We start from the raw sequence: 57,671 nt of genomic DNA on the forward strand, positions 1-57,671 counted from the left end.
CTCTGGCTCTGGCTCTGGCTCTGGCTCTGGCTCTGGCTCTGGCTCTGGCTCTGGCTCTGGCTCTGGCTCTGGCTCTGGCTCTGGCTCTGGCTCAATAGTCTCTTGTGTTTCTAATTCTACTGACAACTCATCTGTTGATTCTAATATCGCTTTTTCAAGTTCTTCAACTGAAGCATCTAAAGAGGACAAGCCCTCTTCACTTAAACCGATCCTCTCTGTAACAGGCTCATCATTCGTTACATCATCTATATCTTGATCTGACAAAGCCTCATCAACTTCAATTGGTTGCTGTTCTGTTGTCGCTTCATGCAATAAATCATCAAGATACTTTTGAACCGCAACTTGAGGACCTATTAGCGTTTGTTCCTTATTCTTTGTTTCTTTCATAAATAATTACTACCCTGCTGGCTTCAGCAAAGAATCCACCAAACTCGTATACGCCTTTATGCCACGAGCATTCGGGTCTAAAGCCGATGGTGCTATGCCTGCTGTACTTGCATCTCTTAACTTGGTGTCAACAGGTATAACTGAATGCCAGACTAATTCTTCATATGTATCTTTTAAACTTCTCAAGCTTTTATTTGAAGCTTGAGTTCGTCGATCAAATAACGTGGGCACGATTAAAAAAGGAACAGGACGTTTTCTAGCACGGTTGATCATGGTGAGCGTTCTTACCATTCGCTCCAACCCTTTAATCGCCAGAAATTCAGTTTGCACAGGGATAACAAGTTGCTGACAAGCGGCTAGCGCATTGATCATCAAAACACCCAATACTGGCGGACTATCAATTAATACATAGTCATAATCGTCCCATAAAATAGCCAAAGTTTTTGAGATCACAAGTCCCATTCCACCTTGAGCTTGAGCGTGACGTTCTAACGTTGCTAAAGCGGTAGACGCAGGCAATAAAGATAAATTGGGATGTCCTGTTTCAAGAATCAAAGAAGCTGGAAGGTCTTCAGGTATTTTTCCTGTAGCCTGAAAAAGGTTATACGCACTATGCTCAATGGAGTCTGGGTCAAAACGAAAGTAGCTCGTCAGTGACCCGTGCGGATCTAAATCCACCATTAATACACGGTTGCCAGCATCTGCTAATACACCTGCCAAGGAAACAACTGTTGTCGTTTTTCCCACACCACCTTTTTGATTCGCCACCGCCCAAATGTGCACTCTGACTCCCCTGATATCCTATGCTGTTATTTTGCTTACGAATTCTTTGCAATCATATACAGTAACTAACTACTTAAACAAGTAATCATGAACATTATCAGCGTCATGCTTGCTAATTTGTATCACCACACGACGATTTTGCTGACGAGCTTCTTCGTTATTATTGTCGATTTTTGGGTTCTCACTGGAAAAACCAACTGGTGCAATCATTTCAGATTTAACACCTTGATAAATTAATTCATCCACCACAGAAGCAGAGCGCAAGCTAGATAAATGCCAATTAGAAACTAAATTCCTTGAGCTGACAGGCGTATCATCTGTGTTACCTTCAACTAAAACAACGGTGGGATATTCTTTCAGAATATTTGCGACTAAAATCAATAGAGCTACAGCTTCATTCGTTAAATCATATTCTCCCTGCCCAAAAACCAAACCAGAATTCAGCTCCAAACTCACCCAGTATGCAGACTCAGACACCGAAATTTGGCCGTCAGCATGCAATCCAGAAAACTGGTTTTCAACAACTTGAGATAATAGAGAATAAACTGCTGAGGAATGACTTTCCTCTATTGTCGGAATCACAGGGGGGATCGGTTTGGTTTCAACCACTTCAATATCTTTTGGTTCACCGATAATAGGTTCACCGATATTAATCGGCTTAACGGATTTTTGAACTGCTTCAAAAACACCATGCAACGTTTCTTTCAACCGCGGTTCATCTCCTGTATTTTTTGACGAAAGAGCGTATAAGGCTACAAAGAAAGCAAACAATAAGGTAATAAAGTCTGCATAGGATAATATCCATCGATCTCTGTTATCACCCTGTGATGACGTCACCTTAGCAACGACTCTACGACCTTTTAACTTCCGTTTTGGAGCATTACTCATAAGTGCTGAGCTCTAACTCTAGTCGATAAGGATGTTTGCCTGTTGCAATACCACAGATACCATCAATTAATAATTGATGGTAGAGAAGCTCTCGATCAGCGTAATCAGACAATTTCTTTGCGATAGGGAAAACCACTAGATTAGCAAAGCCTTGGCCGTACAGTGTAGAAACAAAGGCAACAGCAATACCATGCCCTAAGGCTTCAGGGCTATCCAGATTTGCCATCGCTTGAATTAAACCAAGGACAGAGCCCATAATCCCTAAAGTAGGCGCGTAGCCACCAATAGACTCAATAAAGGTTATGCTTTTCATGCGCTTATTATAAATGCGCGTAGCGTCATCATTAAGGCGACCCTCTAATAATTCAGGATCAGCGCCATCAATGGCCATCTGTAAAGCACGATTAGAAAAGTTGTTGCTAAATACTTCTATATCTGACTCTAACGCTAACAAGGAAAGTCGTCTCGCCTTATGAGCCAAACTATTAATTACAGCGCGAGAAGAATTAAAATCAAAAACAGGAGGAAATAGACTCCATTTTAAAAGAACACAAGCTCGAATGGCTTCATGAATGCTACTTTGAATAAGTGTAGCGCCAATGCTACCAACAATAACAATAATTGCAGAAGGAAGGTTTAATAGAAGAACTATTTCTCCTCCTCCTAACCAGTTAGCTAGAAAGACCGAACTAAAAGCGATTAATAGGCCCGCTAAAGTAACGAGATCCACTAGCTTACCTCTCGTGCAATACGCTCACCAATATGTTGTAGATCTATAATATCATCTGCCAAACCGGCTTTTTCGACAGCCATTGGCATACCATAAATAACACAGGAATCTTCGCTTTGAATCCAAACTCTAGAGCCTGTGTTCTTGAGCATACGAGTACCCTCTCGACCATCTGCTCCCATTCCTGTCATAACAACAGATAACACTTTACCTGGGTAACATTTTGAAGCGGAGCCGAAGGTAACATCTACAGATGGCTTATAATTAAGCCTTTCATCACCATCTAAGATCCGTACACATCCACCATTTCTAGGGTCTACCATCATTTGCTTCCCACCTGGAGCTAATAATGCAACACCGGCTTGTAGGCGATCTCCATCTTGAGCTTCTTTAACAGTAATTTGGCAAATATTATTTAATCGATCAGCAAAAGCACTCGTAAAAGCGGCTGGCATATGCTGAACCAATACTAGAGGAGCTGAGAAGTCTTTAGGCAACTTGCTCAACACAGTTTGCAAAGCCATTGGACCGCCAGTGGAGGTTCCAATAGCAACCAAACTAACTCGCTTTCTAACTCGCGGAATGATGACCCCACGATCTGTAACAATTGGCTTAGGGACTTCACGTGGAGCTAAAGCTTCAATAGGTACACGACCACCAGTTAAACGAGTTTTTGCTACAGCGAGGACTCGATCGACCAACGCTCGTTTGACTACAGCAGAATCACGAGAAATGTCCTCAAAATTCTTTGGCATAAAATCAACCGCGCCAGCCTCAAGCGCATCCAATGTAACCTTAGCACCTTCATGAGTTAACGATGAAAACATTAACACTGGAGTCGGTTTAATTTCCATAATGTTAGCAACTGCATCAATGCCATTAAGAACAGGCATTTCATAGTCCATAGTTACAACATCTGGCGATAAAGACTGTACTTTATCAATTGCCTCTTTTCCGTTATTCGCGGTACCTATTACAGTAAGGCGAGGGTCTGCTTCAAAAATTTCAACGAGACGACGACGAAAAAAACCGGAGTCATCTACAACTAGCACCTTTACAGGCATATTACATCCTCTAAATGGAAGTCATATTACTTTGATGCGTATGTTTTAAGCATACTAGGGACATCTAGAATCAAAGCAATACGACCATCACCTGTTATGGTTGCACCTGCAACACCAGCAGTACCTTGCAACATTTTACCTAGTGGTTTAATAACCACTTCTTCTTGACCAACTAATTGATCAACAACAAATCCCACTTCATTAATACCGACTTGCACAACAACAACATGAGCTTCCGAAGGTAAATCATCTTTTCCACTACCTTTGACTAACCAGCTCTTCAGATGGAAAATTGGCAATGTTTTACCACGAATAACAACCACTTGTTGCCCATCGACAATGTTGGTTTTTTTCAAGTCCAGATGAAAAATCTCATTCACACTCACAAGAGGGAAAGCAAAGGCTTGATCAGCCAATGTAACCATCAATGTCGGCATAATCGCAAGAGTTAACGGTACTTTGATAATGAAGCGTGAACCTTGCCCTAAAACAGATTTAATATCTAATGTACCATTGAGCTGAGATATTTTGGTTTTCACCACATCCATCCCAACACCACGACCAGAAACATCTGTAATTTCTACTTTTGTAGAAAAACCTGGCGCAAAAATCAGATTAAATGCTTCATCATCAGATAAACGATCAGCAGCATCCGTGTCCATTAAGCCTTTTTCTACAGCTTTACCTCTTAGGAAGTTGGGATCCATACCAGCACCATCATCATCGATGGATAGCAGAATATGATCACCCTCTTGCTCTGCAGATAAAATAACCGTTCCAACCCGAGGTTTGCCATTTGCTTCACGAACATCAGGCCCTTCAACACCATGGTCTACAGAGTTTCGCACCAAGTGAACAAGAGGGTCCGCTAACGCCTCAACTAGGTTTTTATCTAAATCTGTATCTTCACCACGTAGGACAAGGTTTACTTCTTTCTTCATATTTCGAGCAAGATCTCGAACTACTCGTGGGAAACGACCGAAAACCTTTTTAATTGGTTGCATTCGCGTCTTCATTACCGCGTTTTGCAAGTCACCTGTTACAACATCCAAATTTGATACTGCTTTACCCATCGATTCATCTTCGCTTTGAAGGCCCAATCGAACAAGACGGTTACGAACCAATACAAGCTCACCAACCATGTTCATAATGTCATCTAAGCGTTTAGTATCAACACGAACCGTTGCTTCCTGTGTAACAGGTGCATTAACAGTTTTTTCCTTAGTTTTTTCAGCATCAGCTTCTACAGGCTTCGCCTTAGTAGCTGGTTTAGGTGCTACAGGCTTTTCAGGCGCAGGCTTTGCCTTAGCTTTCGCCTTCTCTGGCTCTTTAGGCTTTTCTACTTTTTTCTCAGTTTCTTTTTTCTGACTTTGTAAAGTATCTAGGAGTGACTCAAACTCATCTTCCGTTATTAGATCACCTGAACCAGCAGGTACATCAGGGGAAGGCTCAGAACTTTCGTCTTTCTTAGTATCTTTAGAAGATGAATCCGTTTCGCCGTGAAGCTTATCCAACAAGGCTTCGAACTCACCTTCTGTAATTTCATCAGATGCAGCTGAATCTGGCTTTTCTTCAACCACTGGATCATCAGAAATACCTGGAGCACCGCTACCATGCAACTGATTCAGAAGCGTATCAAATTCATCTTCTGAGATGTCATCACTAGCATCAGTTTTAGGCTCATTATCAGAAGAAGCGTCAGTATCACCTAAAGCATCGAGTAAAGACTCAAATTCATCATCAGAAATATCAACTTCTTCACCCGAAGCATTAGAACTTTGATCTTCATCATCTAAATCAATTGTAGTGTCATCAGATTTGGCAGGTTCACTTGACTCTTCAACGCCTTCATCTTCATCCGCTCCAGCCAACTCTTCTTCAGTTGGAGGTGTAGCGTAGGCACTTAATGCCGAAATTAATTCAGGGGACGCTCGTTCAGGCTCACCACCTGAACGAACAGTATCGAACATTTCATTTACAGCATCGAGTGCTTGTAAAACAATGTCCATTAAATCAGAGTCTATTTTACGCTGACCATTCCTTAAAATATCAAAAACGTTTTCAGCGTAATGACAACAGTCAACCAAAGCAGTTAACTGTAGAAATCCTGCACCACCCTTTACCGTATGGAAACCACGGAATATTGCATTAAGCAATGCTTTATCATCAGGGTTCTGTTCTAAATCTACTAATTGTTCAGAAAGCTGCTCTAAGATCTCTCCAGCTTCTACCAAAAAATCCTGTAAAATTTCTTCATCGACTTCAAAACTCATCCTTAGCCCCTTCTAGAAACCAAGACTTGATAGCAAGTCGTCTACTTCGTCTTGACTATTCAATACTTCTGGGTTGTTTTGTTTATTAATAGCTGGGCCATGACCACGAGTATCATCGTGATCAGACTCTTTCTCTTGGTGCTCAATTCCGGAGATACTATCAACGCGTCCAGCAACAGCGACGAGATGTACTAATTTTTCTTCTACATCTCGAATTAAATCATTCACTCTAGCAATTACTTGACCGGTTAGATCTTGATAACCTTGCTCTAGAAGAATCGTGTTGAGGTTTGAATGCAAGGTTGTTGCGCTTTCATCAGCATATGCTAAAAACACATCAATTCGCTTGTACAAATCGCGAAACTCTTGTGGCGTCAAGTCTCTTTGAATTAGACGCCCCCAATCTTTACGCAACTCTTTAGCTCGGATTTGTAATTCACTGGCGACAGGAACACTACCATCCACCATATCCATGGTTTTGTTAGCGGCAGCACTGGTTGTTTCAATCACATAATTCAGTCGATCTGAAGCGTCTGTGATTTTGGTTGTGGCTTCACCTTCTCCTGACACCAAATCCATTGAATCAACCTGAAAATCACGAATGGCATCATGAAGACTTCGCGTCAAAAAACCCACTTCATTATAAAAGCTATTATGTCGAGCTTCACTTAACTCTTGGATTATTTTGATTGCACCATCAAAATCTCCGACTTCGATATGTTTTTGAAGCTCTACAGCACCATCTTTAACTAGGCTTTCAAATTCCACTAGTCCAGACCCCAATTCATTTGACATCCAAAATTCCTATTTCGCAGCGTCTATTCGTTCAAATATTTTCTCAATTTTTTCTTTCAAAGCGACGGCAGTAAAAGGCTTAACAACATAACCATTTACACCAGCTTGAGCAGCTGAAATAATTTGGTCACGCTTAGCTTCAGCCGTTACCATTAAAACAGGAATCGTTTTTAATTTTTCATCCGCTCTCACTGCTCGAAGTAACTCAATTCCTGTCATGCCCGGCATATTCCAATCCGTCACAAGGAAATCAATAGACCCAGCTTGAAGTATCGGCAGCGCTGTCGTTCCATCATCTGCTTCAACTGTATTGGTAAACCCTAAATCCCGTAACAAATTTTTGATGATTCGTCTCATTGTCGAGAAGTCATCAACAATTAGGATTTTCATATTTTTATCCAATGCAACCTCCACACCTTAAAGGTAATATTCCATAATACATAATTTAATCTCGCCAATTACTTAGTCGAGCTCGCAACCTCATAGCCGCTTGGCTATGTATCTGACTAACTCTTGATTCACTGACACCTAGTACAGCACCAATTTCTTTTAAATTCAGCTCTTCATTATAGTATAAAGATAATACTAATTTTTCCCTTTCTGGAAGATTTTCTATTTCTTTTGCTAATTCACTTTGAAAACCAACTTCTTCAACAAGTGAATAAGGAGAGTTTTCAAATTCAGACTCTGAGCTTTCCAAATTATTCGTGTCAGAATCCAACATTTCTTCATAACTAAACAACTGGGTCGACATAGAGGACTGTATCATCTCATGATATTCATCAATCCCTATTCCCATATGTGCAGCTATTTCAGTATCGCCTGCTTCACGACCAAGAGTCGCTTCTAATTCTTTAATGGCATTAGTGACTGCTCTACCATTTCTGCGCACAGAACGAGGTGCCCAATCAGATTTCCGAACTTCGTCCATCATAGAGCCACGAATGCGAATACCAGCATAGGTCTCAAAGCTGGCCCCTTTCGTCGATTCAAACCGTTTATAAGCTTCGATCAACCCCATCATACCAGCTTGAGTCAAGTCATCGACATCCACGCTATCAGGCAAACGAGCCAGTAAATGGTATGCGATTTTTTTTACTAAATACCCATATTGTTCGACAATCGCATCAATTGAAAGCGTCGCTTTTTTTGAGTATGTATTATATCCATTCTTGGTCTGCATAAAATATTCTAGGCAACCTTCACTATTTAAGTTAGTTGCGTCAACTAACTGTACTACATTGTTTGACGCAGCGCTTTCAGTAATAACATATTTTTACTAACTACCATACCTTTCTACCCGCCATATTTTAATGAGCCATATAGTTGACTATAATGTTCAGCCGTATAAACCGCTCGACTAATTAAATTATGCGCACGAGCAGGTTCAATATCATCAGGGATACGTTGGCCGTCGGCAATATAAACAACAGGTAAGCTTTCTTCGATTACCACACTAATGGCTTCTCCAAGAGAAGCAGATTCATCTAATTTACTTAAAACACAACCATCTAATTGAACTTGAGAGTAAATTTCAACAACAGTTTTTAATACTTGCCTTTGACTAGTGCAAGGCAAGACTAAAAGTTTCTTCAAGTTTTGTCTCGCACGTTTCATCATTAGAAGCTGACGTTCAAGGTTAGAATCCCTTGGATTCATACCAGCTGTATCAACAAGCACTAACGGGTAATCCGCATATTTTGCCAAAACGTCATTTAAATCTGAGTATTCACTTACCACCTCAACTGGAACATTTAAAATACGGCCAAATGTTTTTAATTGCTCATGCGCTGCAATTCGATAAGTATCCGTTGTTATTAAAACCACACCATCAGGGCCATATTTTAAAACATGCTGAGCCGCAATTTTACCAATAGAGGTGGTTTTACCTACGCCTGTTGGCCCCATAAAGGCAATACAACCTCGAAGCTCACTAGAGCTAGAACGTACAGGTATATAGTCTGCTAAATTCGCAAGCAATCGATTCCAATCGTCTTCTCGACCTTTTAGATCAATATCATCTATCAGTCTAGAAACAACAAAATCAGATAAACCTAACCCCTGTAGCTGTTGACGAGCTTTAATCTCAGCGGAACCAACCTTAGCATCCGCTCGGCCCTCTTCTTGCTGACGACGATCCAACATAACTCGAACATTTTTTAATTCCAGCTCCATTTCACGCATCTGCCGCTCATTATCAACATTGCGAATAGATAGTGTTTCTTCAACTTTAGGATCTGTCTTATCTTCTGATAGAGGCGGCATTTCAAAATAGTAAGAAGGCTTAGCCCGACTTTCACCATCAGACACAGACTCTTCTTTGGGAGGCTGTTTTTTAGCTTGCTCTATACGCTCTAGGTATTCAGAGCTTGGCGTGCGACGTTCAGGCAAGTGATTGGATACAGGACGTTTAGAGGACATATTAGAAGGGAGGGAACCGTCGTAATCCAAAGCGGCAACAATCTCTATCTCTCCGGTAGGAAGACGTTGATTTGATAAAATAACAGCATCAGGACCTACAGCATCGCGTACCTTTCGTATCGCTTGCCGCATGTCAGGAGCTCTAAACCGCCTAATTTGCATGAATAACTTAATCCTTCCAGTATATTTTTCTTACAAATCCATAGCTTACCCGAAAGATTCAAATAAATATAGATACTATTAATCTGTCAAATCATCAAACTTATTGCCCAATTACACCAACCACAGTAATACGTTTGTGATCTGGCACTTCTTGATATGAAAGCACAGACATATTTACCATACCGTAACGCATAAATCGCGCCAACATTGGCCTAATTGGAGCAGATACAATAAGAATCGGCGTATTTCCCATTACCTCTTGCTGCTCAGCAGACTGTTTCAAGGAATTTTGTAATTGCTCAGCCATTTGCGGCTCTAAAATAAGCGCTTCTTCATTTTTTATACCAGACTGCTGACTTTGCTGCACCGTTTGCATCAACATTTTTTCCAACTGAGGTTCTAATGTTAAAACAGGAATTTCCTCTATACCGTCAGCCAACGTCTGAATAATTAAACGAGACAAAGACGTTCGAACTGCGGCCGTCAATATCATAGGATCTTGAGTCTTAGGCTGCACCCCCATAATAGATTCAGCGATGGTCCGCATATCTCGAAGCGGCACACCTTCAATCAATAAGTTCTGTAACACTTTCAAAAGAACACTCAGTGGAATAGTGTTTGGGACTAATTCCTCCGCCAATTTTGGATTGTACTGTTTCAACAAGCTCAACAACTGCTGAACTTCATCATGACCAATTAGTTCATAGGCATGCTTATACATAATTTGGTTTATATGCGTCGCCACAACCGTACTAACATCAACTACTGTGTAACCGTAAGTCTGCGCTTGGTCTCTCTTTTTTGGATCGATCCATACAGCATCCAAACCAAATGATGGATCTTTACCTGGCACACCATCAATCGTGCCAAACACCTGCCCAGGATCAATCGCCAAATCTTTATCCGGATGCACCTCCGCCTCAGCCAAACTCACTCCCATCAAGGTAACTCGATAAGCATTAGGCATTAAATCTAAGTTATCTCTAATGTGCACACTGGGAACCAAGAAACCCAAGTCCTGAGACAGCTTACGGCGCACACCTTTAATCCTTGCTAAAAGCTCTCCACCCTGACTTTTGTCTACCAATGGAATTAACCGATACCCCACCTCCAACCCAAGCATATCTACTGGAGCAACATCATCCCAACTTAAATCTTTTACTTCTGCAGGCATATTATCTGAAGTAGACTTATTCGCACTCCCTGCTTTTTGCTTCTGCTTAGACTTCTGCTTCTTACGGTATTCCATAAAGTACGCAAGACCACCCAAACAAGCAGCCAAAGCAAGAAAAGATAAGTGCGGCATTCCGGGCACAACACCCATAATAGTCATCACACCTGCAGCAACATATAAAGCCTTTGATGAGCCAAACATTTGCCGCATTATCTGCGACCCCATGTCTCCACTCTCATTAACTCGAGTTACCATTATCGCTGCCGCAGTAGACAACATAAGAGAAGGCAATTGTGCAACCAAACCATCACCGATAGTTAAAAGCGAGTAACGCTCAATCGCCTCAGCAAAAGAAAGATCATGTTGCGCCATACCAATGGACAAGCCACCAATAATATTAATACCAAGAATTAATAAACCGGCAATGGCATCACCTTTTACAAATTTGGAAGCACCATCCATAGAGCCATAAAACTCAGCTTCAGAAGCGATCTCAATCCGGCGCTCTTTAGCCTGCTCAGCATCAATCATGCCCGCATTCAAATCCGCATCAATCGCCATCTGCTTTCCTGGCATTGCATCCAAAGTGAAACGCGCACTCACCTCCGAAATACGCCCCGCACCTTTCGTTACAACTGCGAAGTTAATGATCATTAATATGGCAAAAACAACAAAACCGACAACATAGTTACCACCAATAACCACCTCACCGAAGGCTTGAATCACCTTCCCTGCCGCGTCACCACCTTCATGGCCATTCAGCAAAACCACTCGTGTTGAGGCCACGTTAAGCGCCAAACGCATCAAGGTTGAAACCAGCAAAACCGTAGGAAAAACAGCGAATTCGAGAGGGCGCATCGAATATATTGCGACCAAAAGTACAACGATGGCTAAGGCAATATTAAAAGTAAAAAGAACGTCCAACAAAAAAGCTGGGATAGGTAAAATCATCATCGCCAAAAGCGACAATAACAGAATAGGAATACCTAGATTTCCACTAAAAATACCCTGCACTTGCCCCGCAAGTCGATCACGGTCAAAATTCACACTAGATCCCTAATAGAAAAACAAAAAAGCATGATCAATTGCCATCCCACTTAAATTCGTCTGGCACATCCAAATTTGGCATACTCTCAGGCTTTGGCACCCCCATGCGAGAGTTACGCAATTGATACACATAAGCCAGCAATTGAGCTACTACTTTAAAAAGGCCTTGGGGAATTTCATCACCAATTTCTGTATGATGGTAAACAGCTCGAGCCAATTCTGGAGATTGTATCACAGGGATATCATAGTGATTGCCAACCTCACGAATTTTCAATGCAATAAAGTCACCACCTTTCGCAAGAAGCTTAGGCGCAGCACCACCAGCCTGATCGTATTTCAGTGCAACAGAAAAGTGAGTCGGGTTGGTAATAATTACGTCGGCTTGAGGAACATCTGCCATCATTCGACTCATTGCAGCTTGGCGCTGCATTTGACGTATTCGCCCACGAACCAAAGGATCACCTTCTTGTTGTTTAAATTCATCTTTAACTTCTTGCTTGGTCATTTTCAGCTTTTCTTTGTGCGACCAAATCTGAAAAGGCACATCTATAGCAGCTATTAAAACTAAAGCAAGAGATACAAAGATAAACGACCAAATAACAACATCGATGCCATGAGAAATCGCGAGCTGAATAGACTGAAAGGTCAAGCCTAGAGTTTCAGCCAAGAAATAGTTCAGCACAACTACTGAAATAAGCCCTACCAAGGACACTTTAGCAATAGACTTTAATAGCTCAACCAAAGACTGAGCAGAGAACATACGCTTCAAGCCAGCAATAGGGCTCAACTTACTTAATTTTGGCGTCAAAGGTTCCCAAGAAAAATTAAGACCACCTAAAGCAATACTGCCAATAATACCAGCTACAGCCAACACACTCATCAGCAGCAACATCGAATCCATCATAGCAACAACAGACTGATAGAGATGAAAAACCATTCGACTCAAATCAAATAAATCCTCTCGCGCCATGAGAAAATTGAAGTCGAACAAAGCTGCCAAATCACGAGCCAACAAGGTACCAGTGCCATAAATTGTTACCGCAGCCACAATCAACAACAAAGCAGAACTTAAGTCTTTCGACCTGGGCAAATTGCCTTTGTCGCGGGCATCCTGAAGCTTCTTACTACTGGCACTTTCCGTTTTTTCACTGCCGTCTTCGTTTTCAGCCATTTAACTGAATCCCCCATGTGCCTTTCATCCAATCCGTCACTTCTCTGAAAAAAAGCAAATAAATATCTAAGAAGTCTTCCAACATAACCCAGAAAAAGAAGAGAGAAAACAACATAATAACAGGAAAACCAAGCGCAAAAATATTCAACTGAGGCGAGGCTTTAGCAACGATACCAAATGATAAGTTAATCACCAACACAGCAATTGCCAACGGCATAACTATCAACAAAGCCTTTTCAAACATCCAACTGCCAAGCAATACCAATTGCCAATACTTTTGACTCTCAAAACCTCCACCAATCGGCCAGTAATTAAAGCTCTCAGCCAAATACTCTATCATGACCAAATGACCATCAGTCCCTAGAAAAGCCAATGCAACCATAGATAAATAATACTGACCTAACGTTGCCACCGAAATACCATTAGCAGGATCATTAGACATGGCAAAACCAAGACCAGCCTTCATTGCCGCCAACTGCCCAGCTAATGAAAACAATTGAAATAAGATCGTAATAACGAACCCCATGACAAAACCAATCACTAATTGCTCGGCAATCAGAACAATGTAAGCAGGCGATACGGGATCATAATCAGGAATATCGATTACTGGCGTTACAATAACAGCAACTAAGAAGGAAAAAGCCACACGAGCTCTGGCATTAACCAAACGACTACCAAACAAAGGTAGCGCCATAAAGAAAGCACCAATACGAAAAAAAGGCAGAAGAAAGCTGATCGTTAAATTCAGAAGCTCATCAGGATTAAGTTCTAACATTAGCCTATTATCATAGGTATATTAATAAACAAGTTGGTCGTAAAGTCTGTCAATTTCGTCAAAATCCACGGACCTAGGTGCATGATAACGAGAATAGTAACAATCAACCTCGGCAGGAAAGAGAGGGTTTGCTCATTAATCTGAGTCGCGGCCTGAAACACACTCACAATCAAACCAACCAATAAGCTTGGCACCATCACAACCCCAACAATTAAAACAATTAAATAAAAACCCTGCCCATATAAGTCTAACACCACCTGAGGGTTCATAATTTAAATCCCGAAGCTTGCAGCTAAAGTACCCATAATCATCGCCCAACCATCCACCATAACAAACAACATAATCTTAAATGGTAAGGAAATAATAACAGGAGACAGCATCATCATACCCATTGCCATCAAAACACTGGCCACAACCATATCCACAATAAGAAATGGGATAAAAATCATAAAACCAATTTGAAACGCCGTTTTCAATTCACTAGTCACAAACGCAGGCATCAAAATCGTAAAGGGCAAGGTCTCCATGGACTGAATTGTCCCTTCACGCCCTGCTAATTTCACAAAAAGCGCAATATCGTCTTCTCGTGTTTGAGCCAGCATAAAATCTCTAATAGGAGCGGAAGCTGCTTCGACTGCTTGCCCCGATGTTATTTCTTCGCTTAGATAAGGCTGCAAAGCCACCTCATTCACTTTATCCAAAGTGGGCGTCATAATAAATAAGGTAAGAAAAAGCGCCATACCGAGCATTATCTGGTTAGACGGTGTTTGCTGAAGACCTATTGCTTGCCTAAGAATCGCCAGAACAACAATAATTCGGGTAAATGAAGTCATCATCATTAGAGCCGCCGGCAAAAGCGTCAAGGCAGTCATGATGAATAAAATTTGCAGCGAAACCGTATAGTCCTGACTACCATCTGCGTTGGTCACCACTTTCACAGCAGGCAAGCCAACTTCAGCCAATGACACCCCTGGAATCAACAAGATCAGTAGCACTAGAAAACGAATCACCTTACACACCCTCATTAGGATCACTTCTTTCCCTGCTCACTTCTTCCATAACGGAAGCAAATGCCCCTTCTTTTAGAGGAAAGCTTTTTAAGTGAGAAATATTGTGTGCAGTGACACCAATCAGAATTCGCTCCCCCTCAACCTCAATAAGCATTAGTTTCTCTTTTGTACCAAGAGACTGAGCATTCACTATTTTGATATCCGATTGCCCAAACTTCATTTGAGCTAATTGAAAGCGCTTCATCACCCACAGACAAACAGGAATAAACGCGATAATAAAAACAAGAGAAACAACCATTTTCCATACAGACGAAGTCATAGAAATATCCTGCACTTCTGTTGCCTGTAAACAAGGAACGGCCATACTAAATATGGCCGCAATGAGATATCTACTAACAAAGAAGGAATTCAATAGCGCTACTTCAATCGTCTAATGCGCTCACTAGGGCTTACAACGTCGGTTAAGCGAATACCATATTTATCATTCACTACAACGACTTCCCCGTGCGCAATTAATGTTCCATTTACCAATACATCCAACGGCTCACCTGCAAAACGATCCAACTCAACAACAGAACCTTGGGTCAGCTGCATTAAATTACGAATGGCTATCTCTGTATTACCTAATTCCATAGAAAGGACCACAGGAATATCCATAATAAGATCGAGGTCAGAGCCTAAACCATTACCGGAAACCTGTGGACTGGAAAGTGTTTCTAATTGAACCGGCTCAGCGTCTTGCTCATTCATAGCCGACGCCCATTCATCTTCTAGGCCGTCACTTCCTTCTGTTTCACCAGCTTCCGACATTGCAGCGGCCCACTCGTCCGCTAAATCTTCATCCATTCCTGCTTGATCTGGAGATTCTTCTGCCATGTTATTTCGTTACCTTAGTCGGTTTAAAACTTTCAACCATTTGAACTGAGTAATGGTCATTACTAACACCTAACTTCCCTTTGAAAGTAGGCACATTATTCGCTCGAACCGTGACAAACTCGGGCATTTCTATCGGTATAATATCACCCGCCTTAAACTTCAACACGTCACCTAACGCAATCTTTCGCTTAGCAATATTAACGGACAAGTTAACATCAATATCTTTCACGTCTTGCTCAAGTGATTTACCCCAGCGGTCATCTTTTTCATCCACATCACTCTGTACACCTGCATCTAATAGCTCTCGCACAGGCTCAATCATTGCATATGGAAGAGTGATATGTAACTCACCACCTCCACCGTCCAATTCAATATGGAATGTTGAAACAACCACCACTTCACTTGGGCTAACAATATTCGCCATTGCTGGATTTACTTCTGAACTAATGTACTCTAAATCTAATTTTAGCACGGGCGCCCAAGCTTCCGTTAAATCGATAAACACTTGTTCCAACATAAGCTGAACAATACGAATTTCTGTTGGCGTAAACTCTCGCCCTTCGATTTTAGCGTGACGGCCGTCACCACCAAAAAAGTTGTCCACCAGTTTAAACACTAGCTTCGCATCTAATATAAATAACGCAGTGCTTCTTAAAGGCCTAAACTTAACCAAATTTAAACTAGTTGGTACGTACAATGTGTGAACGTATTCACCAAACTTCATAATCTGAAGACCACCGGACGATACGTCAGCAGTACGACGAAGCATGTTAAACAAACTAATCCGTGTATAACGAGCGAAGCGTTCGTTTATCATCTCCAATGTGGGCATGCGCCCACGAACAATCCGCTCTTGACTTGTGACGTCATAAGAAGCCACACCATTGGCATCTTTATTATCATCTTCTGAAGGCTTTTCATCAGCTCCATGCAAAAGAGCATCTATTTCATCCTGCGATAATAAATCTTGAGCGGACATAATTCTTACTGCATCACAAAGTTAGTGAATAAAACATTATCAATGCCACCTAAGCCAGTTTCCTGCTCAAGGATTCCATTGATCACATCAATCGAAGCTTGCTTCAAGGCTATTTTCCCTTGCTCTGTTTGTAGCTCAACAAATGACTGACTAGAGAAAAGTAAAACCAAACTATTTCGTATCAAAGGCATATGAAGCGTTACAGCATCTATTTGCTTAGTTCTTTTTGACTTTACTGTCATACTTAACTGCACATAACGCTGCCTACCATCAACCATAAAATCAATTGTAAAAGCTGGGTCTAGTGATAAATATATAGAAGGCGCTTTGGCTAGCATTTCTTCTTCGGACATCTCTGGCTCGCCACTTCCACTAAACAGTAAAAAATATGCAGCCGCTCCTCCACCCAACAAAACAATAAGAGCAATAATAATAATCAGCTTTTTCTTGCCCCCTGACTTTTCATTTTCGCCACCAATATCTAATCCGTCGTCATCAGCCATCTTTACAAACCTTAGATATATTAAATTCTGCTCATTAAACACACAGAATGCGTTTCATTTATTTAAAGCACTCTATTCTACAAAGAATCAAACACAGTACCATCAATTTATTTGCACTTTAAGCGTAATAGTCGACACCTGTTGCGGTAACATAAGACATATTTCTTGAAATAAGTTCGTCGTCTATTTCTTCCTGAGCTGCAAGCTCAGTTTGATTAGAAGTACTATCTTGTTCGGAATCTCTTCGCATACCGGAGGTATCTTGCTGAGAAACATCAACATCGGCACGACTCAAATCCATACCTTGCTGAGCCAGCATATCTCGCAGGCGGTTCATTTGACCTTCTAATAGTTCTCTCGCTTGGGGTGTAGCTGCAATAAAGCTCACTTGCGTATTGGAATCATTATCGACTGATATTTTAACCGTCAAACTACCTAGCTCTGGTGGATCCAATCTAATATGAGCAGTATGCCCCCCGTCACGAGCAACCCAAGCCACTTTCTGACTCATTTCACTTGCCCAACTTGGATGCTGAGGCGGGACATTCATTGTTAAATTTGCTTGAGGCGCAATAGTCGAAACAGCCCCAGTCGATACAGCACGCACAGAACTTGTCGAATTATTTAAATTGCTGACACCTTCTTCAATTACTTTACCATCAATCTGCCCAGACATTCGACTAAACATAGCTTCTTGCTCTTTTTTACGCAGCTCAACTGGCTCATCAATTAGGATCAAGTCATCAAGCAGCAGAGTATCAGAGGAATCTGTTAAGTCTGCATCTGTGAGATCAAAACCTTCTGTTCCAAGTTCTGGATCCCCATCCAATGAAACACTTGCTGGTGCTGCTCCGCGCCCCAAGCTAGCACCTAGTAGTGCAGGAGCGGCCAGACTTTCTTGACTTCTTTCACCAGTTGCAGAGCTTGTACGTGCATTCATTTGAGACAAAACCCAAGACAATTGACTATCATCTTCAAGAGGCAATTCAACTTCCAGCCCTTCTGAGTCACCCCAAACTAACTCATTATCTTTATTTACAGGCTTAACACCCTGAGATAAAGGTGTTAGAACCAGTTTTTCCGGATCAAGAGCCTCAACTGGTTTCTCACTTTGCGATAAAAAAACAGAAGCCTGTACAGGCTCACCTTTCTGTAAGTCTGCCTTAAAATCACTTCCTTCTATATTCTGGAAGTTTGATAGATCCAAGTCCGTTCTTGGAAGATCAGAGAGTTGCATCTCCTCTAAATCACTGACTTGAGTTTCTACAATATCGATATGAGCATCCATATCAATTAACACTTTTTCATCAAGTACTTCTTTGGCCCCAGCCTCTAACTCAAGTGAACTTAAAGATGACAAAGATGAAGGTTCAACTTCCAACTCAAGTGAACTTAAAGATGACAAAGATGAAGGTTCAACTTCCAACTCAAATAAACTTAAAGATGACAAAGATGCAGGCTCAACTTCTTTTTCAGAATCATTCAATTTAGTAGGAGAAACATCGCCTTCTGGCTGCAAAACTTTGCCGTCTTCTTTTGCTACAACAGCACCAGAAGAACCTTCTTTCAAAGCAACCTCAGATTGCTCAATAGGTTTTGTTGCTGCATGACTTTCATCGGATAAAGCGTACTCTTTGAGAGCTTGCTTATCTGCGAGCCTTTCATTTTCGGGGTCAAACGCTACTTTTGCTTTTTTGAAGTCATCTTCAAAAGCCGCTCCGTTATCTGAAGCTAGTAGAGGTGATTTTGAGGTTTTTGGCAATACACCTGATGACAAAGATAACATCGTATTTGAATCTGTTCGCATAATTTCCTCCAACTATAAAAGAGACTATGCAATAGCAAGGCCAACCTGACGTTACACCTCTATGCTCCAGTGGTAGTGGGCAGATACAGCTCGACCACCTTTCGAAAACTCAAGTTTCTGACAGAGTTGATCTAACAAGGCAAGTCCACGGTTATAGAGTAGCTCTGTATTCGAAATGTCGTAATTCAACCTTGAAAAGTCGAACCCCTCACCGCTATCTTCAACATACAAAGTAAGAACACGGTCATTTTTATCTGACGCAACCTTCACTGATATTTTAACAAACCCTTCTTTCAATGCTGCCAAATTGCGTTCTCTCTCTTCATAATAAAGAGAGAAACCATCACTAGAATGCTTTTTTGTTGAGCTTAATTTTAAAACACCATGCTCAAGTGCATTAGAATACAGCTCAGAAAGTATCATAAAAATTTGACCGGAATAACGGCTCAACCCAGGAACTGTCGTAATAATTTGCAAAACATAAGGCAAAGGGTCTGTATTACGAAGAGAATCCGCATTCAAAACATACTCAAATGAAAAATCGGCTGGCGCCTCATCGTGACTTTGAGGCGTATCATAAATAAGTGAATCTATACCAATATTTGAATCTAAGCGAACACCAAGACATGAAATATCATCATGCGGGTTATCCAATACACCCTCTTTATGTAACTGACTCGAAAGCCAATTCATTGAATCAGAAGCCTGAACTTCTCCATCATAAAGGGGCTGAAGTACAGAATTACAAAACATATTGCCAGCAGAATCGAATGCCTCATAAACACCGTCAGAAAAAGCCAACAAACGATCACCAGGAACAAAAGAAGCCAGATCAATTTGACACTCAAACACATCGGGCGAAAGAACACCCAGAGGTAGGTTTTTAGACGTCAGCCTTTTCGGAACTTGTGCATTCTCAGAGAAAAATAGCAAGTCAGGCAAACCACCATTCCAAACTTCAATGCTTTTGTTATTGACTTTAATATCAATGAAAGCAGCACTACAAAACACATTCGATGGCAATACACTTTTTAAGCGTGCGTTGATTTCAGGAATAATCTGGCGCATCAAAAAGCCTTTCTTCGTCCAATCGAAAAAGATATCAGCAAGAGGCAAAGCTCCGATCGCTGCAGACAAACCATGACCAGTAAAATCACCTAACAACAAATGCATCCCACCATTTGGCTTATAAGCGGCCAAAATAACATCACCGTTAAATGTGTTTGTACCATAATGAATAATAGACAGCGCAGCGTCTTTTAAGTAATTAGAGTTTGTTATGTTTTCATATACAACTTTGGCGACCTCTTGTTCATGAAGCAGTTTTTCATTGTAATGCGCTAACTCATCACGCTGCTCTTCAAGCGTTTTTTGCATTACCAACAATCGAACAATAGCATTCAGCTTTGCTGTAATGAGGGCTGGACTATAAGGTTTAGAGATGAAATCGGTACCACCGATATTCAAACAATTAGACAGTGCAACCGGATCAGCCACACCAGATAAGAAAACGATGGGAACAAATTTATCACCCGCCATCTCTTGAATCTCTAAGGCAACCTCCCAACCATTCTTATGGGGCATTTTAATGTCTAAACACACCAACTGAATTGCCTCTGGATCGAATTTATCAACGGCATCTTGCCCATCGACAGCCACAATAACATTATGTCCGAACTGGTTTAAAATAGCCTTTAATAAAACCCTATCCGTTGGGTTGTCATCCACCACCAAGATGGTTAAAAATTGCTCCATAAAAGCTACTCAGCAATTTCAAAAAGGCGATGAAAGTTTGCAATTTTCAAAATATCCACAACCGCTCCCTTTGCATTAATCAAACGCACACACCCTTGATCACCACCAGCATGATCTCTGAGTAAGAGCAGCATACCAAGCGCAGAACTGTCCAAGTAATCTACCTTAGCCAAATCCACATCGTAGGAATTAACATTTTCAGTTACCGCGAATGCCTCTTTGAACATTTTGAGGTAAGTGTAATCGAAACGACCTTTTACGTGGATTTTTAAACGCCCCGCATTTTCATCAAAAAAACTTTCAACCACAACTTATACCTCGAGTTACAATTAGACCTATAGATCATCATAATCATTAGATAGTCTATAAGACTCATCCTCTAATGCATTAGCAGGCATTTTCGTGATTAACTCATGAAGTTTTTCAATAATTTCGTTAACAGATTCTCTCGCTCTATCCAACCTTGCCAAACCAACACTTCGGTCAGTCCCTAACAAAGACAGAGTAGAATCGAGCGTTGCTTTCATACCTTCAATTTGGTTTTGAACCTTACTAATATCGTGTTCTAAATCTACAGAAAACCTACGGCGAACTTTTTCGCTTTCACCCTCTGTCGCAGACAGGCTATATAAAACGCCAGATCTAACCTCATTTAAGCAACGATCAACATCAGCCAACAAAAAAGCGTCCGAGGACAAATCTTTTTCGACCAAGGCTAAACGTTGAAGCACCAATTCATAACCAAGTATCAACGAATCTCGAATTTGCCCGGACAACCAAGCTATTTCATTGAGTCCGACTTCAACCTTATCTGAAGGTTCAGCCGTCACGACAACGTCATTATTACTCATTACATTGTGGTTGCTTTTTTCGTCAATTAGGGATGCTATTTGTTGTAGTTTAGTAATTTTTCCAAATGGCTTTGTGTGCAAACACACATTTTCGACACTATCAAAAAGCGTAGTGACATTTTGACGTACGACTTCTAAAGACTGGGAAAATGTCATATAAGGAGATTCCGCTCTTAAAACTCGAACAGGGACATCCCATACGTCTTGCTCCATCAACTTTAAGCTATGATGCAATACTTGAAGCTCTGACAATTCAGATTTTGGCTGAATCGATATAATACAAGATTGATTACTTTTTTCTGATTCGGAATCCATTTCAAGCTCTAGACGCTGAACTTTTAAGCCGTACATTCCATCAGACAACTTCAATGTTAAATCCTCATCTTGCATAAGGATAGAATCAAGCACTCGCTCACCTACTGCTTCATCCAGACCAGAATCTATCCCCAACACAGATTCAAACAGAGTAATATTTTTAAACCACAACCCCTCAGCACCAGCGCTTAACCATGTGATATCGCCTTCTTTATTGGTAATAAAAAAAGCATCATTTACCTTCGATAAAGCAGCATCCACAATAGATAAATACTCTTCTTTATCATTAAGGTCATAACTTTTAGAAACCAATTCGTTATCAATCACATGACTTAAATCTGTCAATTCATCAACCAGATTACGAGGAGGATAAATCGCAGCATGACCGTGCTTATGGTGGTCTAAGGTACAATGCACACCGGCAAAACCTGAGCGTAGCTGACGGACAAAGTCGGTAGCCGACAAAATAGCAACAAGAGCAAGCAGCACAAAAGCAGCCACCATCCACCAAATTAACTGCTCCATAAACACTTTCTGCTGATAACCTGACTCTAAGTGAACTTTCAACAAAGCATTATTCAGCTCTTCTAAAACAGCCAAAGCTTCATAAATAGAGGCTTTGTTTTCTTGCGTTAATAAGAAGTCAGCTTGATTCTCTAGGTTCAATTCATCCAATAAAGCCAACGATCCCGAAACGTCAACGGCAGAATACAAACCAAAATCTAAAACCCCCTGCTCTATCGAATCATATTCACTTATTAGAATCTGTTGAAGCTGCTCTGAAGAAGAACCAACCTCAGCTACAAAACCGTTCTCCTCCGATAGCAGCAGTTCATACCAATACTCTTTGGCACTATAAGTAACATCCAAAAACGCGTAAATTTCTTTCTGCTGATTATTCTGCTCATTCAGCTTCATATCAATGTGGAAATACAATCCAGACAAAGCCAGCAGCGCAATAAATATAAAACTCACAATATTTTTTTGTAAGCGCCCAACAAGCTCTTTTCTTGGGTATTTAGAGGACAATGTATATGGTGTACTCATAATTAACAGTCACTTTTCAGAGGTAATGAAGATGGCCACAACCCGTCAATAGAGGATAAAAGGTTTGCCTTATCAATAATGACAACACCACTCTGTGTTGAAGTAATAAAATTCTTTTGGCCGCCTGAATACATTTTATTTAGATCGTTCATATCTTATAATATTTTACTCCATTGACAGGATTATAGCGGTCAAACAGTCGTACCATCCATCCAATCAAGAATAGCAGAAAATGCACATCTCTCTGCTCTATCAAGCGAAAAATCACCAATTTAATCGGCAGCCATGATTCACTCTCAAAACCTAAATAGAAAAAAGGCGTTCGATAAAAGCCTAGAGCTGACACAAGATCCACCTCAATCATATAATATTAGCAAAAGCACACTCTACATAATAACCATCTTTAGGCTCAGACTTAAGCAAACTATTAGTAACCAAAGAATAAGAAAACCGTCTTATGTCTATCAACCAAGACTCTATATACGGCAATCCACCTTGCCCTAGCCAAATATTTTTGGTCCAAAACTTTTGCACGTTAAACAAAGAGCAAACACCCTCAACTTCCTGAACCTTACAGTAAAGCAAAGCGAAACATTGTCCTATTTGCCCCCTCTTAATCGCTTCGTTTTAATACAAAAAAGGTAAATAATCACGCTCTAAAAACAAGGTAAACTAAACGTCTCACAACGACCAACAATCTCATAAAAAACACCACCGTACCGTATAGGTAAAACAACATCATCTTTTTCATCTTCGTATAGTCGAGCATCTATACTATTAACAATAGGAGCCAACAGACTGACCTTTTTTATACTTATTGTTTACGATGTAAACAATAAGCCAAATACTCGCCAACTAAAAATTTAGGCATTTCTGAACTTAGAACAGCACTATAATCAGAATATGTAACATCTGCTTTTCCATCACTATTCAAAGAACATAAAAAAGCCCAAACAGGACGATCGAGAAATAAACAGGAGAAAGCTGCAAAACTCTATCTAAACCAAACTGAAGCCCAACAAACACTTGAAGCGGGCATCAGTAGCCGATAAAAAGACAACATGATAGTCAGAAGAATAAGGAGAACCAGACAACAAAAGACCGTCTACAGCGGCAAAAAAGGTGAATCGAGATTGAAAACTTCTTAAAAATCATTAAGTTGAGCTTCTAATTGAAAAAATCAAGGAAGCGTCAAAATATTCTAAACCAACCTGAGACATACAAGCATATTCATAAAATGCAGCTTTCACACCAGTAATAAACGAGCACCTATCAATAAAGCCGTTACCCAGACATGGCGTGTTTTGTATTAAAAATAACTAAGAGCGATCTAAGAAACGGCGCATCGCAAACTCATCACTTTGACGCTGCTCTTGCTTCACCTCGACCATTAACTCAGCCTTATGATTTTTCTCTTTCAACCAGTCCATGCTTTTTGTATTGGCTCTTGCTTGCAACCAACCACGCATGCTCATATCAGCTTGCTGTTCAGCACGACCAATGGTCGCTTCTTGCTGTAAAATGGCCTGTTGAACACGGTCAACAAAGTGTTGATAGTTAGTGGTTAAATAAGCACCTAAGCCGAGTAAGTTCCGCTCTGATTCATATTGACCTGCGTATTCTTTTAGCTCATCTAGCTTTTGTACGTCTTGCTCAACTTTTGCCTTATCACGAGCTAATTGCTGAGCCGCAGCATCTTCTTTACGTTTTGCAAGATCCACCAAAATTTGCATACGATGCGACTTCTTCATGCTCATAATCCATCAAATGATTGACTAAATAGTAGACCGCTTTAAGCGCTTTCGTCTACTGCTCTTTCGTCATAGCGGTAACTAAAGCTTCTAAACTCTGGTCTATAGTAAAACTCTCAGTCAAAGTTTGCTGAAGGAAGCTCCGTATTTCAGGCATCTGGATAATGGCCTGATCTAAATCAGGATCACTTCCTTTCGCATATGCCCCAACCGAAATTAAATCTTGATTCTGCTGGAACTTAGAATAAAGCTGCTTAACTCTCATTGCGCCATACAGGTGATCTTCACTGACTATTTGAGGCATAGCACGAGAAATAGATGCCTCTATATCAATCGCTGGATAATGCCCTTCTTCAGCTAAACGACGGGAAAGAACAATGTGTCCATCAAGAATAGCGCGAGAAGCATCGGCAATAGGGTCTTGTTGATCGTCACCTTCAGTTAATACTGTATAAAAAGCGGTAACAGAGCCGCTTCCGTCACGCCCATTACCGGCTCGCTCAACAAGTTGAGGCAACTTTGAAAATACGGAAGGTGGATAGCCTTTCGTGGCTGGAGGCTCTCCTACAGACAGTGCTATTTCACGCTGCGCCTGCGCATAACGAGTCAGAGAATCCATAAGCAAAAGTACATTTTTACCTTGATCTCGGTAGTATTCAGCAATACGCGTTGCCAACATTGCTGCACGCAAGCGCATCAATGCAGAATCATCGGCTGGTGAAGCGACAACAACAGAACGCGCTAAACCTTCTTCACCTAAGATCTGATCGATAAATTCTTTCACTTCTCGACCACGCTCGCCAATTAGGCCAACAACCGTAACATCCGCTTCGGTAAAGCGTGTCATCATGCCCAGAAGCATACTTTTACCAACGCCACTACCAGCAAAAAGCCCCAAACGCTGTCCTTTGCCAACTGTCAGCAAACTGTTAATGGTTTTAATACCAACATCTAACGGTTCATGAATAGGTTTACGCTGAAGTGGGTTAATAACATCGCCATGCAAGCTAACAGCATCTGAAGTTTTTATTGGCCCTTTTCCATCCAGAGGTTTACCTAAGCCATTCACAACTCGTCCTAACAGTTCATCCCCAACGGGCATTTTACTGTCTTCTAGTAGCGGCCGGACTCGGGCTCCAGGAGAAATACCTTCAATCGCTTCAGTTGGCATGAGATAGGTTAAATCGCCTGTAAAACCGACAACCTCGGACTCAACCCAGCGATTCCGACCAACTTGAACAGAGCAGCGATCACCAAGCGCGACAACACACCCAACAGCCTCCATAGTAAGACCGATCATACGAGTCACTTTACCTTCTCGTTGAGGCAATAGCGGATCTATTGAAACACTATTCAGTTTGCTTAAACGCTCGGCTAAAGTAGACACAATTAATTATTTTCAGATAGGGAAAGTTGGCGAAGTTCATCAAACACAGATTCTAAACGCTGCTCCACTCGGCCATCTATATGAAAAGTTTTAGAGTCAACAACGAAGCTTCCACTGATTAAGGTGTCATCTATATCAATCTGACAAGTCAGTCGTTCTTTAACACCTAAAGAGTCGAGAGCCGAAACGTCATCTGGATGCAAAAGAATGCGAATGCGCCCTTCGTACTCTCCGATTTCATCAAATACACGTGATAACTGTTCTTTTAGAGTCTGATGACCATCTTGACTTAACTTTGAAAGACATACATTTTCTATCATTCTCTCCATAGATTGATATAACAAGGCTTCAACCGCACCGCGACTGTCTTCTAGTGGTCGAGTGATTTCCTTAACAAGTTCAGCCAAAAGAATCTCAGCAGAAGCGAATTGAGATTGCGCATCAAGCTTAGCTTTGTCTCTTCCTTCCTCAATGCCAACAGTCAAGCCCTCTTCATGGCCTTTTTCAAAACCATTCACTTCTCCCTTGGAGAAACCGTCATCATAGCCTTTTTGATGACCTTCCTCTTCACCTTGAATAAAACCTTCCTCATAAGCGGCGGAACGGATTTCTTCTAATTGAGAGGCAGTTAAAGGCTCGTACACCAGAGAGTCTTGATCAACTTCTTCTGTCATTACAACAGCGTCTTTTTGCACTAAGATCGCAGGTCCAGAATTCACTGGAGCATCATGATCTAGATGAGGCAGTTCCCATCGCTCATAAGCGGTTAGTTTACGCTCAGGCTTATCATTATCTTGATCCGACATAAGCTAACTAAACCATCTTCTCGCCACCGCCACCTAGAGCAATTTCTCCGTTATCTGCAAGGCGTCTGGCAACAGCTAATATTTCTTTTTGAGCGACCTCAACTTCACTAACACGAACAGGACCTTTGGATTCCAAATCGTCTTTCAGCATATCGGCAGCACGAGAAGACATATTTTTGAAAATTTTCTCTTGCATATCTGGGTCTGCTCCCTTCAATGCTAAAATCAATGTTTCCGACTCTACTTCACGAAGAATAACCTGAATACCACGATCATCAACTTCTGATAAGTTATCAAATACAAACATCAAATCTTGAATTGTATTAGCTAAATCTTCATCAACATCTCGGATAGACTCCATGAGCTCAGACTCTACTGTACTATCAATAAAGTTCATAATATTGGCTGCTGTGCGAATACCACCAATAGTGGTAGATTGAGTAGATTGATTACCAGAGAACTGACGCTCCAGTATATCATTCAACTCCTTCAATGCTGCTGGCTGAACCGTTTCTAGGGCAGAAACACGCAACACAATATCTAAACGAACGCGTTCATCAAAGTTTGCTAAGATGTCCGCTGCTTGATCTGGATCTAGATAGGAAATAACAATAGCTTGAATCTGAGGGTGCTCATAACGAATCACATCAGCGACAGCGCGAGACTCCATCCACTTTAGAGTATCCAAACCTGTGGTGTTCCCGCCCAATAAAATCCTGTCTATTAAACTACCTGCTTTTTCTTCACCAAGAGCCTCTCTTAACATGTTCCGAATATAGCCATCGGCCCCTAACCCTAAACCGGTTTGATCTCCTACTAACACTAGAAAATCATCTAAAACTTTTTCGACTTGATGCCGCTGCACATTAGCCAATTGCGACATGGTCTGACCTATTTTTTGAACTTCTTTTGGCCCCATATGCTTCAGAATTTGTGCAGCGTCAGATTCACCTAACGACATAAGAAGCACTGCCGCTTTTTCAACTGAACTTAATTCGCCTTGACCTGTACTACTCATTTATTTTTCCATAACCCATTGTTTAACAACTTGCGCCACACGCTCCGGTTCTTCCGCTATCAAACCGCGGATTGCGTTTAGCTGTCGTTCAATTTTTTCAGGAGAGCCTGGCACTAATATGTCTTCTGCACTAACCAAGGATACCTGATCATCAGCAATTTCGTCTGTTTCGTCAGAGAAAATAGCCGCTTCCGTATCATCTGCCACAGCGATTTTATTCTGTTCGTTAAGCGCTTTCAGAATTGGGCGGACCACAACCAATAAAAGTATTAAAATAAATATTCCAACCAATGTCGGTTGCAATAGGTTCAAGAACCAAGTTTGTTGATAGAAAGGAATTTCTGTTTCTGGTTCAACTGGGTCAGGCACTGCAAAAGGTGAGTTAATCACACTAACACTGTCACCACGAGAAGGATCATAACCAACTGCATCTCGGACCAATAAAGTTAAACGCCCCAACTCATCATCACTCCAAGGAGTACGAATTAAAGCGGATGCTTCAGAATCTAGACTCACCAAATCATCAACTACAACCGCAACCGATAATCGTCTAACCGTTCCCTGTTGACGCTTGGTGTAACTAATACTTCTGTCTAACTCAAAGTTACGCGTTGTTTCTTCACGAGATTGAGCATTGGCCGGATTACTTCCGCCAATAGGTGCGCCATTTTCATCTACAGCTTCTGGAATAGACACAGCACCAGGAGGCTGATTCGTTAAAGCACCAGGAATACCGCTGGTATTCGCACCATTACGATTCTCTCTTAATGTTTGTTCGCTACGCAAAGCCAGCAAATCAGGGTTATATTGCTCATCTGTCTTCTCAATTGCAGTGAAGTCAACATCGGCAGACACTTCGGCCTTAAAACGCCCTTGACCAATCACAGGACCAAGTATGTTATTAACACGCTGTAGAAGAACATCTTCCACTCTACGAGTGTATTCAAACTGCTTACCTGCAACAGACAGTTCCGAATCAACATCTTTCTCTGTTAATAAAGTACCACGCTGATCCACAACCGTGACATCTTTATCACTCAGTTGCGAGATACTAGAAGCAACAAGATTAACAATTGCTTCGACCTGACTTCGATCTAAACGCCTTCCAGGGTAAAGCTCTAAAAATACAGAGGCAGAAGGCTTACGAGTATCTCGAACAAACACAGATTCTTTAGGGATAGCCAAGTGCACACGAGCACTTTTGATACTTTGAAGACTGGTAATTGTACGGCTTAGCTCCCCTTCTAAACCTCGTCGATACCGAGTGGTTTCAACGAACTGGGAAGTCCCTAAACTTTGCTCTTGATCCATAATTTCCATGCCAACAATGTTGTCGGAAACGATACCTGAACCAGCTAATTTAAGACGTGCTTGATGGTAGAAATCAGATTCAACGAGTAAAGCACCCGTGTTTTCATCTAACTTGAAAGGAATATTATTTGTACTGAGAAGCTCAACGATTTGATCTGCATTGTAATCAGTAATACTACTTAAGACTGGCTTGTACTCTGGACCGTTACTCCAAAGAACCGCCGATAAACCTATTGCTATAGAGGCCGCCAATCCGACCATTAATGCAAGCTGACGAATCACTGTCAGCTTATTAAAGCCTGTAACCAACTCTAAATAGAGTTTTTGTTCTGACTGTTCTGCAGGGACATTATCCATTAAAAAGCGCCAAGCGGTTTATAAATGCCTATATCGGCATATTCATGATTTTTTCGTACGCATCGACAAGTTTATTACGCACCTGCGTCATAGCTTCAAATGACACACTTGATTTTTGCAGGCCAATCATAACTTGAGGCAAATCAACCCCTTCGTCACCACGTTCATACGATTGAGCTAACTGGGTTGCATCTTTTTGCAGTGTGTTCACATTGTTCACTGCGTTTTTTAGCATCTCAGCAAAATCAGCACGTTCTACTGCCTGAACCCCTTCGACCTCACCAACATTTGCAATATTAGAGGCAGGAGAATTCGGCGCACGAACTTGCGATTGCATTTCCCGCATTTGGGACAACACTTGATTAATGTCTGGTCGACCAGTAACCATGCTACTCACCTAAAAAACTACATCTACACAATTTAACACAGATTCGTTCAACTTTTATGATTAGTTAAGCTTAGCATAAAGTTAATTGAAACAAGATACAAAAATCAATCCACGTCTATGCCGCTTTCGCGCATTTTTGCAATTTTATAACGCAAGGTTCGAGGACTAATGCCCAGCTTGTCAGCAACCACCTTACGCTTACCGTTTGCATCAATTAAAGCTTGAGCAATAATACGAAATTCGTGCTGTTGTACACCTTTACCCAGAATAGAAGCAACGCTGTCTTTTTCTTCCTCAACTTCTGGGCTAGAAGGCGACAAACTCATCATATCAAAAGCGATGTGCTCCTCACTAATTTGGGCATTTGGGCTCAATATAAGCGCACGCTGGATGACGTTATCAAGTTCTCGCACATTGCCAGGCCAGGGATGTGACTCTAATTTGCTCTGCGCCGATGGTTTAAAAGCCGCTGACGCAATACGCATCTTAGCGGCATGCTTAGCTAACAAATGCTGCGCAATGGGTAGTATGTCTCCCTTACGCTCACGAATTGGCGACCAACGAAGAGGAAAAACATTCAATCGATAATATAGATCTTCCCTAAAACCACCTTCACGCACGTAATCTGCTAAGTCTCGGTTTGTGGTAGCAAGAATACGGACATCAAGAGGAATCGCTTTTTTTCCACCTAAACGCTCCACTTCCTGCTCTTGCAAAACCCGTAACAGCTTAGCCTGCAAGCCAACATCCATTTCAGTAATTTCATCTAGCAGCAAAGTACCGCCATTGGCTTGCTCAAATTTACCTGCTTGTGAAGAAACCGCTCCGGTGTAAGCGCCTTTTTCATAACCAAACAAGATTGCTTCCAGCATATTTTCAGGTATCGCTGCACAGTTAATCGCCACAAAAGGTGCATTAGATCGATTCGATTCTTGATGAATATAATGCGCCAACACTTCTTTACCAGTACCACTTTCGCCACAAACTAATACTGTTGAATCTGTAACAGCAACGCGTTTTGCAAGTTCAAGCAATGCCACACTGGAAGGGTCTTGTGCAATTGGTTGGCTATTAGAAGAAGAGGACGATTTAATCGTATATTTGGCAATCGCACTCAGCAATTCTTCTTCTTTGAATGGCTTCAATAAATAATCGACCGCGCCATCTCGCATAGCTTCTACTGCATGAGCAATATCGCCATAGGCGGTCATAAGCATAATAGGCAACTCAGGATAAGTATCGACCACATGATGAAGCAGCCCATAACCATCCATGCCAGGTAAATTCACATCTGATACAACCATATCAAACGGATTATGCTTCAGAGCAAGCACAGCTTCTTCGGCACTATAAACCATTTTACATTGGTAACTGGCCAGCATAAGCGTATCTTCTAATGCCTCTGCCAACCCTTTATCATCTTCCACTATCAATAAACGAACATCAGACATGCTATACCCTTACAAGAGGAAGTGTCAGACTGGCTGTTGTTCCAGCCCCCTCTATACTGTCTATTTCAAATTTTCCATGATGAGCCCTTGCTATGGCTTTCACCACCATAAGACCCAATCCAGTTCCATGCTGCTTTGTTGTAACAAAGCCTTCTTGCACATATTCCAAATGTTCTTTCGACATTCCCACACCGCGATCTTTAAACATCAGCGTTAGGTTGCCCTTCTGACTACGCCACCCCAACTTAACAGTCGAGCCTTCTGACTGAGCATCAATGGCATTATTTAGCAAATTCAACAAAGCACCCAATAAGGTCTCTTTATTACATTGAATATAATCTGTATCAGGGAATTCTTCACCACTGACCTCGAAAAGCATATTTTTCTGTTCTGTGATTTCTTGGCAATGATCTGCCAACTCTGAAATAAAGAGATTAGCACTTACGGTTTCATCTAATTTAATTTCACTACGAGAAAAAATCAGCATATCACGGATTTGCTTCTCTATATTAGATAATCGATCTACCAATTTATTAGCGAAGGTTTGACGCATCACAGAGGCAAGTTCTGGCTTTTGCAAATGCCCCGCGTACAAAGTGGCCGAAGAGAGAGGCGTCCTAATCTGGTGAGCCAGTGCCGCAACCATTTTTCCCATATTAGACAAACGCTCATGATGATTAAGTTTCTTCTGCAGCAAATAAGCTTCCGTTAGATCAACCAAAATCACCAACTGACCTGGCACATTTCCCAGTGAAGCCGTCTCTACTTTCACTCGTCGCCCTGTCACCATACTCACATCATGTCCGTCATCTTCTTGAGGCCGAAAACTTAAAGGTACAATCGATGCCCAAGACTTTCCAACCAAAGAAAGTTCGAATAAGCGCTCTGCAACAGGGTTTGCCATTACAACCATCCCTTCTTCGCTTAGCAGCAAAACCCCAACAGGCATAGACTCAAACAATTGCTGGAATTGCAAAACTAAAATACGGTTTTTATCTTGTTCTTCTCGCTTTGCTTGCTCTGCACTCTCTAACTGAGAAGACAACCGAGTAACTTCTTGCTGAAGATCTAAATAAGATTTCGCCAAAATATCCGAAGATTCAGTAAATGCTTTGAAAGCGGCTTTTAATTCCGCTATTTCCTCATCTTTAGTCACTAAAACTCCGACTTATCAATATTATATCGACGCATTTTTTCGATCAGCGTGGTTCTCTGTATTTGCAGGTTTTGAGCCGCCTTAGAAACCACACCTTGAGTAGAAACCAAAGCCTGACGAATCAGCAAGGCCTCCAAATGACGTACATGTAAATTCAAATTCACGCCAGAGGCTTGCGGAAAAGTATGCAACTGCTTAATGCTTTTAAGGATGGAAGAAAGCGCCTGAGAACGCCAAGGCAAAGGCGCAAGCCAGACGTTGCAGTCACCAAATACTTCCATAGAATGACTTAGAGAGATAATTGGCAGCATTTCATCCAACTCAAAAGACTGAACCTCCTCGCCTAGAACAACAAAATCCGGCAATTGAAAGGCAGTTAAAGATGTGCTGTGCTCAACACCGATAAAAGTTAAGATGCTTGAAACACTCGCGTACTCATTTTCATCTAAACCACACAACCAAGCATTCACAACATCACCCCAGCGTTAAACAAAATCAATCATTCCCATCTACGTTATAACTATAATGCGTTTACATCTCTAACTTTCAAGTTTTATTGAGAATTATTATAACGCCAAAAATAATTTATCGAACTGATTTTGCGAGACTTTCTCGTCCTCACACCAAGATAAAGCCTCTAATAGCGGAGCCGAAAGCATGGCCTTAAGGGTTTCTAAATTCTCATCATAATATGGCATTTTCTCGGGCCCTGTGTTTGCAACCCAACCAGCGAGAGGCAACCCATCCCTTGCAATAGATTCTGCTGTCAAAATTGCATGATTAAAACAACCTAGTTTCATATTAACAACAAGAATCACAGGAAAACCAAGCAGCTTTGCTACGTCAGACAATAACTCTCGATCATTTAAAGGAACACGCCATCCACCAGCACCTTCCACCAAAGCAAACTCATGGGGAGTTAACAAAGCACCTTTAATAAAGCCTTCTAAACGAGAAGCCGTGATCAATCTATTTTCTTGCATCGCTGCAATATGAGGCGCAATTGGTTGTGCAAAAACGACTGGGTTCACTTGCTCATATGGCAACGCTACACTGCTCGCTTGTTGAATCAATAAGCCATCTTCATTACGCAAAGCACCGTCCACTTTTTGGGCCTCTGTTGCAATGGGCTTAAGCCCCAGAGATCTCACACCTGCTCGCTTAGCAGCGGCCAACAATCCTGCAGTTACAAAGGTTTTGCCTGCATCTGTATCCGTGCCGGTTACAAAAAAACGTTTTTTCACACATTACTCCTGACAATTCATAGACTTACGGGCAATAACAAACACCACCTGATAACTTAACGGAATACCTGCCCCCTCTCTTTGCGCTTCGTATTGATGTAAAAATGCTTTCCATTTGGCAGGAAAAGTAACACATGAGCATTTGACGAAATCAGACTCGCACCTACTTTTTTTAAAGAGTGCATCGCACCCTCTGCCGTCTCAAATAGCATAGCGATACAAGACTTTTCAGAAGATATTCGCTCAAACCCATCAGCCTCAGGATAACCAAGTAAAGACGTTTCAGACATATATTCATAAACATGCTTTCGCTCACCCAAGTTCTGCCATGCTCGATCAACCTCAAGCATAAAACTTTTTAATAAGGTCGAAAAAATCAAAAAAACACCTGGTTGAGTCACACAATAAAGCTCATGAAATAAATCTCTTGGATTCAAACACCACTGAATAGCCAAACTTGAGAAACCACAATCAAAAATGTTTGGAGAGAAAGGCAAAGCCTCGCATCTGCACAAACATAATGGATCTTTGGTACATGTGAGGATCGCGCATTAGCCACTCCCAACACTTGCCGAGAAAAATCTAAAGCAACACACGAAATAGACGTTAGTCGGTTAATTAATTGCTCTAAGGCTTATCCAGTCCCTGCATCCAGGTCCAAAACTCTATCTACGGATTCAACAGGCAATTGCGATAGCATTTTTTGAAAATCGACATAAGTGTCGTAAAACAAAGAAGCACGATCAAAACGCTTAGCTAATTGCCGTTTGTAGCTAAACGGAGAAACATCATAATTGGTTAGCATCTATAAAGTTTTCTATATGACGCACACAGGTTTCTTCGTCTTCAAGAAAGGGCTGATGTGCACAGTTAGGTAACACAACAGATTGCTGCAGAGGATTTGCATCCACTTGCTGCTCTAAGTTCTGCACAGAAACCAAAGCATCCTTACCGCCGAATATATGCAAGTTAGGTAAATCTAGAATCGACAGTTCACGACGAACATCAAGAGATTTTAATAACCTAAGACCTCCGATTAACGCGGCACGATTAAGCATTTTTATCGGTAAAAAAGAATGTAATTGCTTAATAAGAGCACGTTCATCTTCCGCACCCTTCGTTTGTAAAACAACAAAACGCTTAAGTCCTTGTTCTGGTGAGTTTTCTATCAAGGAGGAAAAAGCACCGAAGTCATCTAAGGACATAGCATTTGGGTAGTTATCTCGAATCACAAAGCTAGGAGCCGCCGATAAAGTAATCAATCCATGCACACAACTAGAACGGCGAGCCGCCACATAAGTAGAAACCATTCCACCAAGAGACCAACCAATCCACCAGGATCTTTTCGGCGCCACTTCAATCAGCTGCTCTGTTAACGCATCGATATCATAATTTGGGCCAATGCGAGAGCGGCTTATCCATTGCTCGTCCAGTGAAATACCAGGTAAATTAGCTAAAACAACATAAAAACGCTGACTTAAACGTTGCGCAAAAGCATGCATAACTTCTTTCGGCATAGCCCATCCAGACACAATAAAAATAGCCTGATGGGTTGGATCTCCAAATGCTTCTGTTTCAATACGTGCGCGCATGCAATCCCTCTATTCTTCTGATGTTAAAATCTGTTCGAGTGAATCACATAATAACACTAAATCTCCATCTGAGTGATCTGCACTTAAGGTAATTCTTAAGCGCGCGCTACCAACAGGCACAGTCGGCGGACGAATAGCGACACACCATATTCTAAGTTGGCGTAAACGCTCGATGGTTTCTAGCGTCAACCCATTATCAACAATGATAATCGGCTGGATCGCAGTGTCAGATGGCATTAATCGAATCAGAAGAGCCTGCATTCTTTGGCGGAAATATTGAATATGGCGAGCCAACTTATCTCGTCTCTCTTGCTCTTCATCGATTGAATAATTTTCAGAGAAGCTAAAGTGGCACACGCTATCGCAGGAGATATGGAAGTAGTGTAAACATAAGGTCTCGCAAACTGCGTCAAATAATCAGCATAATCATGAGACATCGCGGCAAAAGCACCGGAAGCACCAAACGCTTTACCAAAAGCACCCACTAAAATGGGCTATCTAGTTGAATTCAATCCACTCAAAGACAAGCTGCCTTTACCGTTTTCACCTATACACCCCAGGCCATGAGCATCATCAACCATAGAAGCATGATTCAATTTGTCTTGAATAATAGGTCGTTGTTTTCCCGCCAGCGCAGACAAGACACCAAGATTCGCCATATAGCCAGTGCTAAACAACATAACTCAGCCGCAGCCAAGTCAGTCTACCAACACTTCTTCAAGTTGCTGATGAGGCTTCAAATGACCACAAACTAAATGCGAAACACCACCGCCCACACAGTATTGCAAAGCACCTTCATACATAACAGCAACAAGCGCAGGGTGATTAGCCAAACCAAGACAATCATTAGAACAAAAGGCCTTATATTCCTAACCATTAATTCTTGCGTTAGGTCTTTGTGGGTTATCAAGAACAAAAGGACGACGCATTAAGTCTTGCTGATGCCTTTCTTGAAGCGACGCCAACATCCACTCAGGTGCATTGTTAGGCGCTGGCCTCATAAAACAACTTAGACTCTTCTTGCTTCACGACTTGTGTCGCAATAGATTCAGCAACAGCTTCATCCGAATGCTCTTCTCGTTTTTCAGGATTTATACCTAATTTTGCAAACAGAGCCATGTCTTTGTCTGCTTCAGGGTTACCTGTCGTCAACAATTTTTCACCATAAAATATGGAGTTTGCACCCGCCATGAAACACAAAGCCTGCGTTTGCTCATTCATACCTTGACGACCTGCAGACAAGCGAACATGGGATTTAGGCATTATGATTCTCGCTACTGCAATGGTGCGAATGAATTCAAATGTATCAAGATCATCTACATTTTCTAATGGCGTACCTTCAACTTTCACCAACATGTTAATTGGCACACTTTCTGGGTGAGGTGTCATATGAGAAAGCTGGCGCAACAAACCGACACGGTCTTTTTGCTCTTCGCCCATACCCATAATGCCACCACAACATAATTTAATACCAGAATTTCGAACTCGAGAAAGCGTATCCAAACGATCTTGATACGTTCGAGTAGTGATAATGCTGTCGTAATATTCGACAGACGTGTCTAGATTATGATTGTAGTAATCTAGGCCAACATCAGACAATCGCTTAGCTTGATCATCATTTAATGTTCCTAATGTCACACAAGATTCTAAACCCAATGACTTAACACCTTTGATCATTTCAAGCACATAAGGAAAATCTTTTTCAGAAGGGTGCTTCCACGCCGCTCCCATACAAAAACGACTCGCGCCCTTTTCTTTTGCCAAAGCCGCTTCTTTAAGCACCTTTTGAACTTCCATTAACTTTTCTTTTTCAAGTTTAGTATTGTAATGACCACTTTGCGGGCAATATTTGCAGTCTTCAGGGCAAGCCCCGGTTTTAATAGACAAAAGAGTACTCACCTGCACTTCATTTGGCGTAAAATTTTCTCTATGGACAGTTTGAGCACGGAACAGTAAATCCATAAATGGTAAATCGAAAAGCGCTTTCACTTCCGCATGAGTCCAATCAAAGCGGGGCTCATTGGTGTTTTCGACAGACGTATTTATAGACATACTGACCTCAATGGAATAAATGGATGGAGCAATACTAATGGATTGGATAAATCTGTCAACACAAAAAATAAACAGAGTTTACTACGGTTTATTTATAAATCAATGCTATGTTTGCAATCGAAAAAGCAACCGCACACTTTGCCAACACTGTCACGAAGGCTTTCCGAAAAATGAACAACATTGCCTTCACTGCAAATGCCCCACCCAAACTCCGAACATTCTCTGCGGTAACTGCCAAGCATCCACTCCTGAATATCAGCTTTGCATCGCACCTTATCGATTCGAGGGAATAGTCAAAACACTGATCCATAGCATCAAATTCAACCAAGGAAATCACTATATTCGCACACTAACTCATCTATTGAGCGAACACCTGATACAGGCTTACTCATCAGATTCTTGGCCCGACCAACTAATCTACGTTCCGAGCCACCCGAATAGAATCAAAGAACGTGGTTTCTGCCAGACCAAAACAATGACCAATCATTTACTAAAAAACCTTCGGCAACATCTTGGTGAGCGATACCCACAACAGGTTCGCCAAAATCCACTTCGGAAACGAGAACACACCCAAGCTCAGCATTTACTGAGCCGAAAAGATCGACTTAAAAACAAGACAAAGCTCTACGAAGTGACAGCCCCTATCGCTAAACATGTCGCTTTATTTGATGACGTCATGACCACAGGAAGCACTATAGAAAGCTGCACAAAACTTCTGTTAAATGCCGGTGCGGAACGAGTTGATGTTTGGGTTATTGCTCGCACACCAGACAAGGAAAAGTAATTCTGCCAAGCGGATAACTTAGCCTTAGGCTTTTTCATTGTTTAGTACGCAACAAAAATAATGACAAGCGATTCAATGAAAAACACACGCTCAACACAAGATTATGTCGATTTAGACAAACAACTTCTTTAGCATCCATACATCTCAATAGGCCAACCAACGCCACATTATCTCGTTGAAAAAGTCGACGGCCGCCGAATTACATTAAGTGATGGCTGCACTCTCGTTGATGGCATATCACCTTATTGAGTAACTCAAGCAATAGAAACACAGAAAAAAAGCCCCAATAAGAACAATCTCATTGGGGCTTTAAAAAACTTCAAACCGCTTTAGAAGAGTAAAACTCTTACTGCTTCATTCTTTCAGCAAGATTTTTTTGCTCGTAAGCTTGTTCTTCAATATGCGTGATATTCAACACAATATTTTCTGCTCTGCGAATACTATCCAGACTCAAGGCATCCACACCTTCCATTTTATCATTCAAGTCACGGGCTACTGCCGCCTGCTCTTCTGATGAGGCATTAATCTGTGCAGTCATTTCAACCACCTGCTTAGTCGCAACTTCAATATCACTCATTTTTTGCGCAACTTGATTAACGCTTTCCACACCTTGTTGCGCAGCCAAAGTGCCTTTATCGATTGTTTCAGTCACATCAGAAGTATTCTTTTTCAACTCTTCCGTCATGGTATGGATATTTTGCGTCGCATTTTGTGTACGGATAGCCAATGCTCGAACCTCATCCGCCACTACCGCAAAACCTCTTCCCGCTTCGCCTGCTCGAGCAGACTCAATCGCTGCGTTCAAGGCTAATAAGTTAGTCTGATCGGCGATATCACTAATAGAGTGAACCACTTCATTGATGCTGTCACTTCGTTCAGCCAAAACAGCAACGACTTTTTTAGCGTCCGAGATGTCTTTGTAAACTTGGCGCATCGTCTTACCTGTTTGCTGCGCTAATAAACGACTATCTCCCGTCAAAGAACCAACAGACTCAGTTGCTTCAACCGCTACGTTAACGTGTGTTGCGACTTGAGTCACACTGGATAATAACTGAGAACTAGACGCCACTACACTTTGGAAAGTGCCGCGCTGCTCATTAAAGTTATTTAAGTTAGCAGTAACACTCGCTTTAGATTCTGACGCTCTCTTTTGAAGCTGCCCTGCACCTTCCTTCAAGCGATATCTAAAGGTATTTCCTGCGGCCTCTTGGTGAATTTGGGCAAACTTAAAGGCGACTTTAGAGCCAATCATTTTGCAGTATAAATATTGGCCAATTGGATTCTTTGACTCTTTAGGCAAGCCATCAACAACAGCATTTAAGCTTTGACTTTGATACAAAGACAACGCTCCACCCAAAGCAGCCAAAACACAGGACAGTATTTGGACAATCAATAGGTTGGAAGTGAGCCCTGCCACAGCCAAAAACACAAAAGCAGCCAATACAGGCCATACTGCATTAGCTAAATGAGAGCGGACTTTCGCTGCAAAAGGCAGCAAGCCTTTTCCCGCATTTAGTCGATCATAAATGCTCTGGGCATGTTGAATTTCTTCTCTTGTCGCCTTTCGTCTAACTGACTCATAACCGATGACTTTATTGCCATCTAACAAAGGACTTACATGTGCGCTTACCCAATAATGGTCACCATTTTCACAACGGTTTTTGACAACCCCCATCCAACTATTCCCCTGCTTTAGGTTTGCCCACATATCGGCAAAAACAGCAGAAGGCACATCAGGATGGCGAATAATGTTATGAGGCGTCCCAATTAATGCCTCAGATGAATAACCTGCTACAGCACAAAAAGCATCATTAACAAAAGTAATTCGACCTTTCACATCCGTACTGGAAACCAAAACATAGCTTTCTGGAAAATCATTTTCTTTATTGGTAACTAACATCTTTCGCATATAAAACCCTTATAATTATATTTTAACTTATGCTTCAGTTCTTTTATGTAAACTTCTCTTAGTATATTACTGACTCAAATCAATATATTTTTTCATTACTAGCAAAGAAATTAAACGCTCTCGTTCTTCATCGAAAAATTGTTGAACATATTCATTTGCATTAGCAATAATCTCTTTCGCCAAATCAGGATTTTCAATATAAAATTTTACTTTTTCGAGTAGATCTGAAAAATCATCCTTTAATAATACGTAATGGAAATCAGGTATTAGAGTCCCTTCCATAAACCAAGTTTCATAACGAGGCTGCCGCATAAAACAAAGCGAATTTGATGACATAATCCATTTTAAGTTCGTCGCAACATCATTGCCTTCCATAGATAAGATAAACTTATTTTGTAGCTGTTCGCTAATAGACATTCTTCCACGTGTGAAATCTGTTTCATACGTTCTTTTAGCTGGGTTTGATAAAGCAATATCACAATTTGGCGCATTAAAATATTTCCGACAAACATCATATCTATGATGTGTAGTAAAAGACTTCCCTCGCCACACAATTTGATCCACTTTATCCCCATAAGTCATTTCATCCTCAATAAAGTTAAAGTGACGAACTTTATTGAGCTTAAGTAAAATAGAATTTTGATTTTCATTCTGAATAGGGCGACTTTTTAACAAACTTGGTACATCAGGAACATAAGTAATATCCCCAAATAAATAATAAAATTTAGCCTTTGGAAAAAACCTTCCCACTTCTAACATATCGTAATAATAGGCAGATTCTACTTTCCTAGGACTGAGCTCTTTAATGCTCACAGCTTGATCACTTAGCACAAAACTAACATCTTTCTTTATGTAGTAATCAACTCGACTTTTTATATACTCCTTATCTTCTCTCTCTAGCCTTAGCAATAACTTTTTATGAGCGCTAGATACTATAAAACCTGGCATAAAATGATTCATAGCATTACTAACATAGAACTTAAACTTTGATTTCTTGTGTTTATATGGCCTCATAGTTTACTTCTTACTCCTCATCAAAATCTTGATAAGCTCCAGGCGCTAAATCTTCAAAGCGAGTATATTTCCCCACAAACGCCAAACGGCAAGTACCAATCGGCCCGTTACGTTGTTTACCAATGATGATTTCAGCAATTCCTTTATGAGGCGTGTCTTCATGATAAACCTCATCACGATAAACAAAGGAAATCACGTCCGCATCCTGCTCTATCGCACCAGATTCACGCAAGTCTGAGTTAACCGGACGCTTGTTGGGCCTATTCTCCAAACTACGGTTAAGCTGGGACAGAGCAACCACAGGACATTCCATCTCTTTCGCAATGGCCTTTAGAGATCGAGATATTTCCGAGATTTCATTCGTTCGACCTTCGGTAAAGCCAGGAATCTGCATCAACTGGAGATAATCGACCATGATCAGCGCGGGACTTCCGTGCTCTCTGGCAATACGACGCACTCGAGAGCGCATTTCTGTCGGGCTAATGCCCCCCGTATCATCGATAAACAGCTTTCGATCTTTCAGCATCTTTACCGCAGACATGAGCTTATCCCAGTCTTCTTGTATCAATTGACCAGACCTCATTCGAGTCTGATCAATACGTCCCAATGATGACAACATACGCATCATCAATTGTTCCGATGGCATCTCCAAACTGAAAACAATCACAGGTTGATCCGTGATCATGGTGGCATTTTCCACCAAGTTCATAGCAAAGGTCGTTTTACCCATAGAAGGACGACCTGCCACGATAATCAAATCAGACTTCTGCATTCCTGCCGTCATACCGTCTAGATCCGTAAATCCTGTACTCAAACCTGTAATAGCGCCTTCTTGATGATAAAGCTCATCAATTTTATCTACGGTGGCACTTAAGATATCCGCAGCAATTCTAGGACCGCCCTTTTTCTCTCCACCTTCCGCAATTTGGAAAATCTTCCGCTCAGCTTCATCCAATACTTCAGCTGCAGTCATTCCTTCAGGATGAAAAGCTCGAGAGGAAATATCGTTGGTTGTCGAGATCAAACGGCGAAGAATTGATCGTTCACGAACAATGTCGGCGTATGAGGCAATGTTTGAAGCACTTGGTGTTGCTTCCGCCACTTCGATTAAATAACCCATACCGCCGATGGATTCTAAATCACCACGCTTATCTAATCGCTCACCAATCGTAACCACATCAATGGGTTCTGATTCATCGGCTAAGCGAGCAATCACTGCAAAAATAAGTTGATGCTCTGGGCGATAAAAATCATCGGCGATCACAAGCTCAGACACCTTCTCCCAAGCTTGCGGATCCAGCATTAATCCACCTACAACAGAACGCTCAGCCTCAATAGAATAAGGCGGCAATTTAATAGAAGAGACTTCAGAATCATTTAGCTGCACAAAAAACATCCATAAAAATGCGGAGAAAAATTAGGAAGGTTAGCTTATCACGCCCATAAAAAAAGGGCATCTTGCAATCCGCAAGACACCCTCTTTGATCAAATAATTTAGAGACCTAAATTATTCAGCAGTTACATTCAAAGTAACAGTCACTACTACTTCTGGATGAAGCTGTAGATCTACTTCAAAAGCACCTGTGTGACGAATCGCGCCTTCAGGAAGACGAACTTCTGCTTTTTCTACTGCTACTTCAGCAGAAATTGCATCAGCGATATCACGTGTACCGATAGAACCGAAAAGCTTACCTTCATCACCAGCATTTGCAGCGATAGTGAAAGTTTTGCCTTCAAGTGTTGTAGCGCGAGTTTCTGCAGCAGCTTTACGCTCAGCAGCTTGAGCTTCAAGCTCTACACGACGCTCTTCAAAGCTAGCCAAGTTAGCTTTTGTAGCCATTACAGCTTTTTTGTTCGGAATCAAAAAGTTACGAGCATAACCTGGTTTAACAACTGCAACGTCGCCAATACCACCTAGCTTGTTTACTTTGTCGAGTAGAATAACTTCCATCTCGATCACCTCTAATTAATCATTAGCCATTACTTGAGTCAGACGATTTACCTTGAATTCTAGAACGAATATTTACAAAGCTGTCGATCACACACAAGGTGACCAAAATATTTGCGAAATATACATTTAGAACAAAAAAACCAACAAGGTAAAATGCAATTAGTCCAACAACCCCAATTTCTTTTTTTGCTAGAATACCGTGTACTAAAGCGAGACCAGGCAATACCAACGCAGGTATAACGGCCTGAGAGAATACAGTAAAGGAGCCGCCTAAGCCTTCTCCGATAAGTATCATCCCACCCAATACCAAACTAAATGGCACTGGCAATCTTAGTTGATGAAATTCTGTACGTAATCCACCTGGATTATAGAGCCCTGCTTGCCACTTTCTTGCCAAGAACAAAGAAAGAACAGCAATGACCACTTGGAAGATGGATATAGCCACCACCGCCTGATCAAAGATCAAACCCCTATCTGGAACGTCAACACCCTCTTCCGAAGACAAGACATTCTGAACAAGACTAACCGCCAAATTCAAAACATTTTCCATTAATAAAGGTTGAACTAGAGTGCTAATAACAGCTAAAAAACTGCCTACTAATAACACCCAACTCCATGACATTGTCGACCTAAGCAAATAGCTCAACAACATCACATCCGCTAACACCAATAACGCCGTTGCATCTCCTTGGAGCACCCACAACACAAGTGCTGGTAAACAACCCCAAGCTAATACAGGTATTCCTTCTTTTACACCTTTACGAAGCACCACCAACCCTAAGGTTGCAGCGGCCAGCCAAAACATCATAGGGATCAAAGTAAACAACATGACACCAATAATGGCGTTCAAGCGTTTCTTCATTACCCATTTAGCTAAACCACTCATATGAAGCGCTTCTTTAGCCTATTAATTAAAGTGGCTATCAGTGTAAGGAAGTAAAGCAATGTAGCGAGCGCGTTTGATAGCAGTCGCTAGCTGACGCTGGTAACGAGCCTTAGTGCCAGTGATACGGCTAGGTACGATTTTACCAGTTTCAGTAACATAACCTTTCAGTGTGTCTAGATCTTTGTAATCGATCTCTTTAACGCCTTCTGCAGTAAAACGGCAGAACTTACGACGACGGAAAAAACGAGCCATGAGTGTCTCCTAATAAAAAATATTGATTAATCTTCAGATTCTTCAGTTACTTCAGTTGTCGCTTCGTTGTTACGCTCTTCACGTTGAGGAGCAGAACGACGATCTTCACGACCTTCAGAAGCTTTAATAGGAGATACGTCAGTTACCGCACCTTTACGACGAATCACCAAGTTACGGATGATCGCATCGTTGTAGCGGAAAGTGTCGTTCAATTCAGACAAAACACTGTCAGAACACTCAACGTTCATAAGAACATAGTGTGCTTTGTGAATTTTGTTGATTGGGTAAGCTAGTTGACGACGACCCCAATCTTCTAGACGGTGTACTTGACCACCATCTTCAGTGATTAGGTTAGTGTAACGCTCAACCATTGCTGGTACTTGTTCGCTTTGATCTGGATGAACCAGAAAGACGATTTCATAATGACGCATTTAAGCTCTCCTTATGGGTTCTTAGTCTCCACGCTTCCCCTGTTAAAAAGCTGTGAGACAAGGAGTATTGATTTACAGGGACGCGCATTATATAGCAATAGAGAACAATAAGTAAACGAAATCGATACAGATAGAGTCGACTCAACTCATTATGCGCTAAACCACTTGAGTGAGTAGTCAATAAAATAACAAATACAAAATTAAATAGGGAAAGAAAGACTTACAGGGACAATAAAAGCACTATAGAATCCCTACCTTCTATATTGCTAAATATTAGCCTCTAGTATGGTTTTATCTTAGTTAAGGATTAGACAAATACAGATGAAAACTCTCTCTAATAATACTCAAGCTATTTTATTCGGACTCGGCGCTGTTTTGCTTTGGTCGACTGTCGCGACTGCATTTTCAATATCACTTAAATATTTAACACCCGCACAACTGCTCCTTGTTGCGAATGCTGTATCACTTGTGTTTCTAATCGCACTGATTGCATGTAAAGGTGACTTTAAAGAGCTTCTCACATCAGCCAAACAGTCTTGGAAATCTTCATTCTTTTTTGGGGCTATCAATCCCTTTATTTATTATCTAATTTTGCTTCAAGCCTATAGCATGCTTCCTGCTCAAGAAGCACAAGCCATCAATTATACATGGGCGATTATGCTCAGCTTCATGGCTGTCCCAATCTTAAAGCAGCGCCTCAAACCCACAGATTATGTCGCGGCAACAATGTGTTATTTTGGCGTTCTCTATATTTCAACTCGTGGACAAATCACTTCCTTAGAGTTTTCTAATGGCATTGGTGTTACCTTTGCTCTTTTAAGCACTGTGATCTGGGCAATGTATTGGTTGTTAAATACAAAAGATAAACGACCTAGTCTAATCGGCCTGACATTGAATTTTGCTTTTGCTTTACCATTAATCACGCTATACACCGCCATGACGGGCGAACTCACTCATTGGAATAAAGAAGGATTGTGGAGTGCCGTTTATATTGGTCTATTTGAGATGGGACTTAGCTTCGTGCTATGGAATCAGGCACTCAAACTAACATCTAATACAAGCCAAGTAGCCAATCTAATATTCTTGTCGCCTTTGCTTTCAATCATTTGGCTATCTCAATTCGCTGGCGAACCCATTTTACAATCTACTCTAGTTGGGCTAGCGTGCATCCTCGTCGGCCTTTTCGTACAAAATTGGGCTAAAAAAACAAAATAAAAGGACACTCAATGCCAGCTTTTATCTACTTACTATTGCCTATTATATTTTGGTCTGGCAATTACATTTTAGGAAGGTTAACAGTTTCTAATGGCATAGATCCTTACACCATCTCTTTTCTTAGATGGAGCCTAGCCTGTTTAATCCTGCTCCCTTTCGCCTATAAAAAACTCTGGCAAGAACGTAAAATCATCGCTACCAATTGGCCACTTCTGACTCTTTTCGGTTGGCTCGGCATTTGTAACTACAACCTATTTTTATACATTGGACTAACCTCAACAACTGTAACCAATGCTGTATTATTGAATTCCATTATGCCTGTGATGATTTTAATAACCGCTAGTTTTTTACTAGGGAACAAAACTTCTTGGTTGCAAAATCTAGGCATCTTCATTTCCACTGTTGGCGCCATCACCATAGTAAGTCGTGGAAGTTTGGACACTTTTTTACACCTAACCATTTCACAAGGTGATTTATGGATTATTGCCGCTACTGTCAGTTGGGCAATTTACTCTATTCTGATCGTCAAAAGGCCAAAAGAAATGTCTCTGATCGGCTTTTTTACCAGTACCGCCATTATTGGGACGCTGATTCAAATCCCCCTTTTCTTTTTATTTGGTGAAACACAACTAACAGATTTAACAAACGAAAACTTAGGTATCATCTTATATATGGCGCTTTTCGCCTCAATTGGTGCTTTCCTATGCTGGAACACTGGCATTCAAAAACTGGGAGCAGCGACAGCAGGACAGTTTATCCATTTATTGCCTGTTTTCAGCATAGGGCTTTCCGTTATTTTTCTAGAAGAAAATCTATTCAGATTTCATTATGCGGGGATTCTGCTTATTTTCTTAGGCATTCTTGTGGCGACAATACTCCACAACAAACGACAACAAGCCATTTAAGGCTTGCCTTTACAGAGGCTAGCTAGACCTACCAAAATAGTTTACAAACAATGGATGTGACGGTGTTTGACTCAAAACAGATACTGACTCATGAGCAACGACTTTGCCCTGTTCAATTAAGAGTACATTTCCGCCCACTAAACTGGCTTCCTGAGGTAAATGTGAAACCAACAAAGTCGTCAAAGAAAACTCTTCTGTCACTTCTTTCACTAAATAAAGCATCTCTTCACGCAAGGAAGGATCTAGCGCACTAAAAGGCTCGTCCAATAAAAGTATCGGCTTATTCCTTACCAAAACACGAGCAATTGCAACACGCTGAGCTTGCCCACCAGATAAGGCTTGCGGAAAACGATCTGCTTTATCAACAAGCTGCGTTTTCTCTAAAGCCCAACTAACCTTATTTTTTTGCTCGGTATTTAGAGACAAAGAAGGCGATATCCCAATCGCTACATTTTGCCAAACTGTTAACTGAGGAAAAAGATTGTCACTCTGAAACAAAGTAGAAATCGGCCTTTCATAGGGAGCCAAGGCAAGTAATGACTCACTGTTGAAATTCAATACACCATGACCATCCAGAAAACCACCAAGCAAATGTAAAAGTGTACTCTTCCCTTCCCCGCTAGCCCCCAACAGAGTGGTCACGCCCGATGAAATATCCACGCGATAATCCGCATGGAAGCTATCCCAATTGTATTGAAGGCTAATTTTTAACATTCTTTTGTCCTCCAATAAGCCGAGATGACAGATAAAACAAAACCAAACAAAGCGCAATCAATACCACTGCGACACAAGCCCCTTCTTCTAACCGATAAGAACCAATTAATTGAAAAAGGTACAAAGGCAAAGACACCAAACCTTGACTGCCAAACAAAGCAATCACGCCCATATCACCAAGAGACAACAACAAAGCGTACCCAAATGCTTGCGCGACAGACTGACGAATGAGAGCCCACTCCAAACACCAGCGAGACCAACCACGGATTCCTATACTCAAATATACATTTCGAAAGCGCTGCTCTTGCTGATGCAAAATAGGCATCAAAGCTCTGAGTACAAACGGCAAAGCCATCACAGCATTTACCCACACAACAATCCAATAGCTCGACTGAAGCCCCCAACCGAAATCACGCAACAGCAAAAAAAGCCCTGTTGCGATCACTAAGCCAGGCACCATCAAAATCATATTACCGAGATGCTCAATCTTATTGGGCAAAAATGACAAGTATCTGCGCCCAACACAAAATCGAGCCAAAACACCAAAACAAATCCCTAGCAATAAACTGGCCGCCGCAGCGGGCAAAGCGATTTGCAATGAAACCATGACGGACTTCCATAAAGAAGAAGACTGCAAGGTATCGAAAAAAGCAGCAGAAAATACAGGATCAAAAATCGCGATAAAGGGAGGAAAAACCAAAAGAAACACACACAGCATAGCGGCAAGGTCTGAGGTTTTCGCCAAGAAAGAGTCTTTCAAAATATATCGCTCAGTAGGCAGCAAGCTCACATCTTGACGATTAACAGGCGCAATTCGATACACAACAAGGGCAAACAAGGTGCATATCGCCACCTGCATCAGAGCTAAGAAACAGGCTTTGCCAAGATCAAAATCAAATCTCAACGCCTGATAGATAGCCACTTCCAACGTGCTTGATTTTGGCCCACCACCTAAACTCAGCACCACGGCAAAGCTGGAAAAGCACAACATAAAAATCAACACAAAAGCACCGGGCAAAGCTTTTTTCACATAATGCCATTCAATTAAACGAAACGCAGAAAGGCGAGAAAAGCCTAATTGGGCCGCCTGACGCCACTGACCCGAAGGAATCAAATCATAGCCTTGCAATAAAAAACGTACAGCCAAAGGCATATTAAAAAAGACATGAGCTAATAAAATTCCTGTCAAACCATACAAAGGAATTTGAAGACCAAATAATTGCCTCAACCAACCGGTACGGCCATAAACCACAACCAAGCCTAAAATCGCGACAATTGTCGGAACAACCATAGAAACAGAGAAAAGCTGCAAGAGAAACGATCGCCCGAAAAATCGCCGGTGAACAAGACAAGATGCAACAGGAATAGCAATTAAAATACTAACCCCACTGCTCAATAAGGCTTGCCACAACGAAAAACGTATCACACGCCAAAGGTAAGGCTGAGACAAATAGCCAAGCCAGTTAGACAACTCACCATAACGCAAAAGAGCCGCCAAACTGGCAGCTCCCATTATCAAAAATAGACCAACACCTAAAATAGCAGGCGTCATCCCTTGATATAAACGCAAAGAAAACACGTTAAGAAATCCTATCGAGTCGTCGCATTCAACCACTCATCAATCCAAGCTTTACGGTTTTTAGCGACTTCTTTAGCTGGCAATACTAAGTTCTTCGTTGGCTGCAAAGCACTATCAAATGCTGCAGGCAAAGGCTCTGAAGATTCAACCACAGGCAACATCCAGTTTCCTGTAGGAATCACTGATTGAAATTCCGGCTGCAAAATAAAGTGCATGAAACGTTCTGCCAAAGCAGGATTTGGTGCACTTTTCATCATGGCAGCCAATTCAACTTGAGAATAAAGACCTTCGCTAGCAGATACCGCTTTATATTTACTCTCGCCTTCCGCAATAATGTGATACGCAGGGGAAGTGGTATAACTCAGCACAACATCAGCTTCGCCTTTTAAGAACAAACCATAAGCATCAGACCAACTTTTTGTCACTGTCACCGTGTGACTCGCCAAACCTTCCCAAGCATCAGCCACGTCATCACCATAAACAGACTTCATCCATAATAGAAGTCCTAAGCCTGGCGTACTGGTTCTTGGATCTTGATAAATCACTCGAAGATCTTGATTTTCAACCACGTCCTTTAAACTCGTCGGAGGATTGCTCAGCGTTTCCGAGTTATAAATGAAAGCGAAATGGCCTTGGTCAAATGGGACAAAAGTGGTGTCATTCCAACCACCAGCGACAGTCACGTCAGATGTATCAACTGAATGCGTCGCCAACAACCCAGTCTGCTTTGCCGCCTCCATTAGATTCAGATCCAAGCCTAGCAATACATCGGCCTGAGATGATTTCCCTTCCAATTGAACACGAGACAAGATTCCAACAGAAGAATCTAAAGCAACAAAGTTCAATTCACAGCCACATTCTTTCTCGAAGTTTTCTTTGATTTTTGGCCCTGGCCCCCAATCTGAAGAAAAAGAGTCATAGGTATAAACGTTCAATGTATCCGCTGCAGATGAGACAGAAGAGAAAAGTGCCGCCAATGAGATAAAAAGGGCCGCGGAAGATATTTTCAACAAGAATTTATTCAATGTGTCGCTCCTAAAAAGTGAGCGGCGTACAGGAAAAACGGCAAGATGCTAAGAGTGCAAGCTTGCTACCTCGATTCCTACGCCAGCATGATCTGGATCAGGTTCAGTGGGTTAGCGGTCAATTCCGCTTCTCAGCTTAGGTTCTAACAAACCAAAGCACCCCATGAGATAAAGAGCAGTTATTGTAAAGAGTCAATCAACGGAAGTCTATTTCAGAAAGTACTCGAGTAACGGCGCCCTGATTTTTTTCTGCAAACCGTTGAGCCGCCCGTCCGACTCGATAACACAGAGAAGGATTACTAGCAAAAGAGATCAATGCATCTTCCAATGCTATTTCATCTAAGCAGCGAATCGCCCCTTTTATCTGTATCAACTGCTCTGTAATATCTAAAAAGTTAAAGGTATAAGGCCCAACCAAAATAACCTTCCCTAATAACGCAGGCTCAATCGGATTATGTCCACCACGCTTGATCAAACTCCCACCAACAAAGGCAAGATCAGAGGCTTGATAGTAATGCATCATTTCCCCCATCGAATCGCCAATAACCACATCGAAATTTGACCACTGATCTGGTGAGTCTTGACTGCGCAACCCAACCTTTTCAAAATATTGTTTTGCTAACGCATAAACCGTATCAAAACGCTCAGGATGACGGGGCACAAGCAAAAGCAATGCATCCGACTCTTTTTGCAAAAGAGCCTTATGTGCATTCAAAGCAATTTCATCTTCCCCTTGATGCGTACTCGCAGCAATCCAGACAAAACGCGAACCTAATTGCTCACGCCAATTATCCTGCAAAACATCAGGCGAAACAGAGAGATCAAATTTAATACTGCCTGTTGTTAACACCTTTTTCGCACCCAAGGCTTCAAATCGTTCCGCGTCACTTTTTGCATGCGCTAAAAAACTATCAGGCAGTTTAAATAGAGGTCGAGAAACATGAGAGAATTGTTGGTAGCGCAAAAAAGAGCGTTCGCTCAGTCGAGCATTTACAATGTCCACACGAAGGCCTTGTTGTTTTGCTTGAAACAGTAAATTTGGCCAAAGCTCAGTTTCGATAATAAGAAGATGCTTACAAGTAAGCCGCTTCAGCGCTCTTTTGACACTAAAACGCCAGTCCATGGGTAAATATCTGTGTTCAGCAAATGGAAAACTTTTCTCTACCTGCTCCGCGCCTGTTGGCGTCATGGTGGTGATCAAAAAGCGACATGTCGGATGCTTCTCACGCAACTGAACAATTAGCGGTCTTACTGCAAGCACTTCGCCAACAGAAGCACAATGAACCCATAAATCAGCACTTACAGAAGGCCAGAAACCCAGTGCTTCTTTAGGTCGATAATGACTGTATTTTTTTTGAAAACGCCGTATTTTTAATAAAATGGTCGGCGTTAATAGCAGTAAAGTGAAACGATACAACCACATAATCAGTCCGTTTCTTCCGAAAACTGTTGATTATGAAGCTGTGCATAAGCTCGATTTAATGCAAGAAGCTCACTATGGGAACCTTGCTCAATAATTTCACCATGGTCCACCACTGCAATAATATCTGCGTTTTCAATAGTCGACAATCGATGGGCAATTGCAATGGTTGTACGATTTTTCATCAAACCATCTAATGCAGACTGTATAGCTCTCTCAGACTCTGTATCTAAGGCAGAAGTTGCTTCATCTAAAATAAGAATTGGAGCATTTTTCAAAATAGCTCGAGCAATAGCAATACGCTGGCGCTGACCTCCTGATAGAAGAACACCATTCTCGCCAACCATAGTATCTAAACCATGATCTAATTCTTGGATAAAGTCCCACGCATTAGCTGCTTTCGCTGCATTAATCACGTCTTCATCGCTTGTATCTCGCAGGTAGCCGTAGGCAATATTTTCACGAATCGTACCATTGAACAACACTACTTGTTGGTTCACCAGAGCGATATTAGAACGCAAGTCTTTCAAGCGATAATCAGAGATAGAATGCTCGTCAATACAAAGCTCCCCATCATCAATGTTATAAAAACGGGGAATCAGGTTTGCCATCGTAGACTTACCTCCACCAGACCGCCCTACCAAAGCTAGTGTTTTTCCTGCTGGTAAAGATAGGTTAACCTTTTTCAAGGCTTGCTTGTCCGCGCCTGGATAAGTGAATGACATAGATCGCCATTCAATATCGCCCTTCAACTTGTCAGCAGAAATCGTACCTTTATCAATCTCTACATCCATATCAAGAAACTCAAAAATACTATGGGATGCTGCAATACCTTTTTGTAATGTGCTATTCACATCAGTTAATTGGCGAATAGGCTTTCCTAACATGCCTGCAGCTGTCAAGAAAGCAATAAAGTCACCCGGTGTCATACCAGAGCTAATAGAAGGGCTCAGCGCAAACCAGATTAAAATAGACATAGCAAAAGCCAGTATGAACTGCACAATTGGTGCATTCAGCGCCTTTGTTTTCTCCATTTTAAGCTGTGAGCGTCTATTTTCCTGAGCCGCCTTATAAAATCGCTCAGTCTCATACTGGCTACCGCCAAATATTTTTACCACTTCGTGGCCTTTAATAGCTTCAGAAGCAACATCCGTAACACCACCCATGGCATTTTGAATGCGCGTACTCAATCTACGAAAACGCTTAGAAGCATAAGACACAACCAAACCAATCAAAGGCACAACTAACAAAAACAATAAAGATAAACGCCAATTCATGTAGATCATGTAGCCTAACAAGCCAACAACCGTTAATCCTTCACGCAGCAAAACACGAATTGCCTGAGTAATCGAGCCAATCACCTGCTCTGTATTGTAAGTGAGCTTAGCAAGTAATCGTCCAGTGGGAATGGAGTGATAATAACTGGAAGGCAGCAACACAAGCTTATCAAACATGCTTGTTCTCAAGTCAAAAACGACATTGTTGGCAACTTTCGCCATGAAGTAACTGCCTAAAAACGTCCCTACCCCTCGTAGGATAAAAATACCCAATATAGAAAGAGGGATAAGAAGGCGACTTTCAGTAATTTTTCCATCTGAAACAATATCAACAATGTGCTTAAGCAAAGCCGCTAACGCAGGCTCCATAGCGGCATACAATATGTATCCCACAAAGCTTAAGAACAAATAGCCCCATGATGAGCGAACATAGCTAAGTAAGCGAAAATATATCTTCAAACCGGATTGAGTTTTAGTATTAGAGGGTTCAGCAATCACTTTATCTTGCATTTATAAATTCGCTTTTTCGATAATAGAGGTTGTCGAATAACCATCGACAAAAGACAATATTTTTACTTCGCCACCAGTTTTGAGTACATGCTCAGCGCCAACAATAGTTTCGATGCTGTAATCTCCGCCTTTCACAAGCACATCTGGAGATAACAGCTCTATCAATTCCTTAGGCGTATCTTCATCAAACCAAGTCACCCAATCGATAGCACCGATACCTTCTAAAACTGCCATTCTATGCACAAGGTCATTAATTGGTCTTTTTTCGCCTTTTAATCGTTTTACTGATGCGTCTGTATTTACAGCAACAATGAGACGATCTCCAAGCCCTTTGGCTTGCTTCATATAAGCAACATGTCCTGGGTGCAAAATATCAAAACACCCATTAGTAAACACCACTCTTTCTCCGTTTACTTGCGCAAGTTTTATTTGCTCCAATAATTCATCTGGGGGAAGAACTCCAAAGTTAGTAGAGTGAGACCGTTTGTACATAATCCCTGCTAATTGATCTGCCGTAATAAACGCAGTGCCTAATTTTCCTACAACATAACCTGCGGCTTGGTTCGCGTACTCAATAGCATCAGTAAAACGCTTACTGGTCACATACACAGCTGTTAATACTGCGATTACAGTATCGCCGGCACCTGTTACGTCATACACTTCTTTGGCTGAAGTCGCCAAAGAAAACGGCGTTCTACTCTTTTCAAACAATACCAAACCATCTTCGCCACGCGTCACTAACAAGGCACTCCAACCAAACTGATTTCTTAGCGCTTCACCTTTTTGTTGAATATCTGCATCAGAAGGGCATTCACCAACTATGGTTTCAAATTCAACAAAATTTGGTTTTACTAGAGTTGCACCACGATAAATCGAAAAGTCATCGCCTTTAGGATCAACAAAACTAGGGACATTTACAGCATTAGACAGCTGAATAAGAGATTGAACGCCCGCTAAACAGCCCTTGTTATAATCAGAGTAAATAACCGCATCTGCACTTGGCAAACAATCTTTTACCATGGCAGCGACCGCATCATTTTGGGACAAACAATCCTCGCGCTCTTCAAAGTCCAAACGAATCAATTGTTGATGACGGCTCATCACTCGTAATTTCGTAATCGTTGGAAGTCGTTCAGAACGAACAAAGCGACAAGTCACACCAGAAGACTCTAAACAGCGCTCTAATGTTGATGCATTTTCATCATTGCCCACAACACCAATTAAAGTGACAGAAACACCTAATTTAGCCAAACCTAACGCCACATTTGCAGCGCCACCTGGGCGATCTTCAATATTAGAAACTTTCACCACTTGCACTGGTGCTTCAGGAGAAATACGAGAAGTGCCGCCATGCCAGTAGCGATCTAACATTACATCCCCAACAACGAGAATGTGCTTATCCTTAAAATTCAGATATGAAGAGTTCATAGTCACATATTATTCGATTTTTGAAAGCCGCCATCTTATCATACTCCCCTACTTAGTTGGACATACCAAATATCACATGAAATAAGGCTATTTACATCATGTTGAACAACACCCTCTCTGGCTGCCAATCTTTTGTTTTTGAGCAACTTTTAGAAAACTGGGCGAAATATGGCATAAACCCAGAACATGGCTTTAGCTATGAGAGTATGAATCACGACTGGAGCGTCAACTCTGTTGGCCGACTTCGCTTATTAACACAGTGCCGTCAGCTCTATACCTTTAGTCATGCTTATCAACTTGAAGCGAAATCAGAGTGGTACGAAAAGCTTGTGCCTCTATTCGATTTTATTACAAACCACTATTTCCTAGAAGATCGTTGGATTTTTTCACTAAACGATGATTTGAGCGTTCAAGAAAAGCAATCTGACGCCTACGCTTTAGCTTTCGTTTTACTTTCGTTCAGCTATTACTATCAGGTAACTCAAAATAAAAAAGCTTTACATTACATTGAGAAGACACATCATTTCTTAATTGCCAACATGCAAGCGTCAACAGGCGGATTTTACGAGTCATATCCCATTGATATAAACCAAACCCGTCGTCAAAACCCTCACATGCACTTACTAGAAGGCTATATTGCCGCCTTCAACATCACGCAGAATGAAGATTATAAAAACGCCATTAAGTCATTACTAACACTCGCATTGGAGCGTTTTTATGACAAAAAAAACAAAACTTTACGTGAGTTTTTTAATTCCGATTGGACGCTAGACACTAAGACAGGCAATCAAGTGGAACCTGGCCATCATTTTGAATGGGTATGGCTACTTTATGAAGCAAATAAAATAACACCAAATACAGACTACACAGATTTAGCCCAGCATTTATGGTCAACAGCGACGCGTCACGGATTCGCTACTAACGGCGGTATTTACAATCAAATAGATGGTAATACTTACCTTCCTATTGATGAAGAGAAACGCATTTGGCCTATTACCGAATACCTGAAAGCTGTCACAATCATCCCAATAGGAAAAGAAGAGAAGCGTCATAGAATAGAGAACGCCCTTAGCTTTTTACAAAGCTATTACTTTCTAAACAACGGTGGCTGGAACGAATACCTCAATAAGGACAACACACCAAAAGACTACCCACTACCAGGAACTAGCAGCTATCATATTTTCCTAGGACTGGCCGAAGTGATAAGATGGTCAAATACAGTTAATAAATAAAGACTATGCTTCATAACTAGCTCTTTAAGTTAAAATAAAAGCTTCAATATTTAAAAAATACAAATTCAACATTAGGCAAATCGATGAAAACAAGCATTGTCTTTACTACTTACAACTCTCCTGCTTGGTTAGAAAAAGTTCTTTGGGGATTTTTCCAGCAAACAGCAACCAACTTCGAAATTGTCATAGCTGATGACGGCTCTCGCGATGAGACTAGAGAGTTGATCGAGAGAATGCGAAAAGAAACCTCCATTACCATCAAACATGTTTGGCAAGAAGACGATGGTTTTCAAAAGTGCCGCATTCTTAACAAAGCCATTCTCGCTTCTGAAGGGGAATATCTTATCTTCACTGATGGTGACTGCATACCGAGAAAGGATTTCATAGAGCAGCACTTACGCCTATCAGAACCTAATACATATTTATCTGGCGGCTACTTCAAATTACCAATGGACATTAGTAAAGCCATCACGCGAGAAGACATCATTAAACAAAACCCTTTTAATACTAACTGGCTAATCAGTATGGGAATGAAAAAAACACACAAAATGATGAAACTCACTGCATCAGGCACATGGGCAAGCTTTTTAAATAAAATCAGTCCAGCTCGTCCTACCTGGAATGGCCACAGTGCATCTTGCTATAAAAAGCACATATTAGCTGTGAATGGTTTTGAAGAAACTATGCAATATGGCGGGCAAGACTGTGAGTTTGGAGACAGATTAGTAAACTACGGTTTAAAAGCAAAACGTATTCGCTATTCGGCTGTATGCATCCACTTAGACCATAAACGTGGTTATATCACACCTGAAATGCTGGCTAACAGCCGAGCAATAAGAGAAGACACCAAGAAAAACAAAGTAATAAAAGCAAGAGTAGGGATAGATAAGCACTTGTAAAGTAAAATAAAGGTAGTAAACAATAGAATACTCTAAACGGAGCTTCTGTTTACTACCTCATATCAACCTTAGATTTTTTCTAAAACTTCACGAAGTTTAGAGCTCGATGTATGAGAAGTGTATGAAAAATAGTGAATAGATACATTTAACTTCTGAAAGTCTTCTTCAATTTTATTCCACTTATCTGTACCTTTCCAATCATCCCCGACAAACATTTTATCGAACTTAAGATTATTCCAAGCCTCTTCTTTATCGTAATTAACTTGTGGTACGACTTCATCTACAAACTTAATTGCTTCTACAATCTCCATTCGCTCTTGAAAAGGTATGATAGGTTTCTTATTTTTCGCCGCCATACACAGCTCATCACTTGTAACACCAACAATTAAATAATCACACTCTAACTTAGCACGTTTTAAAACATTCAAATGTCCAATGTGAAATAAGTCAAAAACACCTGTTGTATATCCAATAGTTTTCATACGACACCTAAAAATCACATATTTTGTGTTAAATATTCAACAATTCTTTTGCTTGCTAGACCATCCGTTTTTCCCGCGAGCTTCTCTGCTAATTCAAGACGAATATCTTCGAGCTCTTTCGGGTTTTTTAATTGAGCATCCACAAGAGTTTTCAAAGTTTTATATTTTTCAGCATGCACTGCGACTTTTGCATAAACCCCATAATCCTGGTCCATTCTTCTTTTAAATTTATAAGAAAAAATTCCACGATAATTCCATCTAAGCTTTAAAAAGTCACACCAAATGACAGGCTTGTTTAATAAAGCAAATTCAAATAAGGAAGAGGATGCATCACTAATAAGTACATCAGACACCTGAAAAAAAGGTAAAAGTGAGTAGTCTTCTGCCTGAGCTAAGTATACGTTGTCATATTTTGACCACTTACTTAGCAAA

The 57,671-nt window shown here is 41.3% G+C and carries 61 protein-coding genes, 1 pseudogene and 1 riboswitch (1 of these 63 running past the window's edge); of the genes and pseudogenes, 5 read left to right on the forward strand and 57 right to left on the reverse strand.

Annotated elements, in window-relative coordinates:
- From ABFY09_RS01615 to bioB, 42 genes and pseudogenes are all read right to left on the reverse strand, one after another.
- Positions 1-387: pseudogene (locus ABFY09_RS01615) on the reverse strand (chemotaxis protein CheW); the annotation flags it as partial.
- Positions 388-396: 9 nt separating this feature from the next.
- Complete coding sequence (locus ABFY09_RS01620) at positions 397-1,170, reverse strand: ParA family protein (protein WP_347982551.1); 774 nt, start codon at positions 1,168-1,170, stop codon at positions 397-399.
- A 69-nt stretch (positions 1,171-1,239) separates the two neighbouring features.
- On the reverse strand, positions 1,240-2,058 hold the full coding sequence (locus ABFY09_RS01625) for an OmpA family protein (protein ID WP_347982552.1): 819 nt from the start codon (positions 2,056-2,058) through the stop codon (positions 1,240-1,242).
- The gene (locus tag ABFY09_RS01630) at positions 2,051-2,788 is read right to left on the reverse strand and encodes a flagellar motor protein (protein WP_347982553.1); all 738 of its coding nucleotides are present in this window, start codon (positions 2,786-2,788) and stop codon (positions 2,051-2,053) included. Before ABFY09_RS01630 ends, ABFY09_RS01625 begins: the two co-directional genes overlap by 8 nt.
- Positions 2,788-3,852: a chemotaxis response regulator protein-glutamate methylesterase gene (locus ABFY09_RS01635; protein ID WP_347982554.1), complete on the reverse strand. Its 1,065-nt coding sequence runs from the start codon at positions 3,850-3,852 to the stop codon at positions 2,788-2,790. Before ABFY09_RS01635 ends, ABFY09_RS01630 begins: the two co-directional genes overlap by 1 nt.
- Before the next feature lie 26 nt (positions 3,853-3,878).
- A complete protein-coding gene (locus ABFY09_RS01640; protein ID WP_347982555.1) occupies positions 3,879-6,125 on the reverse strand; it encodes a chemotaxis protein CheA in 2,247 nt (748 codons plus the stop codon).
- 12 nt (positions 6,126-6,137) lie between these two features.
- On the reverse strand, positions 6,138-6,920 hold the full coding sequence (locus ABFY09_RS01645) for a protein phosphatase CheZ (RefSeq protein WP_347982556.1): 783 nt from the start codon (positions 6,918-6,920) through the stop codon (positions 6,138-6,140).
- A gap of 9 nt (positions 6,921-6,929) precedes the next feature.
- The gene (gene cheY / locus ABFY09_RS01650; protein ID WP_347982557.1) at positions 6,930-7,322 is read right to left on the reverse strand and encodes a chemotaxis response regulator CheY; all 393 of its coding nucleotides are present in this window, start codon (positions 7,320-7,322) and stop codon (positions 6,930-6,932) included.
- A gap of 43 nt (positions 7,323-7,365) precedes the next feature.
- Positions 7,366-8,103, reverse strand: coding sequence for an RNA polymerase sigma factor FliA (locus ABFY09_RS01655; protein WP_347982558.1), 738 nt, complete (start codon positions 8,101-8,103; stop codon positions 7,366-7,368).
- 113 nt (positions 8,104-8,216) lie between these two features.
- The gene (gene flhF / locus ABFY09_RS01660; RefSeq protein ID WP_347982559.1) at positions 8,217-9,503 is read right to left on the reverse strand and encodes a flagellar biosynthesis protein FlhF; all 1,287 of its coding nucleotides are present in this window, start codon (positions 9,501-9,503) and stop codon (positions 8,217-8,219) included.
- A gap of 100 nt (positions 9,504-9,603) precedes the next feature.
- Positions 9,604-11,724, reverse strand: a complete 2,121-nt coding sequence (gene flhA / locus ABFY09_RS01665) for a flagellar biosynthesis protein FlhA (RefSeq protein WP_347982560.1) — start codon at positions 11,722-11,724, stop codon at positions 9,604-9,606.
- 34 nt (positions 11,725-11,758) lie between these two features.
- A complete protein-coding gene (flhB, locus tag ABFY09_RS01670) occupies positions 11,759-12,895 on the reverse strand; it encodes a flagellar biosynthesis protein FlhB (protein WP_347982561.1) in 1,137 nt (378 codons plus the stop codon).
- Positions 12,888-13,670: a flagellar biosynthetic protein FliR gene (fliR, locus tag ABFY09_RS01675; protein WP_347982562.1), complete on the reverse strand. Its 783-nt coding sequence runs from the start codon at positions 13,668-13,670 to the stop codon at positions 12,888-12,890. The genes flhB and fliR overlap by 8 nt, the downstream gene beginning before the upstream one ends.
- Positions 13,670-13,939: a flagellar biosynthesis protein FliQ gene (fliQ, locus tag ABFY09_RS01680; protein WP_347982563.1), complete on the reverse strand. Its 270-nt coding sequence runs from the start codon at positions 13,937-13,939 to the stop codon at positions 13,670-13,672. The genes fliR and fliQ overlap by 1 nt, the downstream gene beginning before the upstream one ends.
- A gap of 3 nt (positions 13,940-13,942) precedes the next feature.
- Positions 13,943-14,680, reverse strand: a complete 738-nt coding sequence (gene fliP, locus ABFY09_RS01685) for a flagellar type III secretion system pore protein FliP (RefSeq protein WP_347982564.1) — start codon at positions 14,678-14,680, stop codon at positions 13,943-13,945.
- Position 14,681: 1 nt separating this feature from the next.
- On the reverse strand, positions 14,682-14,999 hold the full coding sequence (fliO, locus tag ABFY09_RS01690; RefSeq protein WP_347982565.1) for a flagellar biosynthetic protein FliO: 318 nt from the start codon (positions 14,997-14,999) through the stop codon (positions 14,682-14,684).
- 98 nt (positions 15,000-15,097) lie between these two features.
- Positions 15,098-15,556, reverse strand: coding sequence for a flagellar motor switch protein FliN (gene fliN / locus ABFY09_RS01695; protein ID WP_347982566.1), 459 nt, complete (start codon positions 15,554-15,556; stop codon positions 15,098-15,100).
- 1 nt (position 15,557) lies between these two features.
- The gene (fliM, locus tag ABFY09_RS01700; protein WP_347982567.1) at positions 15,558-16,535 is read right to left on the reverse strand and encodes a flagellar motor switch protein FliM; all 978 of its coding nucleotides are present in this window, start codon (positions 16,533-16,535) and stop codon (positions 15,558-15,560) included.
- Positions 16,536-16,540: 5 nt separating this feature from the next.
- On the reverse strand, positions 16,541-17,038 hold the full coding sequence (locus ABFY09_RS01705) for a flagellar basal body-associated FliL family protein (protein ID WP_347982568.1): 498 nt from the start codon (positions 17,036-17,038) through the stop codon (positions 16,541-16,543).
- Positions 17,039-17,156: 118 nt separating this feature from the next.
- Complete coding sequence (locus ABFY09_RS01710) at positions 17,157-18,845, reverse strand: flagellar hook-length control protein FliK (RefSeq protein WP_347982569.1); 1,689 nt, start codon at positions 18,843-18,845, stop codon at positions 17,157-17,159.
- Between the two features lie 51 nt (positions 18,846-18,896).
- Complete coding sequence (locus ABFY09_RS01715) at positions 18,897-20,600, reverse strand: SpoIIE family protein phosphatase (RefSeq protein WP_347982570.1); 1,704 nt, start codon at positions 20,598-20,600, stop codon at positions 18,897-18,899.
- Positions 20,601-20,605: 5 nt separating this feature from the next.
- Positions 20,606-20,908, reverse strand: coding sequence for an STAS domain-containing protein (locus ABFY09_RS01720; RefSeq protein ID WP_347982571.1), 303 nt, complete (start codon positions 20,906-20,908; stop codon positions 20,606-20,608).
- A gap of 27 nt (positions 20,909-20,935) precedes the next feature.
- Positions 20,936-22,813: a hypothetical protein gene (locus tag ABFY09_RS01725; RefSeq protein WP_347982572.1), complete on the reverse strand. Its 1,878-nt coding sequence runs from the start codon at positions 22,811-22,813 to the stop codon at positions 20,936-20,938.
- A gap of 1,319 nt (positions 22,814-24,132) precedes the next feature.
- Positions 24,133-24,564 carry a flagellar export protein FliJ gene (fliJ, locus tag ABFY09_RS01730; RefSeq protein WP_347982573.1) on the reverse strand — a complete coding sequence of 144 codons (432 nt, stop codon included), beginning with the start codon at positions 24,562-24,564 and terminating at the stop codon, positions 24,133-24,135.
- 55 nt (positions 24,565-24,619) lie between these two features.
- Entirely contained in the window at positions 24,620-25,951 is a 1,332-nt protein-coding gene (fliI, locus tag ABFY09_RS01735) for a flagellar protein export ATPase FliI (protein WP_347982574.1), read from the reverse strand.
- Between the two features lie 2 nt (positions 25,952-25,953).
- A complete protein-coding gene (locus tag ABFY09_RS01740) occupies positions 25,954-26,757 on the reverse strand; it encodes a FliH/SctL family protein (protein ID WP_347982575.1) in 804 nt (267 codons plus the stop codon).
- Between the two features lie 7 nt (positions 26,758-26,764).
- Positions 26,765-27,775: a flagellar motor switch protein FliG gene (fliG, locus tag ABFY09_RS01745; RefSeq protein WP_347982576.1), complete on the reverse strand. Its 1,011-nt coding sequence runs from the start codon at positions 27,773-27,775 to the stop codon at positions 26,765-26,767.
- Entirely contained in the window at positions 27,776-29,443 is a 1,668-nt protein-coding gene (gene fliF / locus ABFY09_RS01750) for a flagellar basal-body MS-ring/collar protein FliF (protein WP_347982577.1), read from the reverse strand.
- 28 nt (positions 29,444-29,471) lie between these two features.
- On the reverse strand, positions 29,472-29,831 hold the full coding sequence (gene fliE, locus ABFY09_RS01755; protein WP_347982578.1) for a flagellar hook-basal body complex protein FliE: 360 nt from the start codon (positions 29,829-29,831) through the stop codon (positions 29,472-29,474).
- Positions 29,832-29,935: 104 nt separating this feature from the next.
- Complete coding sequence (locus ABFY09_RS01760) at positions 29,936-31,282, reverse strand: sigma-54 dependent transcriptional regulator (RefSeq protein ID WP_347982579.1); 1,347 nt, start codon at positions 31,280-31,282, stop codon at positions 29,936-29,938.
- 1 nt (position 31,283) lies between these two features.
- Positions 31,284-32,438: an ATP-binding protein gene (locus ABFY09_RS01765; protein WP_347982580.1), complete on the reverse strand. Its 1,155-nt coding sequence runs from the start codon at positions 32,436-32,438 to the stop codon at positions 31,284-31,286.
- On the reverse strand, positions 32,438-32,908 hold the full coding sequence (locus ABFY09_RS01770) for a helix-turn-helix domain-containing protein (RefSeq protein ID WP_347982581.1): 471 nt from the start codon (positions 32,906-32,908) through the stop codon (positions 32,438-32,440). The genes ABFY09_RS01765 and ABFY09_RS01770 overlap by 1 nt, the downstream gene beginning before the upstream one ends.
- A 96-nt stretch (positions 32,909-33,004) precedes the next feature.
- Positions 33,005-33,682 (reverse strand): dethiobiotin synthase, encoded by a 678-nt coding sequence (bioD, locus tag ABFY09_RS01775; protein WP_347982582.1) that lies wholly within the window; start codon positions 33,680-33,682, stop codon positions 33,005-33,007.
- 56 nt (positions 33,683-33,738) lie between these two features.
- Positions 33,739-34,179, reverse strand: a complete 441-nt coding sequence (locus ABFY09_RS01780) for a hypothetical protein (RefSeq protein WP_347982583.1) — start codon at positions 34,177-34,179, stop codon at positions 33,739-33,741.
- Positions 34,180-34,316: 137 nt separating this feature from the next.
- Positions 34,317-34,487 (reverse strand): hypothetical protein, encoded by a 171-nt coding sequence (locus tag ABFY09_RS01785; protein WP_347982584.1) that lies wholly within the window; start codon positions 34,485-34,487, stop codon positions 34,317-34,319.
- Positions 34,471-35,274, reverse strand: coding sequence for an alpha/beta fold hydrolase (locus ABFY09_RS01790; RefSeq protein ID WP_347982585.1), 804 nt, complete (start codon positions 35,272-35,274; stop codon positions 34,471-34,473). Before ABFY09_RS01790 ends, ABFY09_RS01785 begins: the two co-directional genes overlap by 17 nt.
- Before the next feature lie 9 nt (positions 35,275-35,283).
- The gene (locus ABFY09_RS01795; RefSeq protein WP_347982796.1) at positions 35,284-35,535 is read right to left on the reverse strand and encodes an aminotransferase class I/II-fold pyridoxal phosphate-dependent enzyme; all 252 of its coding nucleotides are present in this window, start codon (positions 35,533-35,535) and stop codon (positions 35,284-35,286) included.
- On the reverse strand, positions 35,520-35,711 hold the full coding sequence (locus ABFY09_RS01800; protein ID WP_347982797.1) for a hypothetical protein: 192 nt from the start codon (positions 35,709-35,711) through the stop codon (positions 35,520-35,522). The genes ABFY09_RS01795 and ABFY09_RS01800 overlap by 16 nt, the downstream gene beginning before the upstream one ends.
- A 57-nt stretch (positions 35,712-35,768) precedes the next feature.
- Positions 35,769-35,954, reverse strand: a complete 186-nt coding sequence (locus ABFY09_RS01805) for a hypothetical protein (protein WP_347982586.1) — start codon at positions 35,952-35,954, stop codon at positions 35,769-35,771.
- A gap of 18 nt (positions 35,955-35,972) precedes the next feature.
- The gene (locus tag ABFY09_RS01810) at positions 35,973-36,107 is read right to left on the reverse strand and encodes a hypothetical protein (RefSeq protein ID WP_347982587.1); all 135 of its coding nucleotides are present in this window, start codon (positions 36,105-36,107) and stop codon (positions 35,973-35,975) included.
- Positions 36,108-36,143: 36 nt separating this feature from the next.
- Complete coding sequence (locus ABFY09_RS01815) at positions 36,144-36,275, reverse strand: hypothetical protein (RefSeq protein ID WP_347982588.1); 132 nt, start codon at positions 36,273-36,275, stop codon at positions 36,144-36,146.
- On the reverse strand, positions 36,259-37,326 hold the full coding sequence (bioB, locus tag ABFY09_RS01820; RefSeq protein WP_347982589.1) for a biotin synthase BioB: 1,068 nt from the start codon (positions 37,324-37,326) through the stop codon (positions 36,259-36,261). The genes ABFY09_RS01815 and bioB overlap by 17 nt, the downstream gene beginning before the upstream one ends.
- Before the next feature lie 475 nt (positions 37,327-37,801).
- On the opposite strand from bioB, the gene ABFY09_RS01825 reads away from it, so the two are divergent.
- Positions 37,802-38,110, forward strand: a complete 309-nt coding sequence (locus ABFY09_RS01825; protein ID WP_347982590.1) for a phosphoribosyltransferase family protein — start codon at positions 37,802-37,804, stop codon at positions 38,108-38,110.
- Positions 38,111-38,456: 346 nt separating this feature from the next.
- Here ABFY09_RS01825 and ABFY09_RS01830 read toward each other — a convergent pair whose 3' ends face one another.
- From ABFY09_RS01830 to rpsF, 7 genes are all read right to left on the reverse strand, one after another.
- The gene (locus ABFY09_RS01830; protein WP_347982591.1) at positions 38,457-40,019 is read right to left on the reverse strand and encodes a PAS domain-containing methyl-accepting chemotaxis protein; all 1,563 of its coding nucleotides are present in this window, start codon (positions 40,017-40,019) and stop codon (positions 38,457-38,459) included.
- Between the two features lie 66 nt (positions 40,020-40,085).
- Positions 40,086-40,967 carry a glycosyl transferase family 90 gene (locus tag ABFY09_RS01835; RefSeq protein WP_347982592.1) on the reverse strand — a complete coding sequence of 294 codons (882 nt, stop codon included), beginning with the start codon at positions 40,965-40,967 and terminating at the stop codon, positions 40,086-40,088.
- A 76-nt stretch (positions 40,968-41,043) separates the two neighbouring features.
- The gene (dnaB, locus tag ABFY09_RS01840) at positions 41,044-42,420 is read right to left on the reverse strand and encodes a replicative DNA helicase (protein WP_347982593.1); all 1,377 of its coding nucleotides are present in this window, start codon (positions 42,418-42,420) and stop codon (positions 41,044-41,046) included.
- 120 nt (positions 42,421-42,540) lie between these two features.
- Positions 42,541-42,984 carry a 50S ribosomal protein L9 gene (gene rplI, locus ABFY09_RS01845; protein WP_317003012.1) on the reverse strand — a complete coding sequence of 148 codons (444 nt, stop codon included), beginning with the start codon at positions 42,982-42,984 and terminating at the stop codon, positions 42,541-42,543.
- A gap of 22 nt (positions 42,985-43,006) precedes the next feature.
- Positions 43,007-43,870, reverse strand: coding sequence for a hypothetical protein (locus tag ABFY09_RS01850; RefSeq protein WP_347982594.1), 864 nt, complete (start codon positions 43,868-43,870; stop codon positions 43,007-43,009).
- Between the two features lie 21 nt (positions 43,871-43,891).
- Positions 43,892-44,122 (reverse strand): 30S ribosomal protein S18, encoded by a 231-nt coding sequence (gene rpsR / locus ABFY09_RS01855; protein ID WP_024023215.1) that lies wholly within the window; start codon positions 44,120-44,122, stop codon positions 43,892-43,894.
- A gap of 26 nt (positions 44,123-44,148) precedes the next feature.
- The gene (gene rpsF, locus ABFY09_RS01860; RefSeq protein WP_347982595.1) at positions 44,149-44,553 is read right to left on the reverse strand and encodes a 30S ribosomal protein S6; all 405 of its coding nucleotides are present in this window, start codon (positions 44,551-44,553) and stop codon (positions 44,149-44,151) included.
- 321 nt (positions 44,554-44,874) lie between these two features.
- Here rpsF and ABFY09_RS01865 point away from each other — a divergent pair, with 321 nt between their 5' ends.
- Both ABFY09_RS01865 and ABFY09_RS01870 read left to right on the forward strand, forming a co-directional pair.
- A complete protein-coding gene (locus ABFY09_RS01865; protein WP_347982596.1) occupies positions 44,875-45,768 on the forward strand; it encodes a DMT family transporter in 894 nt (297 codons plus the stop codon).
- A gap of 11 nt (positions 45,769-45,779) precedes the next feature.
- The gene (locus ABFY09_RS01870; RefSeq protein ID WP_347982597.1) at positions 45,780-46,673 is read left to right on the forward strand and encodes a DMT family transporter; all 894 of its coding nucleotides are present in this window, start codon (positions 45,780-45,782) and stop codon (positions 46,671-46,673) included.
- Between the two features lie 18 nt (positions 46,674-46,691).
- Here the strand turns inward: ABFY09_RS01870 and ABFY09_RS01875 are convergent, their stop codons facing one another.
- The 6 genes from ABFY09_RS01875 to hldE all read right to left on the reverse strand — a co-directional run bounded on the left by ABFY09_RS01875 (position 46,692) and on the right by hldE (position 54,626).
- Positions 46,692-47,387 carry an ATP-binding cassette domain-containing protein gene (locus ABFY09_RS01875; protein WP_347982598.1) on the reverse strand — a complete coding sequence of 232 codons (696 nt, stop codon included), beginning with the start codon at positions 47,385-47,387 and terminating at the stop codon, positions 46,692-46,694.
- Complete coding sequence (gene thiP, locus ABFY09_RS01880; RefSeq protein WP_347982599.1) at positions 47,374-48,966, reverse strand: thiamine/thiamine pyrophosphate ABC transporter permease; 1,593 nt, start codon at positions 48,964-48,966, stop codon at positions 47,374-47,376. Before thiP ends, ABFY09_RS01875 begins: the two co-directional genes overlap by 14 nt.
- Positions 48,967-48,977: 11 nt before the next feature.
- Positions 48,978-49,991 carry a thiamine ABC transporter substrate binding subunit gene (gene thiB, locus ABFY09_RS01885; protein WP_347982600.1) on the reverse strand — a complete coding sequence of 338 codons (1,014 nt, stop codon included), beginning with the start codon at positions 49,989-49,991 and terminating at the stop codon, positions 48,978-48,980.
- 56 nt (positions 49,992-50,047) lie between these two features.
- Positions 50,048-50,165, reverse strand: a riboswitch (TPP riboswitch).
- Positions 50,166-50,187: 22 nt separating this feature from the next.
- Positions 50,188-51,414, reverse strand: coding sequence for a 3-deoxy-D-manno-octulosonic acid transferase (locus ABFY09_RS01890; protein ID WP_347982601.1), 1,227 nt, complete (start codon positions 51,412-51,414; stop codon positions 50,188-50,190).
- A gap of 2 nt (positions 51,415-51,416) precedes the next feature.
- On the reverse strand, positions 51,417-53,198 hold the full coding sequence (gene msbA, locus ABFY09_RS01895) for a lipid A export permease/ATP-binding protein MsbA (protein WP_347982602.1): 1,782 nt from the start codon (positions 53,196-53,198) through the stop codon (positions 51,417-51,419).
- A complete protein-coding gene (hldE, locus tag ABFY09_RS01900) occupies positions 53,199-54,626 on the reverse strand; it encodes a bifunctional D-glycero-beta-D-manno-heptose-7-phosphate kinase/D-glycero-beta-D-manno-heptose 1-phosphate adenylyltransferase HldE (RefSeq protein WP_347982603.1) in 1,428 nt (475 codons plus the stop codon).
- A 98-nt stretch (positions 54,627-54,724) separates the two neighbouring features.
- On the opposite strand from hldE, the gene ABFY09_RS01905 reads away from it, so the two are divergent.
- Both ABFY09_RS01905 and ABFY09_RS01910 read left to right on the forward strand, forming a co-directional pair.
- Entirely contained in the window at positions 54,725-55,858 is a 1,134-nt protein-coding gene (locus ABFY09_RS01905; RefSeq protein WP_347982604.1) for an AGE family epimerase/isomerase, read from the forward strand.
- Positions 55,859-55,941: 83 nt separating this feature from the next.
- Positions 55,942-56,757, forward strand: a complete 816-nt coding sequence (locus ABFY09_RS01910) for a glycosyltransferase family 2 protein (RefSeq protein WP_347982605.1) — start codon at positions 55,942-55,944, stop codon at positions 56,755-56,757.
- 68 nt (positions 56,758-56,825) lie between these two features.
- Here ABFY09_RS01910 and ABFY09_RS01915 read toward each other — a convergent pair whose 3' ends face one another.
- Positions 56,826-57,239: an adenylyltransferase/cytidyltransferase family protein gene (locus ABFY09_RS01915; RefSeq protein WP_317002996.1), complete on the reverse strand. Its 414-nt coding sequence runs from the start codon at positions 57,237-57,239 to the stop codon at positions 56,826-56,828.
- Between the two features lie 14 nt (positions 57,240-57,253).
- Positions 57,254-57,671, reverse strand: partial view of a CDP-glycerol glycerophosphotransferase family protein gene (locus ABFY09_RS01920; protein ID WP_347982606.1) — the final stretch only. The gene runs 650 nt beyond the window's last position; the window shows 418 of its 1,068 coding nt (coding positions 651-1,068); its start codon lies beyond the right edge, outside the window; its stop codon occupies positions 57,254-57,256.

The sequence above is a fragment of the Marinomonas sp. 5E14-1 genome, from assembly GCF_039939215.1.
Classification (GTDB): Bacteria; Pseudomonadota; Gammaproteobacteria; order Pseudomonadales; family Marinomonadaceae; genus Marinomonas.

What these genes read in the sequence shown, in the direction of transcription:
- rpsF (WP_347982595.1), bottom strand. Translation starts at nt 44,553, where the DNA reads ATGCGTCATTATGAAATCGTCTTTCTGGTTCATCCAGATCAAAGCGAA.
- ABFY09_RS01710 (WP_347982569.1), bottom strand. Translation starts at nt 18,845, where the DNA reads ATGCGAACAGATTCAAATACGATGTTATCTTTGTCATCAGGTGTATTG.
- fliN (WP_347982566.1), bottom strand. Translation starts at nt 15,556, where the DNA reads ATGGCAGAAGAATCTCCAGATCAAGCAGGAATGGATGAAGATTTAGCG.
- fliR (WP_347982562.1), bottom strand. Translation starts at nt 13,670, where the DNA reads ATGTTAGAACTTAATCCTGATGAGCTTCTGAATTTAACGATCAGCTTT.
- fliQ (WP_347982563.1), bottom strand. Translation starts at nt 13,939, where the DNA reads ATGAACCCTCAGGTGGTGTTAGACTTATATGGGCAGGGTTTTTATTTA.
- ABFY09_RS01655 (WP_347982558.1), bottom strand. Translation starts at nt 8,103, where the DNA reads ATGCAGACCAAGAATGGATATAATACATACTCAAAAAAAGCGACGCTT.
- ABFY09_RS01910 (WP_347982605.1), top strand. Translation starts at nt 55,942, where the DNA reads ATGAAAACAAGCATTGTCTTTACTACTTACAACTCTCCTGCTTGGTTA.
- ABFY09_RS01635 (WP_347982554.1), bottom strand. Translation starts at nt 3,852, where the DNA reads ATGCCTGTAAAGGTGCTAGTTGTAGATGACTCCGGTTTTTTTCGTCGT.
- ABFY09_RS01865 (WP_347982596.1), top strand. Translation starts at nt 44,875, where the DNA reads ATGAAAACTCTCTCTAATAATACTCAAGCTATTTTATTCGGACTCGGC.
- ABFY09_RS01825 (WP_347982590.1), top strand. Translation starts at nt 37,802, where the DNA reads ATGACCAATCATTTACTAAAAAACCTTCGGCAACATCTTGGTGAGCGA.
- fliM (WP_347982567.1), bottom strand. Translation starts at nt 16,535, where the DNA reads ATGTCCGCTCAAGATTTATTATCGCAGGATGAAATAGATGCTCTTTTG.
- ABFY09_RS01785 (WP_347982584.1), bottom strand. Translation starts at nt 34,487, where the DNA reads ATGCTAACCAATTATGATGTTTCTCCGTTTAGCTACAAACGGCAATTA.
- ABFY09_RS01640 (WP_347982555.1), bottom strand. Translation starts at nt 6,125, where the DNA reads ATGAGTTTTGAAGTCGATGAAGAAATTTTACAGGATTTTTTGGTAGAA.
- ABFY09_RS01835 (WP_347982592.1), bottom strand. Translation starts at nt 40,967, where the DNA reads ATGCCAGGTTTTATAGTATCTAGCGCTCATAAAAAGTTATTGCTAAGG.
- fliO (WP_347982565.1), bottom strand. Translation starts at nt 14,999, where the DNA reads ATGACTTCGTCTGTATGGAAAATGGTTGTTTCTCTTGTTTTTATTATC.
- ABFY09_RS01875 (WP_347982598.1), bottom strand. Translation starts at nt 47,387, where the DNA reads ATGTTAAAAATTAGCCTTCAATACAATTGGGATAGCTTCCATGCGGAT.
- flhB (WP_347982561.1), bottom strand. Translation starts at nt 12,895, where the DNA reads ATGGCTGAAAACGAAGACGGCAGTGAAAAAACGGAAAGTGCCAGTAGT.
- ABFY09_RS01725 (WP_347982572.1), bottom strand. Translation starts at nt 22,813, where the DNA reads ATGAGTACACCATATACATTGTCCTCTAAATACCCAAGAAAAGAGCTT.
- ABFY09_RS01870 (WP_347982597.1), top strand. Translation starts at nt 45,780, where the DNA reads ATGCCAGCTTTTATCTACTTACTATTGCCTATTATATTTTGGTCTGGC.
- fliJ (WP_347982573.1), bottom strand. Translation starts at nt 24,564, where the DNA reads ATGAAGAAGTCGCATCGTATGCAAATTTTGGTGGATCTTGCAAAACGT.
- ABFY09_RS01850 (WP_347982594.1), bottom strand. Translation starts at nt 43,870, where the DNA reads ATGAGTGGTTTAGCTAAATGGGTAATGAAGAAACGCTTGAACGCCATT.
- rpsR (WP_024023215.1), bottom strand. Translation starts at nt 44,122, where the DNA reads ATGGCTCGTTTTTTCCGTCGTCGTAAGTTCTGCCGTTTTACTGCAGAA.
- bioB (WP_347982589.1), bottom strand. Translation starts at nt 37,326, where the DNA reads ATGTCTATAAATACGTCTGTCGAAAACACCAATGAGCCCCGCTTTGAT.
- ABFY09_RS01790 (WP_347982585.1), bottom strand. Translation starts at nt 35,274, where the DNA reads ATGCGCGCACGTATTGAAACAGAAGCATTTGGAGATCCAACCCATCAG.
- ABFY09_RS01905 (WP_347982604.1), top strand. Translation starts at nt 54,725, where the DNA reads ATGTTGAACAACACCCTCTCTGGCTGCCAATCTTTTGTTTTTGAGCAA.
- ABFY09_RS01805 (WP_347982586.1), bottom strand. Translation starts at nt 35,954, where the DNA reads ATGTTGTTTAGCACTGGCTATATGGCGAATCTTGGTGTCTTGTCTGCG.
- fliG (WP_347982576.1), bottom strand. Translation starts at nt 27,775, where the DNA reads ATGAGTAGTACAGGTCAAGGCGAATTAAGTTCAGTTGAAAAAGCGGCA.
- ABFY09_RS01830 (WP_347982591.1), bottom strand. Translation starts at nt 40,019, where the DNA reads ATGCGAAAGATGTTAGTTACCAATAAAGAAAATGATTTTCCAGAAAGC.
- ABFY09_RS01815 (WP_347982588.1), bottom strand. Translation starts at nt 36,275, where the DNA reads ATGAGGCCAGCGCCTAACAATGCACCTGAGTGGATGTTGGCGTCGCTT.
- ABFY09_RS01800 (WP_347982797.1), bottom strand. Translation starts at nt 35,711, where the DNA reads ATGTCTCATGATTATGCTGATTATTTGACGCAGTTTGCGAGACCTTAT.
- rplI (WP_317003012.1), bottom strand. Translation starts at nt 42,984, where the DNA reads ATGGAAGTTATTCTACTCGACAAAGTAAACAAGCTAGGTGGTATTGGC.
- fliF (WP_347982577.1), bottom strand. Translation starts at nt 29,443, where the DNA reads ATGGATAATGTCCCTGCAGAACAGTCAGAACAAAAACTCTATTTAGAG.
- msbA (WP_347982602.1), bottom strand. Translation starts at nt 53,198, where the DNA reads ATGCAAGATAAAGTGATTGCTGAACCCTCTAATACTAAAACTCAATCC.
- ABFY09_RS01915 (WP_317002996.1), bottom strand. Translation starts at nt 57,239, where the DNA reads ATGAAAACTATTGGATATACAACAGGTGTTTTTGACTTATTTCACATT.
- ABFY09_RS01740 (WP_347982575.1), bottom strand. Translation starts at nt 26,757, where the DNA reads ATGTCGGATCAAGATAATGATAAGCCTGAGCGTAAACTAACCGCTTAT.
- ABFY09_RS01795 (WP_347982796.1), bottom strand. Translation starts at nt 35,535, where the DNA reads ATGCAGGCTCTTCTGATTCGATTAATGCCATCTGACACTGCGATCCAG.
- ABFY09_RS01715 (WP_347982570.1), bottom strand. Translation starts at nt 20,600, where the DNA reads ATGGAGCAATTTTTAACCATCTTGGTGGTGGATGACAACCCAACGGAT.
- ABFY09_RS01625 (WP_347982552.1), bottom strand. Translation starts at nt 2,058, where the DNA reads ATGAGTAATGCTCCAAAACGGAAGTTAAAAGGTCGTAGAGTCGTTGCT.
- fliE (WP_347982578.1), bottom strand. Translation starts at nt 29,831, where the DNA reads ATGGTTACTGGTCGACCAGACATTAATCAAGTGTTGTCCCAAATGCGG.
- ABFY09_RS01645 (WP_347982556.1), bottom strand. Translation starts at nt 6,920, where the DNA reads ATGTCAAATGAATTGGGGTCTGGACTAGTGGAATTTGAAAGCCTAGTT.
- hldE (WP_347982603.1), bottom strand. Translation starts at nt 54,626, where the DNA reads ATGAACTCTTCATATCTGAATTTTAAGGATAAGCACATTCTCGTTGTT.
- flhF (WP_347982559.1), bottom strand. Translation starts at nt 9,503, where the DNA reads ATGCAAATTAGGCGGTTTAGAGCTCCTGACATGCGGCAAGCGATACGA.
- ABFY09_RS01890 (WP_347982601.1), bottom strand. Translation starts at nt 51,414, where the DNA reads ATGTGGTTGTATCGTTTCACTTTACTGCTATTAACGCCGACCATTTTA.
- ABFY09_RS01760 (WP_347982579.1), bottom strand. Translation starts at nt 31,282, where the DNA reads ATGTCTGATGTTCGTTTATTGATAGTGGAAGATGATAAAGGGTTGGCA.
- ABFY09_RS01705 (WP_347982568.1), bottom strand. Translation starts at nt 17,038, where the DNA reads ATGGCTGATGACGACGGATTAGATATTGGTGGCGAAAATGAAAAGTCA.